The organism is Agrococcus sp. DT81.2 (genome assembly GCF_049844935.1).
Lineage (GTDB): Bacteria > Actinomycetota > Actinomycetes > Actinomycetales > Microbacteriaceae > Agrococcus.
In genome coordinates this window covers 1-54659 of sequence record NZ_JBNCLZ010000006.1, presented here as the reverse complement: position 1 = coordinate 54659, position 54659 = coordinate 1, and the positions used below count along the sequence as shown (strand labels likewise).

Sequence of the window (54659 nt, the reverse complement as noted above, 5' to 3'; positions counted from 1 at the left end):
GCTCGTCGGGCGGCGGCTGCTTGGGCGGCCACTGATCGGTGGGCGGCTCCTGCGGAGGCTCGGGCGACGGCTCCTCGGCGCTCGGCGCGGGCAGCAGCAGCGCTTCGATCAGCGCGGCCGCGCGCGCCGCTCCCCCGAGGTGCTCGAGCTCCTGCGCGATCTCGAGCGCGCGCTCCTTGTACCGGCGGTCGCTCCGCACCTTCCACACCGCCTCGCGCAGCTCCGCGGCGCTCGGCCGGCCGGTGCGCATGTCGACGCCCGCGCCACACCAGGCGACGCGAGCCGCGACCTGCGGCTTCTCGATCGTGCCGCCGGCGACCACCAGCGGAACGCCCATCCACAGCATCTCGAGCACGCCACCCCATCCGCCATTCGTGACGCCGACGACCGCGCTCGGCACGATCGCCGGGTAGGGGACGAAATCGATCAGCCGCGCATTGGGCGGTGGCGCCGTGCCGAGCTCCCGGCCCGCGGTCGTGCCGACGACTCGCACCGGCTCGTTCGCCAGCCCCGCGAGCGCGGGCACCAGCAGGTCGGTCGGGTCGGTGTCGAGCGTGCCCTGAGTGACGAACACGATGGGTCGACCTTCGTCCTCGAGCCTCGCGACCCACGCCGGCTTCGGCTCGGGCGCCTGCGGCAGCGCAAGGCGGCCCACGAAGCGGACGGATGCGGGAAGGTCGCTGCGCCGGAACTCGAGCGACGGGCAGCCGGTCGCGATCACGAGGGTGGGCGAGTACAGCGCGCTGTCGAAGCGCCTGCCGGGCTCCAGCCCGAGCGAGACCCGCAGCGCGCGGTGCGGGCGGTCGAGCGGCGCCGTGAAGAGGGGCACCGCGCGGCGCGCGAGCGCGTCGCGCGCCCGGCCGAGGCGGCCGCGCCCCGGTGTCGCGATGATGCCGCCGGGCGGGAGGTCGCGGCTCGGCATCGAGAGGGGCACGATCGAGACGGTGCCCCACGGCAGCCCGGTGAGCTCGGCGAGGAGACCCGCGCCGAGGCTCATGACGTCGCCCACGATCGCGTCGAACGGGGTCGCCGCGTGCGCGGCCAGCAGATCGTCGACCTGGCCGCGCGCGGTGCCGACGAACACGTCGCGCACGCTGGCGATCAGGCCGCGGATCCCGGGCGCACCGGTGGCGGGGAAGGTCTCGACGAGCCGGGCGTCGTCGAAGTCCTTCGCCGCGCTCCATGGGAGGGTCGCGCACCCGAGCGCGGCGAACGCGTCGGTGTGCTTGGCCCCCGTGTAGGCGGTCACGCGGTGCCCGCGCTCGAGCAGTGCGGCAGCGACCGCTGCCATCGGACGGACGTGCCCCGCGAACGGCATCGCGGTGATCAGGATGTGTGCCACGAGGTCACCGTAGGGGCGTCAGAGCCGGCCTGGGGAGAAACGCGGACAGTGTTATCGATACGCGGGCGTTATGACCTGGACTGCCTCCGGCGCCTCAGCGCGGGCCAGGCAAGCAGGAAGCCCCGGCGCATGGCCGGGGCTTCCTGGACGATCTGTGGACCCGGGGGGAATCGAACCCCCGACCTTCTCATTGCGAACGAGACGCGCTACCAACTGCGCTACGGGCCCGGACCGGAACAGCGTACCCGACGGATGCGGGAGCGACGAAATCGGGACGGGTCAGCCGACGCGGCGGAGGAACGCTTCGTGCACGTCGAGGCGCTCGAGGTCGTCGTCGACGAGTCCCATCGCCGCGAAGCGCGAGCCGGCTGCGGCAGGGCGCTCCTGCTCGCGACGTCCGGGCTGCTCGCGGCGCACGCGGTGCTCGTCCTGCTCGGTCTCGAGCGGTGCGTCGGCGCGCGGCGCGTCGGCCGACGGCACGGGGGTCGCGGCGTCGAGCTGCACCTCGCGGATGGGCACGGCAGGCTGCGTGGGCGCCAGTCGGGGGTCGCTGGTCGCCGGGGCGCTCGTCGCCGGGGCCTTGGCGGGAGCCACGGCGGTCGCGATCTCGCCGGTGACGATCTCGTCGAACCTCGCGTCGAGCGCCGCGACGCGGGCGATCGGGCCCGAGATGGCGCGGCGGTCCTCCGCGAGCTGTGCACGCGCGCGGCGCAGCAGGTCGTCGCCGGGGCGGTACTCGGGCCGCGCGCGCTGCTCGGGCACCGGCCGCGGCGACCAGGCGCGCGACTCGGGGGTCTCCTCGGCGGCCTCTGCGCTCGACGCGCGAGGCGCCTCGCCCGTGCGGCCGAGCGCGCCGGTGCGGAACACGTCGGTGCGGAAGATGTCGGTGCCGGATGCCTCGGCGCGGACCGACCGGCGGGCGACGACCTGCTCGGCCATCCGCGACTCGGCGGCGACCGCCTGCGCCGCGACCTCCCGCGCCTCGACGAGCGTGCGCACCTGCGGTGCGGACGACGCGACCTGACGCATCCGCGAGGCAGAGGCGTTCACCGCGACGAGCCCGACGACGCCGAGCACGACGACCGCGGCGCCGAGCGCGAGCAGCACCTGCAGGCCGGGCACGAGCGCGCCGACGACCATCGCGCCGATCGCGATCAGCACGAGCGCGAAGCACGCGAGCCGGGTGCGGCGCAGGCGCTGGGCGCGCGACACCGTCGACTTCACGGCCGCGCGCACCTCGCGCTCGACCGCCTTGATCTGCTCGTCGAGCTCGCGCGCGCGGGCGACGGCCTTCGCGTGCTCCATGGCCTGCTTGAGGCGGGCCTCCTTCGCGACGGCCTTCTGCTGCACGGCGATGGTGCGGGCATCCGCCTCGATGCGCACCTCCTCGGGCGACTCGGCCGACTCGGCCATGATGCGGAGCGTCTGCTGCAGCCGGATCGCGTTGCGCTCGGTGGCGAGGTACTCGCGCTTCCGGGTCCACACCGGCACGAGGTAGGCGACCCAGAGGACGACGGCGACGATGAGGACGAGGGACGTCCCGAGACCTGCGAACTCTGGCATGTCCTGCACGGTAGTGGCGGCTCACGCTCGACCTCGGGAGGTCGCGCGGCGGTTCGCGGCGACTCGCCGAGGAAGACTCGCGCGGCGCCGTTTCGGTGCCGCTCGCGTCAGCGCTGGGAGCCTGCGCGCGGGTCGCCGCCGACCTGCATCGGGTACACCGAGCGGTCGAACGGAGGCACGCGGCCGGCGAGCCAGCGGTTGAGCATCGGCTCGGCGAGCTCCTCGCGCACGATGGCGAAGCAGAGGTGGTCGCGCCAGTCGCCGTCGATGTGGATGTAGCGGCGGCGGCAGCCCTCGTAGCGGAAGCCGAGCTTCTCGGCCACGCGCAGGCTCGCGATGTTCTCGGGGCGGATGCACACCTCGACCCGGTGCAGGCCGGCCTGGCCGAGCAGGTGGTCGGTGACGAGCGCGACGGCGGTGGTGGTCGCGCCGCGGCCGGCGAAGCGCTGCGCGATCCAGTAGCCGAGCGTCGACGAGGCGAGCGCGCCGCCGGAGATGTTGGCCACGTTGAGCTGGCCGGCGAACTCGCCGTCGACCTCGATCGCGAACGCCATGCCGGTGCCGTCGCGGTCGGCGTCGAGCAGCGAGCGGATCGACGAGCGGGTGTCGAAGCGGCCGCTCGGGCGGGTGCCCGGCAGGGTCGCCTCCCAGCGCTCGAGCCACGAGCGGTTCGCGAGCAGCTCGGCCTCGAGCGCCTTCGCGTCGCGCTGGCGGATGCCGCGCACGGTGATGGCTCCGTGAGAGAGCCGCGGGGCAGAGTCGAACACGGTCTGAGCCTAGACGCGCGTGCGGCGCGTCGCTCGCGTGGAGGTCGGCAAGGAGCGCCGGCGACCCTGGCGCCGCCTTGGCTAGCTCGGTAGACTAACCCTCGTCGGGGTCAGAGAGGTGACGCGTGGCGACGGTCAACATGCACGAGGCGAAGACGCACCTCTCTGCGCTCGTGGCACGCGCCGAACGAGGCGAAGAGGTGGTCATCGCGAACGCCGGGACGCCTCGCGTGCGCCTGGTGCCCGTGCAACCGTTGCGCCGGGCATTCGGGCGAGTCGCGATGGACGTGCCCGGCGACTTCGACGACGAGCTGCCCGACGAGGAGCTCGCCGAGTGGGAGTGAGGCGCATGCTCGACACCCACGTGCTGCTGTGGTTGCTGAGCTCCCCGGATCGCGTGCCGGAGCCGTTGCGCACCGAGCTCGTCGAGCAGGCCGAGACCATCTTCGTCTCGGCAGCGAGCGCGTTCGAGATCGCCACGAAGCATCGGATCGGCAAGCTCGATGCCAGCGGGCTGCTCGATCGGTGGGACGAGGAGCTGCTCGCTGCGGGTCTGGCTCAGCTCCCGATCACCGCGCAGCACGCGCTCGCCGCCGGGCGTCTCGATTGGGACCATCGAGACCCGTTCGACCGTCTCCTGGCGGCGCAGGCACTCGCCGAGGGGCTGGAGCTCGTCACGGTCGATCCGGCGTTCGGTGCTGTGCGAGGGCTGCAGGCGCGCAGCTGGTGAGCCGGGCTTTCGCCCGGTGCGCTCCCGCTCCCCCGCTCGTCGAGTAGCAGCGCCGCAGGCGCCGCTATCGAGACGAACCACCGCCGGTAACCCGATCTCGATACGCGGCCGGCTCCGCCAGCAGCTACTCGATCAGCGGAGGGGGCGGCCGCGCTCCGTCCTTCCCCGCTCGTCGAGTAGCAGCGCCGCAGGCGCCGCGTATCGAGACGAACCACCCCTCACGCCACGACGTTGAAGTTGTCGCGGAAGAGGTTCTCCGGGTCGACCTCGGCCTTCAGCGCACGCAGCCGGGCGAGCGTCGCGGGCGGGAACGCATCCTCGAGCCTGCCGGGCCGCTGATCCGTCTCGAACGACAGGTAGAGGCCGGATGCGTGGGGCGCGACGAGCGTGTCCCATGCGGCGTCGAGTCGCGTGCGGTCCATGCCGAACGCGATGACCGAGAAGCCCGCGTCGCGGTGGGCGAACGCGGTCGCATCCGCCGGGACGTCGGCGATCGCGCCGCCCATCGCGCGGATCTGGAAGAAGAAGTGCGTGCCCGCGTCGAGGAAGCGGGCGAGCGCGGTCGCGACGTCCGGCGTGATCGAACCCAGCAGCGCGGAGCGGGTGGTCGGCTCCCCCTGCCCCTGGTGCGCGCCGCCGGGCGCGTTGTCGATGACGCCCGCGTAGCGCGTGCGCACGACCTGCTGCTGCACGAGCGGCGCGACCATCGCGAACGGCTGCAGGTGGCCGACGATCGTCTCCGGGTCGGCGGCGTCGACGGCGATCATCGCCTGCGCGATGCGGGAGCGACCCGGCTGATCGCGCCCGAGCAGCAGGAAGGGCGTCACCGCTCGGTCGCTCGCCTCGGTCGTCGCGCCCCACCGGGCGAGGAAGTCGGCGGTGTCGCTCGCGTCGAACGCGAGCTGCGCGAAGCCGATCTCCCCCACCGGCTGCGCGATCATCTCGAAGGCGACGGCCACACCGAGGTTGGCGCCGGCGCCTCGCATGCCCCAGAAGAGCTCGGGATTCTCGTCGCGGCTCGCGCGCACGAGGTCGCCGCCTGCGAGCACGACGTCGATCGACTCGATGTGGTCGATCGTCAGCCCGTGCTCGCGGCCGAGGAAGCCGACGCCGCCGGCCGTCGCGAGCCCGCCGACGCCGACGCCGCCGTAGTCGCCGGAGGTGATCGCCCAGCCGTGCTCGTCGAGGGCGGTCGCGACTTCGCCCCACGTCGCTCCCGCGCCGATGCGCACGAGGCGGCGCTGCGCATCCACCACGTCGATGCGGTTGAGCGCACCCACGTCGACCACGATGCCGCCGTGGTTGGTGGAGCGGCCCGAGATGCCGTGGCCGGCCGAGCGGATGCTGAGCGGCACGCGACCCGCGCCCGGTCCGAGCAGCGCGGCGCCCTGGCTGCGCGCGTAGCCGAGCGCGTCGGCCACCTGCGCCGCGCTGGTCGGACGCAGCACCACGCCGGGCGCGCCGCCGCGCAGGTAGGTGTGCTGCGCATCCGGGTACTGCCACGAGCCGGGCTCGACCGCGGTCGCCTTGAGGCTCGCGGGGATGGCGTCGTAGTCGAGCCCCTCCACGCGCTTCGCGAGCGCCGCGGTCGGGACGGCGGGCGACGTGTCGGTGCCGCGCTCGGCGCGCTCCGCCTCGACCTGCTCGCGCACCGCCGGCGCCACCTCGGCCATGAACCGCTGCATGAGCGTCGGCTCGTCGGCGGCGAGGATGAAGGTGCCCACGCCCTCGGTCAGCGCGAGGTCGACGAGCTCCTCCACCCACTGGTCGGGCGGACCCTGCAGCCTGCCGGTCGAGCGCTCGGCGATCGCACCGCCGATGTTGAGCAGGCGGCGGATCTCGCGCGGGTCGCGGCCGGCGCGAGCGGCGGCCTCGTCGATCGTCTGGTTGCCGCGGCCGAGGTCGCCGGGCTGCATGTAGCCGAGCGAGGGCAGCCAGCCGTCGCCGAGCCGGCCGGTGAGGCGCAGCATGCGCGGCTTGTACGCGCCGATGTGGAGCGGGATCGGATGCGTGGGGCGCGGCCCCCGCTTCGCGCCCGCGACGCGATGGTGCTCCCCGTCGACGCGCAGGCCGCCGCGCTCGCTCGTGTTCCAGATTCCGCGGATGATCGCGATCGCCTCGGCGAGCGCGTCCACGCCCTGCCCGGGCGTGAGTCGCTCGCCGCCCATCGCCGCGATCGCGTCCCAGAAGCCGCCGGAGCCGAGGCCCAGCTCGAAGCGGCCGCCCGAGAGCAGGTCGAGGCTCGCGGCGCTCCGCGCCACGACCGCGGGCTGGCGCAGCGGCACGTTGAGCACGTTCGGCGCGATGCGGATGCGCGCGGTCGAGGCCGCGATCCAGCTCATGAGCGTCCATGTGTCGTGGAATGCCGGCTGGTAGGGGTGATCCTGGAAGGTCGCGAGGTCGAAACCCTCCTGCTCGGCCAGCTGCGCGAGCCGCACGGGCTGCTCGGGCGGCCGGTTCGTCGGCGTGATGAAGACGCCGAACTCGAGCTCGTGGCCGTAATCCATCGCGATCCCGTCCTGTTCCGGGCGCACCAGCGCCCACTGGGTCCAACGGCTGCCCCGGTACGGGATTCCCGCGGTCGGGAGACCGAAAGATGTGCAGCCGCCCCGGGCGCCGGCTGGATAGTCCAGCCGATCCCGCGCGCTGCTGCACATCTTTCGGAGCGCCGAGGAGTCCGGGCCCTGATCGACACGCACTACGGTCGAAGGCGTGAGCGATGACGAGTCGGCGTTCGAAGACGCGAAGCGGGCCCTGCGCCGCCGCCTGCGCACCCAGCGCGCGGCGCGAGGGGCGGATGCGCCCGAGCGCAGCGCATCCCTCACCGCGAACCTGCAGCGGCTGACCGAGTCGCTCGGCGCCCGCACGATCTCGGCCTACCTGTCGCTGCCCGACGAGCCCGACACGAGGGCGTTCCTGCGCTGGGCCGATGGTGCGGGCATCCGCGTGCTGCTGCCGGTCATCCGCCCGGACGGCTTGCTCGACTGGGCGCAGCACGACGGCACCGAGACGGTCGAGGCGACGCTCGGCGTGCCGCAGCCGACGACCGAGGCGCTGCCGCCGACCGTGCTCGACGAGGTCGACCTCATGCTCATCCCGGCGACGGCGGCCGGCCGGGACGGCTCGCGGCTCGGCGGCGGGCGCGGATTCTTCGACAAGACCATCGCCGCAATGGCAGAATGTCCTCCGGTGTATGCCGTGGTCCATGACGACGAGCTGTTCGACAGCGTGCCGCACGCGGCGTACGACCAGCCTGTCGACGGCGTCGTGACGCCGTCCGGGATCCACACCACATCGAGGAGCTGACCATGCCCGTCTACGCCTACGCCTGCACCGCCTGCGGACACGCATTCGAGGCGAAGCAGGGCTTCGACGAGCCGTCGCTGACCGTGTGCGAGCGCTGCCAGGGCGCGCTGCGCAAGCAGTACGGCTCGATCGGCGTCACCTTCAACGGCCCGGGCTTCTACCGCACCGACTCGCGGCCCGCCGGAGCGAAGCCGGCCGAGACGTCGGCCGCCAAGCCGGCCGCCTCCAAGACCTCCGCAGCATCCAGCAGCGGAGGCGGCTCGGCCGACTGACCGGACCGCCCAGTCCCTGGGAACCAGCACACTCGAGGAGGACCCCATGGAGGGCTTCAAGAAGTTCCTGATGCAGGGCAACGTGATCGAGCTCGCGGTCGCCGTCGTCATCGGCACCGCCTTCGCAGCGATCATCGGCGCGTTCACCGAAGCGATCATCGATCCGCTCATCGCAATGGCATTCGACGCCGACGACCTCGCCGGCGCCACCGCGGGCCCGTTCAAGATCGGCCTGCTGATCGCGGCCGTGATCAACTTCATCATCGTCGCGGCGGTCGTCTACTTCGCGCTCATCTTCCCGATGGCGAAGCTGAAGGAGCGCAACGACCGTCGCAAGGGCATCCTGCCCGACGAGCCGGCGGAGACCGACGTCGACATCCTGCACGACATCCGCGACCTGCTGCGGGCGCAGGCGCCGGGTACAACTGCCTCGGGCACGAGCCCGCGGGCCTGACCCTGGCGGCCGGCGGAGGTGGCGGCTCGCCTCCTCCGCCGGCCCCGCCGCCCGTCACGAGCGGCGGCGATGCCGGCCGTCGTGCACGAGCAGAGGAGATCTGGGCCTTGCGCGGCCATTGCACCGCTCGCCGTGATGCGGGCCCTTGAGGTGGGGGATGCCTCAGCCCCAGTGGGGCGGGACGTCCTGCCGCAGCCGGTCATCGTTCTCGCTCGACTGCTGCGGCTCCTGCGGCGGCTCGCCCGTGTAGCCCGGCGCAGGCTCGGTCGAGACCCGGCGGCCGCGGCGCTTGATCACCAGCGGCGCCGGCTCTTCGGCCTCGACCGGACCGTCAGCCTCGACCGGACCCGTCTCGTCGGGCGTCACTGCGACGCATCCGCGCCGACGAGCTCGGCGATGCGGTCGGCGACGCCCTCGGGGTCGGTGAACAGCTCGAACGCGTGCACCCGCATCGTGTGCCAGCCGAAGCGCCGCAGCACCTCGGGCCGCAGGCGCAGCGCCTCGCGCAGCGTGCGGTCGCCGTCGTCGTGGTCGGCCTCGATCGCCGCGCAGATGCCGCCGTTGGCGACCACGAGCGGCAGCTGGCCGTCGTACGAGACGTCGGCGCGCAGACCGCGGCGGCGCAGCCGCGTCGCGAGGTCGATCATGAGCGGGTCGCCGCCGTAGAACGCCTTCGGCTGCTCCCCCGCGGCGATGTCGAGCAGGATCTCGCGCAGCAGCGCGGCCCCGTGCTCGAGCTTCTCGGGGTCGAGCTCGGCCGCGTCGAACGCGGTGACGATCTGCATCGCCTTCCGCGCGCGCGTCATGGCGACCGCGAGCATCCGCTCACCGCCGGGCTGGCCGAGCGTGCCGAAGTCGACGTTGCGGCCGTGCTTCGTGTGGCCGTAGCCGACCGAGAAGATGACGCGGTCGCGGCTCAGCGCGCTCGCGTGCGTGATGTCGACGATGACGAACGGCTCCTCGCGGTCCGCGACGACGAAGTCGGTGAGCGGCCCGCCCGCGCCGAGCGCCGCCATGACGGCCTGCTGCAGCCGCACCTCGTGCTTCTCGTTCGCGGTCACGACCATGAGCGACTCCTGCGGCCGCGAGCGCGCGTGCTGCGCGACGAGCTGCACGACCCGCTCGACCTCGGCGTCGGGGCTCTCGATCGTCGCGGCACCCTGCTCGGGCAGGCCGTGCGCGTCGTGCACGATCGAGGTGGTCAGCGACGCGTGGCCCAGGTAGGCGCCGGCCCACGGCAGCGCCTCGATGCGACCCTCGTAGAAGCGGTCGTTGACGGCGCTCACGAGGTCGGCACCGCCGGTGCGGTACGAGCGCGTGAGGCGGCGCGTCGGCAGCACCTGCCCGAGCCGAGAGAGCGCCGACTCGGCGTGCAGCTCGTCGGGGCTCGCCAGCTGCTCGGTGGGGCGCACGCCGAGCGTCGAGATGCCCACGTCGAACGGCGACGGCGTCTGCGTCACCGAGTCGCCGAGCGCGATCACCTGCCGGGCGCGGCTGATGGCGCCTGCGGCCTCGGCGATCGTGATGGCGCCGGCGTCGGCGATCACGACGGCGTCGAAGGGGATGCGCTTCGGCACCCGGTGCAGGTCGTACGGCGAAGCGAGCCACACGGGGGCGAGCGATCGGGTCAGGTGCGGTGCGGCGTGCTGCAGCTCACCGGCGTCGACGGGACCGGCCTTGATGAGCGCCCTCAGCGCATCCGCCTCGTTCGGGTGGTCGTCGATCGCCAGCCGCCACTGCTGCGCCAGCTGGTGCGCGAGGCGCGCGCTCGAGGCGTCGACGTGCGCCTCGTCGACGAGCGCGAAGTCCTGCTCGAGGCGGCGCAGCACGTCGGTGTTGCCGCGCAGCAGCGCCCGCTCCTTGCCGAGCATCGCCTGCAGGGCCGACTGCCACCACGCGAGGTCGAGCTCGTGCTCGATCTGGTCGTCGGCGACGTGCCGGTCGGCGAAGTCGGCGAGCAGCGCGTCGAGGCCGAGGCGCTCGATCGACGCCATGAGCTCCGCGCGCTCCTGGATGTTCTGCAGCGCGTCGCTCGGTGCGGCGAGCGCGGCGATGCGCTCCTCGAGCGCCTCGAACGACAGCTCGACGCTCGGCACCGCCGGTGCCAGGGCGGCGTCGAGCCGCCCGAGCCGCGCGAGGATGTCGCTGAGGCGCGCGTCGAGGGCCGCGAGCCCGGCAGGCACGGACGGGATCGAGCCGTCAGGCGCGAACTTCGCCCACAGGCGCCGCTGCTGCTGGGCGGCGACGAGCACGTCGTGCAGGTCGGGCACGTGCGCGCCGGGGCGCACGTACTCCTCCGCGAGCTTCTTGAGGCGGCGGCGCTGCATGCCGCCGAGCGCCTGCACGGCCTCCCGGCGCGGGCCGGTCGCGGTGATGAGCTCGCCGAGCGGGCGGTCGTAGATCGACGGCGTCATGACGTCCAGCGTCGCCATCACGTCGGAGAGCAGCGCCACCTGGATGCCGAGCTCGCCGAGCGTCGCGGCCGGGCGCAGCTTCGTGTCGCCGACGACCTTCTTCGCGTGCGCGAGCAGCTCGGCGAGGTCGCCGCCCTGCACGCCCTGGCCGGCGAGCGCCTGCGCGTCGGCGTAGGCGGCGGATGCGGCGCCGGCGTTGGCGAAGACCGCCCCGTACCAAGGGGTGTCGCTGGGCCCGTAGCGGAACTGCCCGAGATCGGCGGCCTTCCGCATCGTCGCGGCGACGCGGGGTCGGTCGGTGGCGAGCTCGCGGGTGGCGCGCTCGCTGAGCCGCGCCCGCGTCGAGGGCGGGGTCGGCAGCATCGCGAGCCGCGAGAGCTCCTTGAGCGCGTCGAGCACGGAGACCTGCAGTTGCGGGTCGACGCGCTGCAGCGCCACGCGGTAGTCGAGCAGCACCTTGCGCAGGCGCAGCATCGCCTCGTCGATCTCGGCCGTCTCGGGGCGAGGGCTCTGCTCGAAGCGGCGGATCGCGGCGATGAGGTCGCGGCGCAGCGTCGCCTCCGAGACGGCGAGCGCCTCGAGCTTGGTGGCGGCGAAGCGGTCGGCGATGTCGCGGAGCGTGGCGCGGCGCGGGCTGACGACGAGCACGCGGCGGTCGTCGCCGACGAGCGCGCCGACCAGGTTGACGATCGTCTGCGTGAGGCCCGTGCCGGGCAGCGCCTCGACGACGATCGAGTTGCCGGCGGCCGCCTCGGCGATCACCGCGTCCTGCTCGCCGTCGGCGTCGAGCACGAGCCGGTCGACCTCGGGGTCGCGCTGGTCCTGCGGCGTCTCGTCGATGCCGGCGCGCCCCTCGCGCACCCGCCACGCGGCCTGCTCGTCGCCGCGGACCGCGTCGAGCACGTCGTGGGGCTGCTGCTGGAGGTCGGCGACCATCGGCTCGCCGACGTCGGCGAAGGTCGATGCGACGAGGCGCGCCTCGACCGAGAACCCCGGCACGTGCGCGGCCGCCTGGCGCACCGCATCCAGCACCGGGTTCGGGGTGAACGTGCCCTCCCCGGAGGCGAGCTCGATGAGCTGCCGCTCGTCGAGCTGCACGCCGTGGTGGTCGCGCAGGATGCTCGCGAGGCGCGGGTTGACGAAGGGGCGGCCGAGCAGCTCGAGCTCGAAGTCGCGGCCGCGGCGGCGCACCATGAGCGGGCGCAGCAGCACCGGCCCGAAGATCTCGCGGTACTGGCCGTCGGCGGTGGTGTGCGGGAAGCGCACCATGCCGATGCCGAGGTGCACGGCGTCGATGGAGCGGGCGGCGGCGAGCTCGATGCCCTTCGACGCGATCGCGGAGGCGGCGGCGCGCGCGGCGCGCAGGGCCAGGTCGTCGCGGATGAGGCTCGACAGCGCCGTCGGGCGCCCGGTGATGAACTGGGCGAGGCCGCCGGGATGCGTCGTCGACAGCTCGATGCGCGTCGCGGTGGTGTCGATGAAGTCGGTCAGCGGGCTCCGGCCGCCGACGCGACGGAGCGCATCCGCCCACGCCTGCCACTCCCCCTCGCGCCGCGAGCGCGGGCGGTCGGGCTGGGCCTGCGGCCGCGGCTCGGTCACGGAGCGGTCGGGGCCGGCCGAAGCGGCCGCCGCAGCGGGCTCGGGGGCCGGCTCCGCCTGCTCGAACACCGGCTCGCCGGCGAAGTCGTCGTCGTGCTGGGCAGCGCTCGGGGTCGACGGCTCGACGAGCTCGACCCCCTCGTGCGCCGCTGCGTCGACGGGTCCGGCACCCTGGTTCTCGATCTCGTCTTCACGCACACCGTCACGATAGCCACGCACGGGCGGAGCGCCGGGGTGCCGCCCCGCAGTCGCGGGAAATCCAGCGCATCCGGGGGCTCGACTCCAAAACGTGTGCGCCGGACCGGGGACCCGACCGGACTATCCAGTCGGGTGAGCGCTCAGCCGCACATGTTTCAGCGAGCGCGGCTCAGAACCAGGCGTCGCCGGTGCGGCGGGTGTAGATGGCGCGCAGCCAGCGGCCCGCCTTCTGCCAGAGCGCGTAGCGGCCGCTCAGGGGCAGCTCGAACGTCGGCATGTACTTGACCGGCTCGGGCGCCCACGCCGTCTTGAAGGTGTAGAGGCCGCGGATGTCGCTCGTCTCCCACTCCGCCGGGTCGGGGATGTTCGCGAGCTCGTAGAGGGTGACGCCCTCGGCGTGCAGGTCCTGCATGATCTTCCACTGCATCAGGTAGGGCGCGAAGATCTTCGCGTTCTCGCGGATGCTGCCGGCGTCCTTGTACCAGGCGGTGTCGCCGAAGCGGATGACGAAGGCCATCGACTGCACCTCGCCCTCGTAGTGCGCGACGTAGAACTGGCCCTGGCCGACCGTCTTGTAGACGTCCCAGATGCGCTGGAAGTACTCGGGGTGCCGGAAGTAGCCGCCCGAGCGCTCCTTCGTCTCGCCGATGAGGCGGTGCATCTCGGCCTCGTTCTCGGGCGTCATCGGCACCTTGCTGACCGTGACGCCGAACTTGTTCTCGGCGGCGCGGTAGGAGTTGCGGGCCCGCTTCTTGAAGCGGGCGGCGACCTCGTCGAGCGTGCCGGAGAGGTCGACGGCGACGGCGTGCTGGTACTGGCTCGACGCGGCCGGCACCCAGCCGTTGCACTCGAAGGCGGCGATGAGCGCCGGGTCCTCGGTCTCGAACGTCTCCATCTTCAGCCCGAACCAGCGCTTCGGGTAGGCCTTCGCGCGCGCGGTGATCGCGTCGACCGCTTCGGGCGTGATGCCGCTCACGCGCGGCAGGAAGAGGATGCGTCCGGCGAGCGGCGCTGTGCGCTCGAACAGCTGGATCGGCAGCTGCCGCTCCCCGCCGCCCTCGACCGGCACGGTCACCACGTCGCGGAGCGCGCGCCACGGGCTGTCCTCACGGGTGCGGGCCCACGCATCCGACTGCATGTAGTGCGCTCGCGACTGGCCCTCGAGCACCTGCGCGTCCCACGCCGTTCCGTCGGTGGCCTTCGCGGGCCTCGGTCCGGCCGCAGCGGTGATGCTCATGCGCTCGCTCTCTGGTGGGGGTTGCGGTGCGACTGCACCGCCTCCGATGGTACCGGGGCGGTGTGTCGCGGCCTTGCGGCGGGGGACCCGCGCCGAAGGAGGCGCCGCGCTGTTCGGGACCCCTTCCACCGTTCGGGACCTGGTGCACCGGGTCCCGAACGGTGGAAGGGGTCCCGGAACACGAGGGGTGGCGGGCAGCGGGGCGGATGCGGGCGGATGCGGCGGATGCGGCGCGGCAACGGAGCGGATGCGGCAGATGCGGTGGGCACGTCAGCGGGCGGCCGTACCGTCGCCAGCATGACCCTCCGCCCGGCCGAGTGGGACGTGCTCCACCCACTCGACGGGCACCCCATCGCGATCGTGCGGCTCGTGCAGCTCGGGCCGCGCCGCGAGCCGTACTACCGCGCCGTCACTCCTGAGCGCGACCGTGCGCTGCGGCGGCTCATCGGCTACTGGGGCAACGTGGACGAGGCGCACGAGGGCGTGCTCGCGCTCTACGAGCGAGCCTCCGGGCGCTCGCTCGCGGGCGGCGACCGCGCGCCGTCGCGGCCCCTCGTGCCGCAGAAGCCGCCACCGGGCGACGCGCAGCGCCCGGGCACGCCGGCGAGGCCGCGCCTCCACTCGGCTCGCGCGTAGCGCGGCGCCGGCTCACGCCGGTCGGCTGGCCTTGCCGTCGAGCCAGAGCGTGTCGGACTCGTCGCGGTGGGCGCCCGTCGAGTCGACGTGCTTCGCGCTGATCTGCGGACCCTTCTGGATGACGTGCACGAGCGCCATCCCGTGCCCGCGGCCGAGACCGTAATCGGTCTTCAACCACTCGAGGATGACGCCGGCCTTCACGCCGGGCTCATCGAGGCCGCGCGCCTTCGCGAGCTCGACGAGCTGCCGAGGGGTGAGACCGGTCTTCTCCTCGATCGCGTCGAGGTACGCCTGGAACGACATGCGGTCACTGTGGCACGCAGGCCGCGCGACGACAACGGTGCCCGTGAGGGGATCTCGCCTCGGGAGAGCTGCAGCGTGGGCGCCCGACGGTCGACAGCAGCGCGCGGGCCGTGCCGAGGACTGCGGCCGGTGCGCTCGTCAAGCCAACCGAGCCCGGAGCCAAGCCGCAGCTCGATCCCCCGCGGGCCTGGCGCGCAAGCGCTCCTCGAGCGCAGCTCGATGCACGGCGGCGTGCCCATCCGAGAGGGAAACGTCGTCGACAGGACGATCGACGATCAGCGCCCGGACGCCGGCGGCGATCTCGATCGGCGCCCATTCGAGGGAATCGGCGTCAGCGATGCAGAGCAGGTCGAAGTGATGCGCAGGGCTCAGGAGATCGGCGCCGTCGAGCTGCGCCAAGCCGTAGCGCCACATCGCAAGCGACTCGAACGCAGGCGAGCGCATCGGCTCGCCATACGGCATCCAGAACTCGCGGTCATCCCCGATCCGCGCGAGCGCAACGCCTTGACTCCAGTCTTCAACGCGATCGCTCCAGGATGGGGGCGGCAGGGCGAGCCTGGCTCGCTCCCGGGCCTGCCGCACGCGGCGAACGAGTGCGCGGAGGAGGTCGGCCATGCGGTCACCTTCTCGCAACGATGAGTGCCCCTGGAGGGATTCGAACCCCCAACCAGCTCCTTAGGACGGAGATGCTCTTCCATTGAGCTACAGAGGCCAGGCCCGACGAGTCTACCGTCGCGATGATCAGGCGGTGTCGATGACCGCCGGGGATCACGTGACGTCGATGAAGACCGGGGCCGAGGCGCCGATGTTCACGCCGGCCACGACGGTGTTGAAGCCCGACCAGCCGCCGAGACCCGAAGCGGGAGCCAGCAGTCGCTCGACCGGTGGATCCGACGCCGATAGGTTGGTCTGAGGGCCCCCTCGCAGCCATGTACGCGACCATGTCCCTACGTCCTGGCCTCCTCCGCCAAGGGCGGAAGCACTCGATCTCGGGCGAGCGATGCGCACCCGACAGCAGCACCGGAGCAATGTCAATGGAAGTCCAGGTCCTCCACATCGAAGAGTGCCCCAGCTGGCAAGAGACCGGCCGCCGACTTCGCGCAGCGTTGGACGTCGCCGGACGCCACGACGTGCCGATCGCGTTCAGGCTCCTGACGTCTGCCGCCGAGGCAAGCCAGGTGCACTTCGCGGGCTCCCCGACCATCCTCGTGGACGGCCGCGACCTGTTCCCGTCCGACGGACGCACGACCAGTCTCGCGTGCCGCATCTACCTGACTCCCACCGGGTTCGCAGGTGGCCCTACTCAAGCGCAGATCGTGGAGTCCCTTGCCTCGCTCGACTGAGCCGGAGCAGATGCCGTGCTCCTGCTGCGGACGCATCCTGCCTCGGCGACGCCTCCACGCCTTGGGCTCCACTCGTGCGCACATCTGTCGGCGTTGCGCCCTCTGGGTAGCCCTCCGGATGACGCACGAGCGAGGGCGCTGAGGCTGCAGGCTGCCGCGCGTGCGGCTGCGAGCGATGCATTCCATGCGCTGTCGGCTTGCGCGCTGCATCGAGAGACGTCAACAAGACATCGCGCAGCGCGTCGATCGTCTCGTCGCCGGGCCCCTCTCCGCCGACGACCCCCCGCGCCACGGACGCTCCGTGGCACGAACTGCCTAACCCCGACGGGTGCATCGATGCCGACCGGAGGTCGGCGACCGACCGAGAGAGAGTTATCATGACAGAGAACCCCACCGTCCTGTTCGTCTGCGTGCACAACGCGGGCCGGTCCCAGATGGCCGCCGGCTTCATGTCGGCGCTCTCGAACGGCGCCGTCGAGGTGCTTTCCGCCGGCAGCGCGCCGAAGGACCAGATCAACCCCGTCGCCATCGAGGCGATGGCAGAGGTCGGCATCGACATCGCCGGCAACATGCCCAAGGTGCTCACGGTCGATGCCGTCCGCGAATCCGACGCAGTCATCACCATGGGCTGCGGCGACGCCTGCCCCATCTTCCCGGGCAAGCGCTACGAGGACTGGGAGCTCGAGGACCCGGCGGGGAAGGACATCGAGACGGTCCGCCGTGTGCGCGACGACATCCGCGCGCGCGTCGAGCGCCTGCTCGCCGACCTCGTCCCGCGCACGAACTGAGGAGGCACTGCGCCAGCCCCAGGATCAAGGGCGGGCAGATCCGGGTCAAGGCGCCGCAACGCCATGGGCGGGGCTATGCGGATCCGGGAGGGTCGCCTCGAGGAGGAATCCGCCCTCGTCGGTGGGGCCGGCCTCGACACCACCGCCCAACAGCTCAGCACGTTCGCGCAGGCCGGCCAGGCCGTGGCCGCCTGTGGGCAGATCACTCGTGGGCGGCGTCGCGGGCGAACCATTGCGCACTGAGACGTGCAGGCCGGTGCCGCGAGGTCTGATCCTGATGTTGACGGCCGCCCCGGGGGCGTGCTTGCGGATGTTGGTGAGCCCCTCCTGCACCGTGCGGTAGGCAGCGCGCTCCGTGGGTTCGGACCATTCGCGTCCGTTCACGGCATGAAGGTCGACGGTGGCGTTGCTGCCACTGTCTTCCACCAGCCGGGCGATGTCCGCGAGCCGTGGCTGCGGAGCGACGTCGATGGGAGACGTGTCGCTTCGCCGGAGCACTCCGATCATGTGGCGCAGCTCGTCGAGCGTGCGCACGCTGAGCTGTCGGATCGTCTGCGCGCTGGCGCGGACCTCCTCGTTCGGCGCCGTGACGCGGAGGGCACCTGCCTGGACCGCGATCAGGCTGACCTGGTGGGAGACGGCGTCATGCATCTCCCGTGCGAGCCGGGCCCGCTCCTGCGCCAGCACGCGTTCGGCGATCAGCCGTTGCTCCCGATCCTGGCTCGCGCGGATCTCCGCCAGGCTGCTGGAGAGATCTCGCTTGGTCTGGGCGAGCACGCCCAGCGCCACGGGTGCGCCGACGTACACAGCGGTGTAGATGAGACCGAGCAGGTCGACCGTTCCGTGCTCGTGGTCGTACCAGGAGAACTCTGTCAGCGGCCACGGCAGGTAGTACCCGGCCGCTGTGACCAGGGCGGAGACGACGACATGCCACCGGTTCCGGGCCGTCGCCGCGATGGTGTAGAGCGCCGCCAGGGGCGCGATCAAGACGTACGCGACGAAGAGAGCGGGCAGGCTCAGCCCGAACGAGAGGTACGGCCAGCGGCGGCGTACCGCCAGACCGAGCGCGGCGACGACGGAGAGCGCCATCGGCGCGCCACCCTCGCGAGCCGAGCTGAAGGTGGCGTCGAGCAGCGCTAGGACGACGAGGGCGACGTCGATGGCGGCTGGCGGCACCCTCACGGCGCTCGCCTCCGTTCCGATCGGGGCCGGCCGGCCAGACCGGCATCACGCGCGATGATCGCCGCTTGGACACGGTTGGTGACGGCCAGCTTCGTCAGCACCGCGCTGACGTGGTCTTTCACGGTGGACGGGCTCAGGTGCAGACGCCGGGCGATCTCCGCGTTCCCCAGCCCTTGCCCGACGAGCGCGAGTACGTCGCGCTCCCGCGGGGTCATCGTGTCGATGCCCGCTGGCACCGGCGCGTCGCTGCTCCTGGTCAGGTAGCCGGTGATCACCGTGTCGGTGACCTTCGGCGACAGCACCTTGCCGCCAGCGGCCATCACCCGGACCGCCTGGACGAGGTGGTCCGGTTCAGTGTCCTTCAGCAGGAACCCCGCTGCGCCGAGACTCAGCGCCTGCGAGATGTGCTCACCGGTGTCGAAGGTCGTCAGCATGGCCACAGCCGGAGCATGCGCCCATCCGGAGAGCTCTCGTAAGATGGTCAGCCCGTCGACCTGCGGCATCCGCAGGTCGAGCAGGACCACATCAGGGCGATAGCGCTGGATCTGCTCGATCCCGCGCACGCCGTCGCAGGTCGAGACCACTTCGATGTCGGCAGCCGCGGCCAGGATCAGCTGGAAGCCGGATCGGACGAGGGCCTCATCGTCGATCACCATCACGCGGATCGCGTCACGGAATCGCCCAGCCATCCCCTCATCATGGTCGGTCGAAGCCGATGACGGAGTTGCCGCACCCCCGCCGATCGGCGGGGGTGCACCAGCCGAAGCGGGGATGCGCAGCGGGCCGATAGCGGTCCAGTGTTCATGCATGGCCACCCCCGAAACTCTTCCGAACACTACCTCCGCAGCGGTGAAGCAGCGACTGGTGGGCGTCGACGCCACCCGCGGCATCGCCCTGCTCGGGATGATGGCAGTGCACGCGCTTTGGTCCTCCGACGCGGAGGGGCACGTGACATGGACCTACGACCTCGCAGCCGGGCGATCGGCCGCGACATTCGCCGTCCTGGCCGGTGTCGGCATCGCCTTCATGACCGGCCGTCGCAAGGTAGTGGGACCCGACCGCAAGGGCGTGGCCGTATCGCTGGCGACGCGGGCTGCGCTCATCGGGCTCATCGGTCTCGCGCTCGGCTACGCCGATTCCGACGTCATGTCGGTGATCCTGGTGTACTACGCGGTGCTGTTCGTCCTCGCTATCCCGCTGACGTTCCTGCCCAGCTGGGCGCTGGCGGTCACCGGGACTGCCATCGCACTCGGGATGCCCGTCGCCAGCCACCTCCTGCGCCCCGGTCTGCCCGAGTCGTCCGGGGTCAACCCGTCGTTCGATTATCTGCTCTCCCATCCGGTCGACCTGCTCACAGAACTGACACTGACCGGGGTCTACCCCGCGCTGCCCTGGATGGCCTACATCTGCGCAGGCCTGCTGGTCGGACGTCTGCGCCTATCCTCGCCGCGGGTCGCGCTCAAGCTCCTGGTCTTCGGCGCCGCCGCGGCGGCGGCTGCGGCCGCCGGGTCCTGGTGGGCGTTGCGTTCGCTGGGCGGACGGGATCAGCTGTACGCGACAGCAGGGGAGGCCGGCATCACGGCCGACGAGGTCACCGAGATGCTGATCTGGGGGACGGGCGGCACCACGCCTACAACCACGTGGTGGTGGCTCGCCACCGACGCCCCCCACACCACCACCCCTCTGGACCTGCTGCACACCACCGGCGTCGCGGTGGCCCTTCTCGGCGCCCTGCTCCTCCTCGCAGCCTTCGGGGCCCGCCATAGCCCTGCCCTCGTGACCGGACTACAGACGCTGGGCGCGGCGGGCGGGATGACGCTGACGCTCTACAGCGCGCACATCGTATTCATGAACTCCCCGCTCGACGTCTTCGACGCCACCACCGGCTACCTGGTCCAGGTTCTGGCAGCGCTGCTCTTCGCGCACGTCTGGCACCGGAAAGTGGGGCGCGGCCCCCTCGAGACGGTCGTCACCGAAGCCGCCCAGGGGGCCCGCCGAGCAGTGATGCCGCGGGAGCACTCCCAGCCTCGCGAGCAGCCGGAGCCGCGCAAGCGTCGCGAGCGATAACGCACCGCACAGCGTCATCGATCTCAAGAGATCCGCCTCTCGATGCCCCGACGGTGGGCTGGTCGAACGAGACCGCGCCCTTTCCATGCGCGTGCTGAAAGGCGTCGATGACTGCCCTGTCTCCCGGGCGCGTAGACCGTAAGACCGGACGCCTCGGCGGACCGGGGCGCAGGAGATGGCTGACGGCGGGCATCCCGATCACGCTGGCCGTCCCGGTGACCGCCAGAGCCCAATAGGGCAGGAACGTCAGCGGGATGGCCAGCACGAACACACGGCGTAGTAGATCCTGAACCGATATCCGGCGGCGGCACATCCCCGATTCGGGTCGTCCACCCCCGCCGTTCGGCGGGAGCCGATCCGCCCTGGGACGCTCGAATCTGGGCGGGCGGCCGGGCGCTCCGGGTGGCCGCCGCGGGACGCGGTGGCCCGGGTCGTTTGGCAAGCTGCCGATAGCGCACCGGGCATGACCCACGGCCGTCTTCCATGGAGCGGCCCTGGATGGTTGATCCCTGGTTCAGTGCGCAGTCATCACCGATACTCACGAGCGTCTTCTCGGGCATGGTGCATCCTGCGTCGTACAGACGCTTGCCGACCTTGACCCCCAACATTCTCCAGATCATGGGCTTCAACGGAGTCCCATTGAAGGGTGGTACGACGAGTAGCTTCCATAGCCGTTCGTGCCGCCAGAAGTACCGGTCGTAGATGGAGCAGTATTGCGGCCTGAGGTGCCGGAAGCCCATGACCGAACGCTCGACCAGCACGGTGAAAAGTACGCGGAACACGAGGAAGGCGACCGCGAAGGCGCCTGCGAGCAGACCGAGGACGCTGTGCGTCGACACGGCAACGGCGGCGGTGAGGGTGCCCGCGAACAGCAGGACCCAACGCACGGCCAGGAACAGCGCCATGCTCAGGATGTTGTGCCTGTTCTTGGCCCGAAGAAAGCGGTGCCGATCGACGGCCCGATCACGCGCGCAATGCTGGAGGCGTGCCGGGCGGCGTGCCGAGCGTGCGCAGAGGAGTGCGAGCGCCACGCGGACATGCACGAGCACTGCCGGATCTGCGCCGACGCATGTCGACGCTGTGAAACGGCGTCTGCCGACCTGCTGGCCACGCTGACCTGAACGGACCGGGCGTCGGGCGGCGACGTGCAGCCCGACGCCCCGCCGCCTGCTCGACCGAGGGTTAGCATGGACTGACGGCAGCAGGAGGTGATGACATGCACGCGTTGCGACGCATGACCCGCCCCGTCGCCGTCAGCACTCGCACGATGCTTGCTCTGATCCTCGGGGTGACCGCCGTCATCGTGGGGATGCTCGCCATGCACATCCTCGCCGGCGAGCCAGCGGGGGCGCACCAGGGCGGCGCTCCCCACAGCGACGTGCAAGCCGTCGCCGTGGAAGCCGCCCATCCCCCCGGTGCGGTCGACTGCGCCGCCGCCGGGTGCGAAGGCGTGGGAGCGATGGCAGCGAGCTGCATGCTGGCCCTGATCGCGCTGACGCTGGTCATCCGCATCGCGCCGGTGCGCTTGACGCTGTCGTCGACCGCTCCCCCGTCGGCGCCCAGCAGCCACCCGGATCGGCCGCAGCCCCGGCCATCGCTCGTCGAACTCTCGATCAGCCGGACTTGATCGCCCGCCTCGACCGCACCAGTTGCGGTCGACCTCCGGCGACCCAATGCCACTTCGATCGAGAGAGACCACATTGAACACGACGACCCGCGCGCTCGCTGCGAGCGTGTTCGCGACCGCGCTGCTGCTCACCGGCTGCGCCACCGCGACCGAGCCCCAGCAGGCCGAGGTGCAGCCCAGCGCATCGACATCCTCGCCCTCGCCCTCGCCCTCTCCCTCTCCCTCGCACTCGAGGAGTGCGACGGACTTCAACCAGGACGACGTCATGTTCGCCATGAACATGGTCGCGCATCATCAGCAGGCGATCGAGATGTCGGACATGCTGCTCGCCAAGTCCGACGTCGATGAGCGCGTCGCGGCGCTCGCGGAGCGGATTCGGACGGCACAGCAGCCGGAGATCGAGGAGATGACCGCGATGCTCGAGGGATGGGGCATCGAGCTCTCCGACGATGCTTCCGGCTCGCACCATGACGTGGGTGGCGGCGACGGGGGCATGATGTCGGAAGACGACATGGCTGCGCTCGAGGCCGAGTCCGGCCCCGAGGCGTCGAGCCTGTTCCTCGAGCAGATGATCGTGCACCACGAGGGCGCCGTCGAGATGGCGGAGGCCGAGATCGACAGCGGGATCGATTCGGATGCGCTTGCCCTCGCAGAGCGCATCACGAGCGATCAGGCATCTGAGATCGCCGAGATGCAGGCGCTGCTCGACGAGCTGTGACCGGTGGGGCTAGGGCGACGGTGCACGCGTCGCCCCAGCCCGCTCACGACCAATTCAGCACTCGAGCAACCGAAACGGATCATGCACTCCTCCTACTCACACCGCCGCCGCCGCGCGATTGCGGCGGCCGCCACCTGCACCGCCGTCGCCGCGCTCACGGCGGCGTGCGCTTCCCCTGCGGCAACCGCCGACGCACTCACCGACGACAATCACATCCACGAGCTGCTCCCCAGCGCCGATGGCGGGTCGCTGCTCGTCGCCTCGCACAACGGACTCTTCACCGTGGACCTCTCGAGCGAGGAGGTGGAAGGCCCCATCGGTGAGCACAGCATCGATCTGATGGGCCTGACCGTCGCCGGCGAGTCGCTCTTGGCTTCCGGCCATCCCGGCACGACTGGGCCGCAGCACCTCGAGGGGCCGAACGTCGGACTCATCCGCAGCGACGACCTGGGCGAGAACTGGGAAGCCGTCTCGCTTGGCGGCATCGCTGACTTCCATGCGCTGACCTTCGACCAGGCCACCGGATCGGTCATCGGCTCCCACGCCGGGCAGCTCCTCATCAGCGAGGACATGGGTTCGACGTGGCGCCAGGGCGCCGCGGCCGACGCGTACGACCTGCTCGCGACCGACCACGGGCTGCTCATGACGACCTTCACCGGTCTGCAGCGGAGCCAAGACGACGGAGGAACGTTCCGACCGGTCGAAGACGCGCCAGCCGTTGTGCTGATCGCCTCCGCGGGCGACACCGTCGTCGGCGTCGATGTCGACGGCACGCTGTGGCAGACCGACTCGAGCGACCAGTGGAGCGCAGTCGGCACCGCCCCCGAGCAGGTGTTCGCGCTGACATCGTTGGACAGCGGCGATCTGGTCGTCGCCACGAGGTCGGGGCTGCAGCGCACCAGCGATCTGGGCCAGACCTGGCACCCCCTGCCCGCTTGACCGGGTGGCGCGGAGGCCGAGGCGCCCTTGCCCACGGCCGCCGCTTACCCTAGTGTGTCTATACCCCCGGGGGGTATCTTCGCGGGGCCGCAGGCCGAGACATGAGGCCATTGTCCGAGAGGGAGCAGACCATGTGCGATGCGAGCACCATTCACCACCACCATGACGCCGACGACCACCGGGCCGACCACGCTCATGGTCACGGTCACCACGATCACGGTGTGCACCACGACCACGGCACCGGTGGGGAGGCCGCTAACCCGACCGCCGTAGCCGACGACCAGGTCGCCGAGTGCCCAGTCATGGCCGGCAGTAGCGTCGTCAAGGCCGAGGCCGAGGCCGCAGGCCTCGTCCGCGAGTTCGACGGCAACCGCTATTACCTCTGCTGCGCGGCCTGCGGCCCGCTGTTCGACGCAGACCCGCGCAAGTACGCCGCCTGACGCTGGCGCTTCAGCACCGTTCCAAGCAAGATCCGCATCGCTCGACCCGAAATGAGCAGGCCATGAACCACTCGCACGACCGCGCCACCAACCCGCCAAGCCACGAGCAGCACGGGCACCGCCCGCATGGATCGGTCGGGGCGCAGCCCGACAGTGAAGGGTCAGACCACGCCGTCCACTCGGGTGACGCCATGCATCAGCAGCGCGAGCAGACGACGGTGCGCGGAACTGCGGTCGCCGATGCTCAGGCGAACGGCCATGGACACGCGAGCATGGAGCACGGCGCGCCGGGCGGGCACGGTCACGACACGGCGGGCGGTCACGTCGGTCATGGCGACCATGTCGGGCAGTTCCGGCGCCTGTTCTGGATCATGCTGGCGCTCGCGATCCCGACCGTTGCGCTGTCCGGCATGTTCGGGATGATCGTCGGGTACGAAGTGCCCGACGTCGCTGGCTTGGCATGGGTCTCCCCGGTGCTCGGCACGGTGATGTACGTGTGGGGAGGCAAGCCGTTCCTCGTCGGCGCAGTCAGCGAGATCCGGGACCGTCGGCCCGGCATGATGCTCCTCATCGGGCTCGCGATCACCGTCGCGTTCATCTCCTCCTGGGGTGCCACACTGGGCCTCCTGCACCACGAGCTCGACTTCTGGTGGGAGCTTGCGCTCCTGATCGTCATCATGCTCCTGGGCCACTGGATGGAGATGCGCTCCCTCGCGCAGACGTCCTCTGCCCTCGACTCGCTGGCAGCGCTGCTGCCGGACGAGGCGGAGCGCATCGAGGAGGGCGAGATCGTGAGAGTCTCGCCCTCCGACCTCGTCGTCGGCGACATCGCCGTGGTCCGGCCCGGCGGAAGCGTGCCGGCTGACGGCAGGATCGTGGACGGGCGTGCGGCGATGGACGAGTCCATGGTCACCGGCGAGTCCCAGACGGTCTCTCGAACGGTGGGTGACCACGTCACCGCCGGCACCGTCGCCACCGATTCGGGCCTCCGCATCGAAGTGACCGCAACCGGCGACGACACCGCGCTCGCCGGTATCCAGCGCCTGGTCGCCGACGCGCAGAGCTCCTCGTCGCGAGCGCAGCGCCTCGCTGACCGAGCGGCGGGGTGGCTCTTCTGGTTCGCTCTCGGCGCAGCCGCGTTGACAGCCCTCGTCTGGACGGTCGTCGGGTTCCCCGACGCAGCCGTGATCCGGACCATCACCGTGCTCGTCATCGCCTGCCCGCACGCGCTCGGCCTGGCCATCCCGCTCGTCGTCTCCATCGCGACCGAGCGTGCCGCTCGAGGCGGCGTGCTCGTGAAGGACCGCCTGGCACTGGAGAGCATGCGCACCGTGGACACGGTGCTGTTCGACAAGACGGGCACGCTGACCAAGGGTGAGCCGACGGTGACCGACATCGCCGTCGTGGATGGCCACGATGCGGAACTCGTGCTCGGGCTGGCAGCCGCTGCGGAGTCCGACAGCGAGCACCCGCTCGCCAAGGCGATCGTGCACGCCGCTGCCGCCAAGGATCTCGTCGTCCCGCGCAGCAGCGACTTCGCGTCGTCCCCTGCCGTCGGGGTCACCGCGACCGTCAATGGGACGACCGTCCGCGTCGGCGGGCCACACCTGCTCACCGAAGAACGAGCGGATGAGCTCGACATCGCCAACCGGTGGCGGGCTGACGGCGCGATCATCCTCCACGTCATCCAGGACGGCGCCGTCATCGGCGCGCTCAAGCTCGCCGACGAGATCCGCTCGGAGTCCCGTGACGCGATCGATGCACTGCACGCCCTCGGCGTGCAGGTCGTGATGATCACGGGTGACGCCGAAGCCGTGGCTCGCTCAGTCTCCGAGGAGCTGGGCATCGATCGGTTCTTCGCGGGCGTCCGTCCGGAGGACAAGGCCGCGAAGGTGCAGTCGCTGCAGCGGGAGGGTCGGAAGGTCGCGATGGTCGGGGACGGCGTCAACGACGCTCCCGCGCTTGCTCAAGCGGATGTCGGGCTGGCGATCGGCGCGGGCACCGATGTCGCCATCGCATCCGCCGGCGTGGTCCTCGCGAGCGACGACCCGCGGTCGGTGCTGTCGGTCATGGAGCTGTCCCGCGCCGCCTACCGGAAGATGAAGCAGAACCTCTGGTGGGCGGCCGGCTACAACCTGATGTCGGTCCCTCTCGCCGCCGGCGTTCTTGCACCCATCGGGTTCGTGCTGCCGATGTCCGTCGGCGCCATCCTGATGTCGCTGTCCACGATCGTGGTCGCGCTGAACGCGCAGCTCCTGCGTCGGCTCGACCTGCGCCCGGCATCGAGCACGCAGTCCATCCTGCGCCGATGAGCGCAGCCTGACCAGGCCCGGTAGGCTGGTATCGGTGCCCGCCGGACGCTCGGCTAAGGCAAAGCAGGTGGCGCACCCCGCAGGTCTCGACGTCGGACCGAATCCCGCCCCCGGGATCCGCCAGCGCGTCTGCGGTCGCCACCCAACGGATCCTACGGCGCAGGTCAGCGTGTCGAGTACAGATCCTTGGAGGGCGAGATGAGTGGCACGGTCCGACTGAACGCGACGGTTCGTTCCGGGTTGGCGGCAGCGGTCGCGGCGGGCGCGCTGGTGCTCGCCGGGTGCGTCAGCGCGGACGGCGTGGCCGGTCGGGTCGGCGATGCCGGCTACATCGCCGGCGACGGCATCGTCACGGAGATCGCGCTCGAGGACCGCATCACTCCCGGGGACTTCAGCGGACCGCTCGTCATGGGCGGGCAGTTCGACTCGGCCGACCTCGACGGCGTGACGCTGGTCAACTTCTGGTACGCCGCCTGCCCGCCCTGTCGGGTCGAGGCGCCGGTGCTCGCGGAGCTGTACGCCGAGTATGGCGATCGGGTGGACTTCATCGGCGTCAACGTGCGCGACGGGGCCGCGCAGGCCGCGTCGTTCGAGCAGGAGTTCGACATCGAGTACCCCTCGATCCTCGACGACCAGACCTCCGAAGGCCAGCTGGCGTTCGCGGGCCTCATCGCTCCCAACGCTGTTCCGTCCACGATCATCCTGGACACCGAGGGCCGCGTGGCGGCCCGCGTCTCGGGCGCGGTGAGCGATGCGAGCATCCTCTCGACCCTCTTGCGAGAGGAGCTCGAGCGGTGAGCGTCGAGCTCGTCCAGGCCCTCGGCTTCGACCCCGGCGCTGCGGTGCTGAGCGGCCAGCTGCTCGTCTCGGTGCCGATCGCGCTGCTCGCGGGGCTCGTCTCGTTCGCCAGCCCCTGCATCCTGCCACTCATCCCCGGCTATCTCGGGCTGATGGGATCGCTGATCGGAGAGCAGGGCGGACGCGCTCGGCTCGTCACCGGAGTCGCGCTGTTCGTCGCCGGCTTCACGGCGGTCTTCGTCCTCGGTACCGCGCTCGTGGGAGTCGTCAGCTCGTTCCTGCTCGCCTGGTCCTCGCTGCTCGTGCGGATCCTGGGCGTGCTGATGATCCTGCTCGGGCTGGTGTTCGTCGGGCAGTTCGGGATGCTGCAGCGCGTCTGGAAGCCGCAGCAGCTGCGGTCGGGCGGCATGTGGACCGCACCGCTGGTCGGGGTGATCTTCGCTCTCGGCTGGACCCCGTGCTCGGGCCCGACGCTCGCGGCCATCAGCGCCCTCACGGTGACGACCGGCAGCGCCGGGCAGGGGGCGATCCTCGGGTTCGCCTACGCCCTGGGGCTGGGGATCCCGTTCCTGCTCCTCGCGGCGGGGCTCGGCTGGATGGGGTCCGCGATGGCGTGGATGCGTCGTCACGTGCGTGCGATCAACATCGGCGGCGGGGTCACGATGATGGCCATCGGCGTGCTGATGGTGTCCGGCGTCTGGGACGCCATCATGAACGAGATGCAGGGGTGGATCGCCTCGTATGTCACGATTCTCTGAATCAGACCCGCTGCGCCCGCGCGACCACGTCGACGGGCACGAGCCGGCCGAGCGCACGCCCGGCGGCCCGACGCTCGGCGTCCGCGGCTGGGCGCGCTTCATGTGGCGCCAGCTCACCTCGATGCGCACCGCCATCGTGCTGCTGCTGCTGCTCGCCGTCGCCGCGATCCCCGGCAGCCTCGTGCCGCAGCGCTCGTCAGACCCGAACGGCGTCATCCAGGTCCGGGAGAACCGCCCCGACCTGGTCTGGCTCTACGACGCGCTCTCGCTCCATGACGTCTACTCGAGCCCGTGGTTCTCGGCCATCTACCTCCTGCTGTTCACGTCGCTCGTGGGATGCGTCATCCCGCGGCTCGCGCATCACTGGAAGGCGATGCGGGCGCTGCCGCCGCGCACCCCCGCGCGACTCTCGCGGCTGGTCGGTTTCCAGACCATCGCGGGCGACGCATCCGACCTCGACCGCGCCGACCGCGTGCTGCGCCGGCTCGGCTATCGCACCACGCGCTACGGCGAGTCCGTGTCAGCCGAGCGCGGGTACCTGCGCGAGACGGGCAACCTGCTCTTCCACATCTCGATGCTGGCGATGATCCTGATCGTGGGGATCGGATCAGGCTTCGGCTACTCGGGGCAGCGGCTGCTCGTCGAGGGTCGCAGCTTCGCCAACACGCTCTCGAGCTACGACACGTTCACTCCCGGCCAATGGTCGGACGATGGCGCGCTCGAGCCGTTCTCCGTACGCCTCGACGAGCTGGACGTGGTGTACGAGACCGAGAATCGCAACGCGATGGGCGCCCCGCTGGACTTCACCGCGCATGTCACCGTCGACGAGCCGACCGGGGAGCGGGCAGCGCAGATCAAGGTCAACGAGCCCCTCGACGTCACGGGAGCTGACCTCTACCTCATCTCCAACGGGTACGCCCCGCGCATCTCGGTGCGCGACCCCGACGGCACCGTCGTCTACGACGAGTACACGCCGTTCCTCGCGCAGGACGACATGATGACGAGCCTCGGCGTGATGAAGCTGCCCGACGGGCTCGATGAGCAGCTGGGGCTGCGCGGCTTCTTCTATCCCACTGCCGTGCAGCTCGAGACCGGGGCACTCGCATCCGGCTACACCGACCTGGTCAATCCCGTGCTCTCACTGCAGGCGTTCACAGGCGACCTCGGACTCGACGCAGGGATCCCGCGCTCGGTCTATGCGCTCGACACCGACGGCCTGACGCAGGTCGCCGGCGGCGACGCAGCGACGGACGCGCTCACCCTCGCGCTCGGCGAGTCGGTCGAGCTCCCCGGCGGGCTGGGCACCCTCAGCTTCGACGACGTCGTGCGCTACGGCGTCATCGAGGTGCACGTGGACTACACGCAGACGGCGGTCTTCTGGACCACGCTCGTGCTGGTCGCATCGCTGCTCGCGTCCCTCCTCATCCCGCGCCGGCGCCTCTGGGTCAAGGCGACCGCAGAGGGGCTCGAGCTCGCCGGTCTCGCCCGCGGAGAGGACCCGACGCTCGAGCGCGCGGTCGACGACCTCGCGAAGCGCCTTGACGCGCAGGGGGCGCCCACGCGCCGCCCGCCCCGAGAAAGGACTCCACGATGACCACGGATCAATGGGATGCGGCTGCTCTGCTCGCCGTGTATTCAGCCATGGCGGTCTACACGCTCGCCTTCATCGCCTTCGCGATCGATATCGCGAAGCGCTCGACGGTCAAGACCGCACCTGCGAGAGAGCTCGTCAGCGTCGGCGCGGGCGCCCCGACGGGCGCGAGCGAGGCGGCACCGAGCGGCGCGGCCGGAGCCGGTCGCGGCGCTCGGATCGGTTTCGTGCTCACCGTCCTCGGCTGGGCGGTCCAGCTGCTGGGGACGGTGCTCCGTGGCGTCGCCGCGGGCCGGGTGCCCTGGGCGAACATGTACGAGTTCGCGCTCACCGGCGTCGCCGTCATCGTCGGCGTCTTCGTGCTCTCGCGGCTGTGGAGGGACCTCACGTTCCTCGGGGTGTTCATCACGGGCCTCGCGGTCCTCTTCCTCGGCACCGCCACGGTGAACTTCTACATCCCACCCACGCCCCTGCCGCCGGCGCTCCAGACCTACTGGCTCGTCATCCATGTCTTCGTCGCCACGCTCGCCACCGGCTTCTTCGCGCTCGGGTCGAGCCTCAGCATCCTGCAACTGGTCAAGGAACGGCGCACGAACGGCTTCCTGCGGTCGCTGCCGAGCACGGAGCAGCTCGAGGACCTCGCCTACCGCGTCGGCGTGATCGGCTTCATCTTCTGGACCTTCACCCTCATCGCCGGCGCCATCTGGGCCGAGCACGCGTGGGGCCGATACTGGGGCTGGGACACGAAGGAGGTCTGGACCTTCATCATCTGGGTGATCTACGCCGGCTACATCCACGCCCGCGCGACGCGCGGCTGGCGCGGCTCCCGCTCCGCGTGGCTGCAGCTCGTCGGCTTCGCCGCGGTCATCTTCAACTTCACCGTCGTCAACCTCTTCTTCAAGGGTCTTCACGCATACTCCGGTCTGGTCAACAACTCGCCCAGCGCCGATGACGCTCCGATACAGCTGGTGATGGCGTGGGGCACGGCCGCGGCGAGGTACGCGATGCCGACCCTGTCGTAGCGGCCGCGGAGGCCGCGCCGGCGCGCGAGGTGGCCCGATGGGCGCGACGGCGTAGCGGGTGGCCGGTTTCCGGCTCCACGCCGGCGGTCTGCAGCGGCACGAACCCCTCGCGGGCGCTTCGCATGAGCCGCGTCGCGGCCTTGCCAGACCGTTACGGATTCGTTACCATGGAAAGTCGAACCGCGCGATGGGTGCGCCCTGCTCCGATCTCCGCTCGGAGTGCTCCTCCGTCCGGCGTCCCCGCCGTTCGCTGGACAGGTGCCGTTCGCTCGACGACCTAGATTCAGAGGATGGCATCCAGCGTGACCCAGCACCCGGCGCGAGCGCTCGACTCGACGGACGAGGGCGCTTCCCGCCCCTCAAGGGAACAGCTCGCCTCTCGCCGGATCGCACGTGAGCACGAGCGCCTGGAAGCCGCCATCGCTCGTACGGCTGCGGAAGGCCGAAGCGGCCATGCGAAGGTCGTCGAAGGGTCGCCGCCGATCTACCTCACGCGCCGAGCGATGCGCGACGCCGCCAGCCGCACAGCGGAGAGCCTCGAGGTCAATGTCGCCGAGGACACGTTCGTCGCACCTCGCATCGAGGTCGACGCACCGGCGCTCGGCAACGGAGGTCAGCACGTGCCGGCGCCGCGTCCCGCAATCCGCCGCATCCAGCCTGCGGCGATGCGCGCGCCGGTCGCGTCGTCGCCAGCGAGGGCTCCGCGCGGGGCGCGTCGTCTCGCCCGCAAGATCACCGCGGGCGCGTCGCTGCTGTTCATCGGCTCCCTCGTCGTCGTGACGTCGCTGCCCGCTCAGGCCGTGCCGGTGCGCGACGACCTCGACCCGGTCATAGCTCAGCTGGACCCCGAGACGCAGTCCCTCGCCCCTGTCTCCGCGGAGCCCACGGCTCTGCTCGCCCGCGACGACATCGTGGTGCGCGACCCCGTCGAGGTTGCGCGCGCCGCGCCCGACGAGCTCGCCGCGCTGCAGTCCGTGGCCGACTCGGAGCCCGCCGGCTCCTCCTACGGCGGCGAGCCCGCGTTCCCGCGCGTGTGGAGCATGCTCGAGACCGACTACGTCCAGACGCCCTTCCCGAGTCTCGCGCAGCTGCCGATCTCGAGCCCCTTCGGGTACCGGTCCGGCGGCTTCCACGGTGGCACCGACATCCCGCTCCCTGCCGGACAGGAGATCCGCCCGATCGCCAATGGCGTCGTCTCAGAGGTGTGGCAGGGGAACAACCCCGGAGGCGGGGGGTACGCGGTGTTCATCGACCACAACATCAACGGGCAGTTCGTCCAGTCCTGGTACGCCCACATGGTCCCCGGCTCGATCCGCGTGGAGGTCGGCCAGGTGGTCGACATCACGACCGTGATCGGCGAAGTGGGCAGTTCAGGCCGATCGACCGGTCCTCACCTGCACCTCGAGATGAAGAACAGCGACTACGTGTCGTTCGACCCGGTGCTATGGCTGCAGACCCGCGAGACGAATCTGGAGAGCGGGTACTAGACCTTCCGCAACGGCCAGAGTTGGTCGAGCTCGTCGACCATCGGCAGCCCTCGCATCCACGAGTGACTCGCTGCGATGCGGACTGGCTTTCCTCGTCGTCCACCCCGGCACGGAGCCTCGGCGCCCCGACCCTCGCCAGCAGCGGGTGGATGCGTTTCGCGTCGCCGCGAGCTCGGCCGCATGCCCCGCGTCGGCATTGACGACCAGCACGCCCACCCGCCCATGCTGATCCTCGCCGACGACCACACCGACACCGTCACGAACCAGCAGACCGGGAAGCCCTCCCCGACCTCGTTGTCGGAGCAGTTGCCCGTGCGGGACATGGACTGGACCGCCCTGCCCTTGAGGATCTGCCGCCACGAGGCGTCCTGGTACTGGAAGCTCTGATCCGAGTGCACGAGCGGCCGCTGTCCGGGCTCCAGCGTCGCGATCGCTGCCTCGAGGGCGGTTCGTCAGCTCCAGCGTCGGCGCGACGCCGCGCGAGTAGGCGACGATCTTCCGCTCGTGCAGGTTCGCCACGGGCGAGAGGAACGCCTCCGTCTCGCCGACGCGGAACTCCGTGACATCCGTGACCCACTTCTGACTCGGCTGCTCCGCATCGAATTGGGGCGACCTTGCCGACCTCGCCCTTGAACGAGACGAGGCGGCGCGCGCGCACCTTGCTCTTGAGGCCCAGCCGCTGCATCAGCTTCAGCACCGTATTCTTCGCCACCGCCTAGCCATCGCGGCGCAGCACCGCGTGGACGCGCCGATGCCCGTAGCGGCCCTTCGCCGCCTCGAAGGCGGCACGAATCGCGGCTTCCAGGCCCGCCTGCAGATCGGGTTGAGCGACCCTGCTCTGGTGGTAGAAGAACGTCGACCGGGCCAGGCCGGCGACCTGCAGCACCTCGAGTCGATGCTCGGCCTTGCGGGAGATGACGGCCGCAGCACTCACTCCGGCGCTTGCTCCCTCAAGCCCTTCAGGTCCCCCAGGTAGGCGACCCTCGCCCGCAGCAACTCGTTCTCCTGCCGCAGTCGCTCCAGCTCGCTCTCACCGCCCTCGTCGGGCTCCGAGGGCCGCTGCGTCAGCCGACCGGCTTGGGGCGAAGTCCGTCCGATCCGTCGCGGCGGAAGTCGCTCACCCTGCGCTGCAGCAGCTTCACGAACGAATACGCTCGCGGAGCGGTCCTGCCATCCATGAGCGCGCCCTGCCCCTGATAGGCCAGCGTCGATACAGGGCGCTTCACCGGATCTCGAGCGACGCCAAGCCTCGTGGCGGTCGACCAAGACCCATGGCCCTGCTCGAACCACGTCATCGCCGCCTCACGCTGCTGTTCAGACAGCGAACTCCGTCGGTCCATACGACAACTCCCCGGAAGTCGGAACTGAGATTCTCAGTCCAGCTACCGGGGAGCAGTTCAATGCCGAGGCTTCTGACGACGCGGAACATCGATGGACGATGTCCCGGCTCATCATGGAGTGCCCCTGGAGGTGTCAGGATCCGCGCAATAGGTCTCACTTGATAGGCCTCTGCTCAGTCTCGTCATCGGTCACGGCCGCTAGCATGTCCCGTGCTCGCGTCGCCGTCCTGATGATGGTCTCGAACCGGCTGACGGTGACCGCCGCGGTGGCCGGGTACGGCATCTCTGGTCGTCACCCGCACCGGCTGTTGATCCGCTACCGGGACGGCGAGATCGACGCCGTCGAGCTCCGCGCGCGCCCTGCAGCAGACCGCAGCGACATCCCGGAGGTCCGTGACCGGATCGTCGCGCTCCGCCGGGCGCTCAGCGGCCAGGGCGGCGATGCTGGCCGACTTCGATCGACCGGCACCTGGAGCGCGAAGGCATGGCGGCGCCATCGACCTCCACGATCCGCCGGAGCCTGCACGAGGCTGGCTGGTCACGCCCGAGCCGCGCAAGCGGCCACGGTCGTCGAGGATCCGGTTCGAGGCGGCGCAGCCCAACGAGACCTGGCAGTCGGACTTCACCCATTGGGATCTCGCCGACGGCAGCGACGTCGAGATCCTCAGCATGCTCGACGACCACTCCCCTCTTCAGGGACGGCCACGGCACAGTGCTGCTTCAGGGAACGCTGCAGCGGTCGCAGTGACCGCCGTCGCGTTCCGATACAGATGGGACGAATCCGCGCACTGCTTCCGTCGGCCCTCCCTCGCAGGCGGGCGCGGATCAGCCGGGAAATGCTGCGTCGTAGACCGCGCGGAGCTCGGCATCGTCGACCCCCGTGACGCCGCAGCCGGTGATCGTGCCATCGACTGCGCCGACGAGGTAGCGCTGGCCGACCGCGAAGGGCACGCCCGAGAAATCGGAGGTCACCGCGTCGACCTGCGTCACCTCCACACGGTCGGCGACGTCGCCGACGAAGCGCTCCGTGACCTCCAGCAAGACGGTGTCGGCCTGGATCTGCACCACCGTCGCGGCGAAGGCCTGCTCCTGCGCCGCGACGGTCGCCGGCTCGAGCACGAGGCAGCTGCCGCTCGCGAGGCCTCCGCCCATGGGAGGCTGCAATGTCTCGACGGCGGGTTCTGGGCCGCCGAGGACGAGGGGCGCGACGACTGCGGCGGCGATGGCGAGGCCGGCGGCGACGCCGACCGTCGGCATCCACCGCTGGAATGCGCCTCGCGGCGCCTCGGGGATGGCGGTCGTGACGGCGGTCGGCGACTGGTCGGTCATGATCTGCTCCAATCTGTGGTCGAGCCACATCGGCGAGACAGGGGGCAGCGCGCGGGCGGGATCTGCGGCGCGCAACTGATCGCGCAGCGCACGGTCAGCGTCGTGCATCTTCGCTCCCTTCGTCATGACGTACATGTCCGGCCGGGTTGCCGGATCTCAATAGCTCCTGCTTGAGGCGTGCCTTCGCACGATGCAGGCGGATCGCCGCTGCGTTCGCGCTGATGCCCAGAACGACGGCGATCTGCGGGCTCTTCATCTCGTCCCAAGCCCACAGCCGCAGGATCTCAGCGTCGTCTCGACGCAGGCCGGCGAGAGCGGTGGTCACACGGGCCGCCTCGGCGGTGCCGTCGACGGTGGATGCTCCGGGGTTCTCGTCCGTAGCGGCCGGCGGCGGGTCGATGGCGATGATGCGGCCGATGAGACGGGTGCGGCGACGCTCGGCGCGTTGGGCGTTGCTGAGGCACTGTCGAGCGACGACGATTGCCCAGGGGAGTGCGTCGTCGGGCACGTCGTCGAGCCGGCGCCAGCACACCAGCAGGGTGGCTCCGAACACGTCGTCGGCCGTCGCGGCGTCGGTGCGGCGGCGTAGGTAGCGACGCAGCGGGTCGGCTACGAGCACGACGAGGTCGCGCATCCGCTTCTCGCGCTCGGCGTCGGTCACGACTCCCATACTCAGGCATGTCCGGCAGGAGCATGGGGATTTCATGCGAGGCGCTCGCGCACGGTTCACCCGTGTCAGCTTCCCGCCCAGGGCCGCGTCAATGCCCCGCTGCGTGGCCTCGCGGCCAGAGTGACCTGAATGCTCTGGGGGTAGTCCTTCCCTCTCGCACCGTTGATCCCAGCTGCACCTACTGGCGCAACCCAGTGAGAAGCGCCGGCCGATGGACGGGGATTGAAGAAGAGCAACGATGTCCCGCCTCATCACACGGTGACCCTGGAAGGACTCGAGCCCCAAGCAGCTCCTCAGGACGGAGATGCTCTTCCATTGAGCTGCAGAGGCCAGGCCGGTGGCATGCTCGGCGGGCGCGTGATCCTGCACAGCGTCCGCTGACGCGCGCCTTGCGGAGCAGGTCCTGGACCTCATGAAGCACCCGCCCAGCGACCCCGACAGTGACCCGCCCTCTGCCGAGGTCAGGGCGTCGGACGTGTCGTTCGGCCGCGCCGCCAGCCGTAGCGCGTCAGACCTCGCGGCTTCACCACTGAGAGCACCAAGACCACTGTCAGCACCACCAAGCCGCCGATGGAATGGGGCAGCGTGCCGGTCAGATCGCGCGGATCGGCAGCCGAGCCGGCGGCGACAGCGAGCGCCCGGACGCTCGACGCCTCGATGACCAGGACCGTCGCCGCGAGCACAGTCAGCAGGAGCTTGATCAGCACCCAGTAGTGCTGCAGCAGGCCCCATCGCGAGCCGAGGGCCAGCAGCGTGCCGACGAGGACGGAAGCCGCAGCCGCAGGGAGGATGACGGTGTCCGTCAGCAACGCCATCGCGACGTATGCGGCCTTCACGGTCTCGACGTCACTGCCGGCAGTGGCCACGACATCCAGAGCGAGGTAGGCGATGAGGGCGCCGAACCAGCCCATCGACGTCGCGATGTGCGCGATGAGTACAGCCTTCCGCACTCGTGACGAAAGGATCACATCCACGCGGCCCCGGCTGCGACGACGGTTCCAGGCGCACTCTCGCCCAGGTGACGACCCGGACCGTGGTCGCCACCACTGAGGAGCGCTACCGCGAGCGCAACCAGCAGCACCACACCGACGACCACCGCGCCGGCCTTCACCCACATCGGCGCACCCGGCGGCCGGTCATCGAAGGATCGGCGCGGTCGCTCTTCGGCAGCAGACTGCGACGGCTTCTTCACCGGGCGTCCGCATCCGAACCGCGCGCGCCGTGTTCACCCATCTCTCCATCCTGCCACGGCACGCGGCCTACCGGGAGGCGGACGGCTGCCCCCGGCCCGCGAGTCGACCCGTTCTGGTCAGAGGCGGGCAGGTGAGGCGGGCCGACGGCGCAGGCTCAACGACGAAGCGCCCGTCCCCCTCGAGGGACGGGCGCTTCAGTGAGATCAGGCGGAGCCGATCAGCCTGTGACGTCGTAGAAGACCGGGGCCGAGCCGCCGATGTTCACGCCAGCGACCACCGTGTTGTAGCCGGACCAGCCGCCGTGCACCGCACGGTCGCCGCCGATGTAGATTCCGATGTGCGCCCTGCCGGTGCCGCCGTCGGCGTAGTAGATGATGTCGCCGGGAGAGGCCTGCGCCTGCGAGATGCGCGGACCCAGGTTCCCCAGGTTGCCCATACCGGAGTAGGGCAGGCCCGCGGCCGCGATGGCGCGCCGGACGAGCTGGACGCAGTCCTGCGAGACGCCCACCTGCGCGAGCGCCGCGTTGGCGATGACGCTGCCGGACGCGCCGGCCGAAGGCGCTGCGGGAGCGGGGGCTGCAGCAGCGGAGGGGGACGACGAGGAGGTTCCGGCGTTCGAGCGCGCGGCCGGGGCGGCGGGCTGGGCGGCTGCTGCACGCTGGGCGGCGGCGGCCTGCTCGGCCGCCGCTGCGTCGCGCTGACGCTGCTGCTCGGCGGCGGCTGCGGCCTCGAGCTCGGCACGGATGGCGGCGAGCTCCTCGGCGGTCGTCGCCTGGACCTCGTAGCGGGCGCTGTCGAGCCCGCTCCCACCGGCGGTCACCACGCCGGCGACCGACTGGGCGTCCTGGGCGACCAGCGCGGAGAGCGACTCCTGCGAGCCTGCTTCCGATCCGGTGGCGAAGGCGGGAAGGGCGAGGGGGGTCGCGAGCGCCGCGGCAACGGCGATCACGCCGACTCGACGGGCGCCGCGCACGACGGTAGCGCGGGTGAGGCGCTTCCGACCGGTCGGCTCGATGGGCGTCATCTCGGTAGAGGTCGTCACAGGCTGATACTCCAAAGCGTTCGTTGTAGCGATGCACCACCGAGGCGGCACGTCATCCTACGTTACCAAATCGTTATCTGTTTGTCGACCAGCCCTCAGCTTCAGCCGAAGCGGCGAACCTGAGGGGTGCCGAAGGCGGCCACCATGGCCGCGTAGTTCGAGTACTTGACAGGCTTGCCGCTCGTCGCGGCGTGGATGATCTGGCCGTTGCCGGCGTGGATCGCGACGTGGCCGCTCCACACGAGCAGATCGCCGGGAGCGACGGCGGATGCCGGCACCGGCGTGCCGTAGCCGGCCTGCGCGTTCGACGAGTGCGGCAGGTAGTGGCCCAGCTGGCCATAGACCCACACCGTGAAGCCGGAGCAGTCGAAGCCGGTCGATGGGCTCGTGCCGCCCCAGACGTAGGGCACGCCGAGCTGCGCCTGCGCCAGCCCGACGATCGAGCCGTTGGAGGGCACGTTGACGGCCGCGGGAGCCGCGGCGCTGGCGGTCGCGCCGGCGGCGGGAGCCGCGGCGCTCGGGGTGGTGGCGGCTGCCGCCACCACTGCTGCCGCGGCCTCGCGGGCGGCGGCGAGCTCGGCCTGGCGGGCCTCCTCGGCGGCGCGGGCCGCGGCACGGATCTGCTCGAGCTCAGCGGCGGTCGTGCCGGCGAGCCCGTCGCGAGCGACCGACTCGACGCGGGCGTCGGACGCGACCGCGATCGTCTGCGAGTTCTCGGCGACGACGCTCGCGAGCTGCTCCTGCGTGAACTGCTCGGTCTGCGGGCCGAACGCGGCGGCGGGCAGTGACAGGGCGCCGACCAGGGCGGCTGCGATGCAGACCACGCCGACGCTCTTCGCACCCCGGCGCAGCGAGCCGCCAGCGGGTCGCTCGGCCATCGGTGAGACGGCGATGGCCGTCGAGTGCTGCAACTTCATGTGTCGGTGTTCCCCCAAGAACCTCCCGCGCTCCGCAGTGGGGCGAAGCGGGGTAATCCTCGGGAAGACTAGCCGACCGTTACCAATTCGTCACAATCTCCTCACCTATACGGCGAGCCTCGGTGAACGCTGGAAGGACCCTGGACGTCAGGCGGTCAGGTAGACGTGCTGCGCGAGCTCCAGCGGGAGGTCGATGGCGGCGCCGCCCGTGACGGCGAGGCGGATGCGCTGGCCCATGTCGGTCACGTGCACGCGCGCCCCCGGCACCACGCCGACGGCCTGCAGCTCGGCGAGCCCGTCGACGTCGTCCTGGATCGGCTCGCCGAGCCGGCGGACGACGTGCTCGCCGCGCGCGGTCGTGGCCGGAACGACGCCCGCGAGGAAGGGCTCGGCCGCCGGCAGCCCGAGCTCGGCGAGCCCCGGGATGGGGGTGCCGTAGGGCGACTCGGTCGGGTTGCCGAGCAGCGCGAGCAGCCGCCGCTCCACCTGCTCGCTCATCACGTGCTCCCACCGGCAGGCCTCGTCGTGCACGAGGCTCCAGTCGAGCCCGATGACGTCGGCGAGCAGCCGCTCGGCGAGGCGGTGCTTGCGCAGCACCTGCGTCGCCAGCACGCGGCCCTCCTCGGTGAGGTCGAGGTGGCGGTCGGCCCCGACGATCACGAGGCCGTCGCGCTGCATGCGGTTGATCGTCTGCGAGACCGTGGGGCCGGAGTGGTTGAGGCGCTCGGAGATGCGAGCGCGCAAGGGCGTGATGCCCTCCTCCTCGAGATCGAGGATGGTGCGGAGGTACATCTCTGTCGTATCGACGAGATCTGTCACCCGCAGCTCCTGCTCTCTGTGCTCGCCCGACCCGGCCGTCCGACCTGGCCTCCACCCTATTGTTCCCGCGCTCGTAGGATCGTCTGCGTGAGCGACATCGTCATCCCCCGCGACCTCCTGCCCGCCGACGGCCGTTTCGGCTGCGGACCCTCCAAGGTGCGACCGGAGCAGGTGGCGCGCCTGCAGGCCAGCCTCGACCTGCTCGGCACCAGCCACCGGCAGGCGCCGGTGAAGTCGCTCGTGCGCTCGGTGCGCGAGGGGCTCGGGCAGCTCTTCGCGCTGCCGGAGGGCTACGAGGTGCTGCTCGGCAACGGCGGTTCGACGGCGTTCTGGGACGCCGCCGCCTTCGGCCTCATCGAGCGCCGCTCGCACCACCTCACGTTCGGCGAGTTCGGCGCCAAGTTCGGCAAGGCCGCGGCCGCGCCCTGGCTCGAGGCGCCGAGCATCGCCTCGGCCGAGCCCGGCTCCCGCCCCGAGCTCGAGCCGGTCGAGGGCGTCGACGTCGTCGCCTACCCGCACAACGAGACGTCGACCGGCGTCTTCCACCCCGTCGTGCGCGGACAGGCGGATGCGCTGACGGTCGTCGACGCAACGAGTGCGGCGGGCGGTCTGGCCGTCGACGTCGCCGAGACCGACGTCTACTACTTCGCCCCGCAGAAGAACTTCGCCGCCGACGGCGGCCTGTGGCTTGCGGTCGTCTCCCCCGCCGCGATCGCGCGCATCGAGCGCATCGCCGCATCCGACCGGTACATCCCCGACTTCCTGTCGCTGCAGCAGGCGGTGACGAACTCGCGCCTCGACCAGACGCTCAACACGCCCGCGCTCGCCACGCTGCTGCTGCTCGACGAGCAGGTGCAGTGGATGCTCGGCCAGGGTGGCCTCGACGCGATGGCCGCGCGCACGGCCGAGTCGGCGGCGACGCTCTACGCGTGGGCCGAGGGCCGCGCCGAGGCGACGCCGTTCGTCGCCGACCCCTCCCACCGCTCGAACGTCGTCGTGACGATCGACTTCGACGAGTCGGTCGACGCGGCCGGGCTCGCGAAGTCACTGCGGGCCAACGGCGTCGTCGACACGGAGCCGTACCGCAAGCTCGGCCGCAACCAGCTGCGGGTCGCGACCTTCGCGGCGATCGACCCGAGCGACGTGGTGCAGCTCACGCGCAGTCTCGACTTCCTGCTCGACGGCTGACGACGCCCTCCGATATCCTGTGATATCGGAGGTGGCACGTGCACGGCAGCGCGATCAGAGAGCTGCGGTTGCGCGCTGGGCTGACGCAGCGCGAGCTCGCTGAGCTCTCCGGGATCGCCCAGCCGAACATCGCTGCGTACGAGAACGGCACGCGTCGACCATCCGATCGGATGCTCGCCCGCCTGGAGGCAGCGGCGAAGCCGCGCCCGTCGACCGCGCTCGCTGCACACCGTTCGGAGGTGGAGGGCCTCCTCCGACAGCACAAGGCGTTCAGCGCGAGGATCTTCGGCTCCGTCGCCCGCGACGAGGATCGCCCGGGCAGCGACCTCGATCTGCTCGTCAGGTTCGCGCCCGGCGCTTCCCTCTTCGACCAGGTCGGTCTGGCGCAGGATCTCGAGGACCTGCTCGGCATCGATGTAGACGTGGTCAGCGAAGGCGGGCTCACCGATCGCCATGCCGAGATCCGTGCGCAGGCCCGCCGCTCTGAAGATGCGTCACCAGCCCGACGAGCGCACCCAGCGGACGCTGCGTGACTTCCTGGCGTTCGCCGACCTCGGAGCACGGCTCATAGCCCGTGGTCGAGGAGCTTTCGACGCGGACGAGATGCTCCGGCTCGCCGCCGAGGCGATCCTCCGTCGCATCGGCGAAGCCGTCTCGCGTCTCGACTCGAGCTTCACCGAAGCGCATCCCGAGGTCGCGTGGCGCCGGATGAAGGGCATGCGCAATGTGATCGCGCACGACCATGACCTCGTCGACCACAGCATCCTCTGGAACGCACTGGAGTCGGACCTGCCGCGAGAGGCCGCCGCGATCGCTCGGATCGTCAGCTCGGGGCGCTAGACGCGCGCGTCGTCGGGCTCGGCGTCGCTCTCGGCGACCTCGGCCCAGCCGTCCACCGGCTCGTCCTCGTCCTCGTCCTCGTCGACGAAGTCGTCGTCGAAGTCATCCTCGAGATCCGACTCGAGGTCGGACTCCAGCTCAGCCTCGAGCTCGTCGTCGTCCTCGCCCGCGGCCTCCTTGGCAGCGAGGTAGTCGGCGAGCCGCTCGGACCAGGGCACCCACGCGGGTGCGAGGAGCGAGCCGTCGCCGGGCAGCAGCGCGACCTCGAGCACGGTCGGGCCGCCCTCGACGCCGCGCGAGAGCAGCACGGTCCAGGTCCAGTCGGGGTAGCCGGGCAGCGTCGACGCGTGGCGGATGGCCAGCACCTGCGCCTGGTCGCCGTGGCCGCCCTCGAGCAGCGCGTCGAGCACGTGGCCGACCGAGCCTCGAGGCGTCACCTCGTGGAGCGCGGTGGCGGCGAGCTCGAGCTCCTCGACCGTGGGCGTCGCCGGCACGGGTTCCGGCGCGGGCGCGGGCGCCTCAGCCGGCTCATCCGCGGAGGGCTCGCTCTGCAGATGCAGGGCTTCCGGCTGTTCTGCGGCGTCCGAAGGCGCCACTGCCCCTATATCTGTCTCGGCACCGGTCGCGGATGCGTCGGCGTGTGCGGTCGCGGATGCGTCCACCGGCTCGGGCGCCGATGCGTCGGCCTGCGCGGTCGCGGATGCGTCCACGGGCTCGGGCACCGAAGCGTCGGCGCGCTCGTCGGTCGCCGACTCGCGCTCCGCGGGCTCAGGCGTCGAGGTCATCGGCGACCTTCCGCAGCATCTGCGCGACCGTCGAGCCGTGGGCGGCGCTCGGGTAGCGGCCGCGACGCAGGTCATTGCCGATGGTGTCGAGCAGGCGCACGAGGTCCTCGACGATGATCGCCATGTCCTCGGTGTCGCGGCGCTGCGCGCGCACGGCGGTCGGTCCCCCGACCATCCGCAGCGAGAGCGCCTGCGGGCCGCGGCGACCCTCGGCGATGCCGTACTCGACCTTCGCGCCAGGCTTGATCTGCACGTCGTCGGGCACTGCCGAGGCGTGCAGGAACACTTCCACGCCGTCGTCGCCGGCGATGAAGCCGAAGCCCTTGGCGTCGTCGAAGAACTTCACCCTGCCGGTCGGCATGGCACCCTCCTGCGCTATGCGTGGCGCGGCGCTCTGCCGCACGCCCCCAGCGTAGTGCGCGGCGTGCTGAGCCCCGACCGGGGATATCCTGGTCGGATGCCGAAGGCCAGCAGGAACCCGACGCAGCGGCCCAGGTCGCGCGAGCGCTCGGAGGCGCAGCGCTCGATCGAGCCGCGGACCGGCAGGGACGTGGCCGAGCGCATCCTCTCGATCGGCGTCGTCGCCTTCGTCGCGATCGCCGTGCTCGGCTTCGCCGCGACCATGCTGCACATCGGCCTGCGCGACACCGTGCCGCTGTTCGCCTCGGTCGCGTGGCAGTACGCCTACTGGCTGCCGCTGCTGGCGCTGCCTGCCGCCATCGTCTGCCTCGTCGCGCTCGTGCTCGTCAGCGCGGCCGGCAAGGCGCGCAGGCGCCGATGAACGTCGTCGAGCTCGCCGCACGCATCCAGGCGATGTCGGACGACGCGCTCGACCGGCTCGTCGTCGAGCGGCAGGTGCCCGCGCAGCTCGGCTCGACGTTCGACCTCGCCGAGCATCTGCTGACGGATGCGTCGATCGCGCAGGCGCTCCGGTGGCGGTCGGCGACAGAGCTCGCCACGCTCGCCGCCGGCACGTCGACGCCGCGGCTCGACGCACTGCTGCTCGGTGCCGACGGCGTCGCGGTGCCGCAGGTGCGGGTGCTCGCCGCCGAGGCCGAGGCCGAGGCGCCGGATGCGCTGCCCGCGCCGGTGGAGAGCCCGATCGCCCCGCAGATGGCCATCGACGAGGCCATCAAGGTGTCGGAGCTCGTGCACCGCATCGCCGACGCTCCCATCACGCTCCGCAGCCGATCGCAGCTGCCGGCCGCGACCGCCCGCGCCCTCGCCGCCGCGATCGATGCGGAGCCGGGCCAGCTCGAGGAGCGGCTGGAGCCCGCCATGCTCGCCGGTGTCATCGACCGCCACGACGGCCGGCTGCGCGCGACGGTCGACGCCGACGCCTGGCTCGCCTCCCCCGTGCCCGACCGATGGTTCGCACTCGCGAGCGCCTGGCTCGCGGCGACGCCCGACCTCGAAGCGGTCGCGGGCTTCTCTCGCGCGCAGTTCCCGCTCGCCGACGCCGCGGTGCTCGCCGAGCGCGAGCGCCAGCACCGGCAGGCGGAGCGCCTCGGGCTCGCGCACCGCGGCACGCTCACGACGCTCGCCGCCGACCTGCGCGACGACCTCGAGGCCGCCGGTGGCGACGGCTCCGGTGCGGACGGCGGGAGCGGCTTGGACGGCGTGACCGGCGCGGGCGGCGTGGACGGCGGCACCGCCCGCGCGGCGCTCGCCGAGCACGTGCCGCCCGCCACCGCATCCGTCTACCTGCAGCCCGACCTCTCGGCCGTCGCCCCGGGCCCGCTCGAGGCGACCGTCGAGACGCGGCTGCGCCGCATCGCCTCGCTCGAGCGCGCGGGCATCGCCTCGCAGTGGCGCGTGACCGCGCAGAGCGTCGCGACCGGCCTCGCCGCGGGCGAGACGGCCGAGGACCTGCTCGCGTTCCTCGGCGACATCTCGCTCACCGGGCTGCCGCAGCCGGTCGCCTACCTCGTGCGCGACACCGCCGCCCGCTTCGGGGCGCTGCGCGTGCGCGCCGTCGACCCGGTCGCCGAGGGCGGCGCCCGCTCGCAGGCGCGCAGCGCCGACGAGCAGATGATCCGCACGATCGCCGTCGACCGCGCGCTCGCGAACGCCGGCCCGCTGCAGACGGGGCCGCACCGCATCACCTTCCGCACGAGTGCCGAGGAGGCGCTCGAGGCGCTGCTCGAGGAGCGCTACCCCGCGGTGCTCGAGGACGACGCCGGTGAGCTGGTCGTGCGCGTGCCCGACCGCGCGCCGCGCCGCGAGCGCGAGCGGCACCGGCTCGTGGCGCGACTGCGCGACGCGGGCTTCGAAGTGGGTGAGCAGGAGCGCGCCTGGCTCGAGCGGCAGCTGCTCACCGCCGTGCGCGAGCGCGTGCCCGTGCGCCTCACGGTCACGACGAGCGGCGAGCCCGTCGACATCGAGCTCATCCCGCTCGCGGTCGCGAACGGCCGGCTGCGCGCCCGCGACGCGAACCGCGATGTCGAGCGCACGCTGCCGCTCAGCGCGATCACGAAGGTCGCAGGGCTCGGCGTCTCGACCGGCTGAGCTCCCCCGGCCCGGCCGCCGCCCCGGGAGAACGGCAGCTCGGCCCCATAGTGCGGCTGCGCAGGCGCTCCAGCGGGGCGACGGCAGAGAGTGCAGCGCCGCGCACCCCGGCCCGGCCGCCGCCCCGGGAGCGCGGCACCGCACCCGCACAGTGCGGCCCGTCGCCCGCTACTGCGGGATGCCGGCACGCGGACGGCTCCCGCACCGTCGCCCGCGAGAGTAGGCTTGCAGGCTATGTCGCTCCCAGGTCCCCTGATCGTGCAGTCCGATCGCACCGTGCTGCTCGAGGTGGCTCACCCCGATGCGATGGCGGCCCGGCAGGCGCTGCAGGTCTTCGCCGAGCTCGAGCGCGCGCCCGAGCACATCCACACCTACCGCGTCACGCGGCTGGGGCTGTGGAACGCGCGCGCCGCGGGCCACACCGCCGACGAGATCATCGGCACGCTCGACCTGCACGCGAAGTTCCCCGTCCCCGCGGGCGTGGCCCAGGACATCCGCGAGACGATCGGCCGGTACGGCCGCCTCGTGATCGAGCGGGACGACGAGGGCCTCGTGCTGCGCAGCCAGGACCGCCCGGTGCTCGAGGAGGTGCGGCGCTCGCGCAAGATCGCGCCGCTGCTCGGGGGCCCGACGGCCGACGGCATCCGCGTCGTCGACTGGGCGCGCGGCGAGCTGAAGCAGGAGCTCGTGAAGCTCGGCTGGCCCGCCGAGGACCTCGCGGGTTACACGCCCGGCACCCCGCTCGAGATCGACCTCGTCGAGGACGGCTGGAGCATGCGGCCGTACCAGCAGGATGCGGTGACGCACTTCGCCGACGCCGGCTCGGGTGTCGTCGTGCTCCCGTGCGGCGCGGGCAAGACGATCGTCGGCGCCGCGGCCATGGCCGCGACCGACACCACCACGCTCATCCTCGTCACCAACACCGTGTCGGCGCGCCAGTGGCGCAGCGAGCTGCTCGCCCGCACGAGCCTCACGCCCGACGACATCGGCGAGTACTCCGGGCACAGCAAGGAGATCAAGCCGGTCACGATCGCGACCTACCAGATCCTCACCGTCAAGCGCGGCGGCGAGTACGCGCACCTGGGCGTTCTCGACGCGCTCGACTGGGGCCTCATCGTCTACGACGAGGTGCACCTGCTGCCCGCGCCCGTGTTCAAGCTCACCGCCGACCTGCAGGCACGCCGCCGCCTCGGCCTCACCGCGACGCTCGTGCGCGAGGACGGCCGCGAGTCCGACGTCTTCAGCCTCATCGGCCCCAAGCGCTTCGACGCGCCCTGGAAGGAGATCGAGGCGCAGGGCTTCATCGCTCCCGCCGAGTGCTTCGAGGTGCGCATCACGCTCGAGGAGGACGAGCGGCTCGAGTACGCCGCCTCCGGCGATCGCGACCGCTACCGGATCGCCGCGTCGAGCCCGCGGAAGATCCCGACCGTCCGCCGCATCCTCGAGGAGCACCCCGACGAGCCGACGCTCGTGATCGGGCAGTACCTCGACCAGCTCGACGAGCTCTCCGCGGCCCTCGACGCGCCCCTCATCACCGGCGAGACGCCCGTGTCGGAGCGCGAGGAGCTGTTCCAGGCCTTCCGGGACGGCGTCGAGCGCGTGCTCGTGGTGTCGAAGGTGGCGAACTTCTCGGTCGACCTGCCCGACGCATCCCTCGCCGTGCAGGTGTCGGGCTCGTTCGGGTCGCGCCAGGAGGAGGCGCAGCGGCTCGGCCGGCTGCTGCGCCCGAAGGGCGGGCGCACGGCGAGCTTCTACACGATCGTCGCGCGCGACACCGTCGACCAGGAGTTCGCGCTCGGCCGGCAGCGCTTCCTCGCCGAGCAGGGCTACGCGTACACGATCCTGGACGAGCACGAGCTCGGCATCGCCGACCACGCCGCCGCCAGTTGATCCGCTGGCGGCTGATACTCAGGGACCGTACAGGCAACGGTCAGAGACTGAGCGCATGACTGAGCCCAACGCCAAGATCCTTGTCGTCGACGACGAGCCGCACATCCGCGACCTCCTCTCCACCAGCCTCCGCTTCGCCGGCTTCGACGTGCGCGCCGTCGGCGCGGGCGCGGCGGCGATCTCCGCGGTGCTCGAGGACGAGCCCGACCTCATCCTGCTCGACGTGATGCTCCCCGACATCAACGGCTTCGGCGTGACCAAGCGGCTTCGCGCATCCGGCTTCACGTCGCCCATCCTCTTCCTCACCGCCAAGGACGACACCGACGACAAGATCACCGGGCTCACGGTCGGCGGCGACGACTACGTCACCAAGCCGTTCTCGCTCGACGAGATCATCGCCCGCATCAAGGCGATCCTGCGACGCACGATGGCCGAGACGGACGACGCGACGATCCACGTCGGCGAGCTCGCGATGAACCAGGACACGCACGAGGTGACCGTCGGCGGCGAGGAGATCGAGCTCTCCCCCACCGAGTTCAAGCTGCTGCGCTACCTCATGCTCAACGCCAACCGCGTGCTGTCGAAGGCGCAGATCCTCGACCACGTGTGGGAGTACGACTTCAACGGCGACGTCGGCATCGTCGAGTCGTACATCTCGTACCTGCGGCGCAAGATCGACGACGGCGCGGCCGAGCCGATGATCGTCACGAAGCGCGGCTTCGGCTACATGCTGAAGTCGCCGAAGGCGTAGGTGGCGGGCCCGCTCGCACGCCTGCTCGGCCGCACCACGCTGGCCGGGCGCATCAGCGCACTCATCGTCGTCGTCATGACGCTCGGGCTGGCGCTCGCGGGCATCGGCACACTCAGCATCATCCGCGATGCGCAGGTCGCCGACGCCGACGTCGAGCTCGAGCAGGCGATGCGCGCGTTCACGAGCGAGCCCATCACGCGCACGGACGCACCCGAGCAGTGCGACCTCGCGCAGCGCATGCCCAACACCTACTACCTCGGCGTCGCGGATGCGGCCGGCACGGTGCTGTGCGACAACAAGCTGCCCGGGCCGGCCAACCCCGACCTCTCGGGTCTGTCGCTCGGCACCGTTGCGCAGGAGGACTCGGCGTTCACGCTCTCGTCGATCGACGGGCAGACGCGCTGGCGCACGCTCGTCGCCCCGTCGACGGTGGAGGACACCGGCGAGCTGCTCCTCTCGGTCGTGGCGGTCAACATGTCGTCGCTCGAGGCGACGACGACGACGTTCACGCTCGTGTTCACCGGCTTCTCGATGCTCGCGATCGTGCTCGGCGCTGCGCTGACGCGCATCCTCGCCGTCTCGACGCTGCGCGGGCTGCGCAAGGTCGCGGCGCAGGCGCAGCGCTTCGCCGACGGCGACTACGACACCCGCCTGACCACCGAGCACCCGCACACCGAGGTGGGCTCGCTGCAGCGGTCGCTCAACACGATGCTCGACCGGATCGAGGCGGCGATCGAGCAGCGCGACGCCTCGGTCGCGCAGATGCGGCAGTTCGTCGGCGACGCGAGCCACGAGCTGCGCACCCCGCTCGTGTCGGTGCGCGGTTACGCCGAGCTCTACCGGATGGGCGCGATCTCGCGGCCGGAGGACGTCGCGAACGCGATGGAGCGCATCGAGGGCGAGGCCAAGCGCATGGCGCGGCTCGTCGAGGACCTGCTGCAGCTCGCGCGGCTGGACGAGCGCCGGCCGCTCGACCTGCAGCCGCTCGACCTCGTGCCGCTCGTCAACGACGCCGCGAGCGACACCCGGGTGGGCGCGACCGACCGGCAGGTCGCGGTGCTGCCGGTGGCGGCGGATGCGATCGGCCCGGTCGCGGGCGCCGCCGACGACGCGCCCTCGAGCGGCGTCTTCACGCCGCCCCCGCTCACGCCGCCCGCGATCGTGCTCGGCGACGAGCACGCGCTGCGCCAGGTCATCTCGAACCTCATCGGCAACGCGCTGCGCTACACGCCCGAGGGCACGCCGATCGAGCTCGGTGTCGGCGTCTCCACTCGCCGTCGCGAGGCGGTCGTGCTCGTCATCGACCACGGCGACGGCGTGCCCGAGGAGCTGCGCGAGCGCGTCTTCCAGCGCTTCTTCCGGGCGGAGGGCTCGCGCGCGCGAGAGCTCGGCGGTTCCGGGCTGGGGCTCGCGATCGTCGCGGGCATCGTGCGCGCCCACAGCGGGCGCGTCGACGTCGTCGAGACGCCCGGCGGCGGCGCGACGTTCCGCATCGCCATCCCGCTCGCCGACGACGCAGCCGTGATGACGCTCTCGCAGCGGCTGCGGCCCGACGCGACGGCGTCCGGCGATTCGCAGGCCGTCGTCCGCGGCCTCGCCTGAGCGGCGCATCCCCCTCCGCCGGTTGAGCCGCTCCGCGCCGAAGGCGCAGAGCGAGTCGAAACCACCCCAGCCGCGGCTCGGCCTCGACACGCTCAGCGCGCTGCGCGCGCGGAGCGGCTCGACCAGCGGGAAGAGCGGCTCGGCCTCGACGCGCTCCGCGCGCGGAGCGGCTCGACCAACGGAAAGCGCGGCACGACCGCGTCCGATCCACAGGCCGGCGTCGGCGGCCTCGCCGGAGCCGCGCATCCGCCTACCTTCTCCCCGTGCGCGGATGCGCCGCGCGGGAGAGAGGGGATCATGAGCAGGTACGTCGTCGACGCGGACGCCATCCACGGCGCTCACATCGGGGTGCGCGGCACCGCCTCGCGCGTGCAGTCGGAGGTGGCCTCGATGCACGCCCAGCTGCAGGCGCTGCAGGACTCCTGGAGCGGGCAGGCGTCCGTCGCGTTCCAGGGGCTCGTGCAGGACTGGCGCGCCACGCAGCTGCGGGTCGAGGAGTCGCTCGCGAGCATCAACGAGGCGCTCGCCGCCGCGGGCCGCCAGTACGACGAGGTGGAGCAGGGGAACACGAGGCTGTTCGCGGCGTAGCGCCCCTCCCCACCCGCTGGTCGAGTAGCACGCGGCGGAGCCGCGCGCGTATCGAGACCAAGGACCGCAGCAGCCGGAGGGACGGCAAAGGGCCCCAGCATTACTGCTGGGGCCCTCCGCTGTGTAGGACTGCTTAGAAGTCCATGCCACCCGTGGGGTCAGCCGGCATGGCCGGCGACTTCTCGGGCTTGTCGGCGACGACGGCCTCGGTCGTGAGGAAGAGGCCGGCGATCGACGCGGCGTTGGCCAGCGCAGAGCGCGTGACCTTCACCGGGTCGGCGATGCCCGCAGCGAGCATGTCGACGTACTCGCCCGTCGCTGCGTTGAGGCCCCAGCCCACCTCGAGGCCGCGGACCTTCTCGGCCACGACGCCCGGCTCGAGACCGGCGTTGAGCGCGATCTGCTTGAGCGGCGCGTCGACGGCCACGCGCACGATGTTCGCGCCCGTCGCCTCGTCACCCGTGAGCTCGAGGCCCTCGAACGCGGTCTTCGCGGCCTGGATGAGCGCGACGCCACCACCGGCGACGATGCCCTCCTCGACGGCAGCCTTCGCGTTGCGGACGGCGTCCTCGATGCGGTGCTTGCGCTCCTTGAGCTCAACCTCGGTCGCCGCACCCGCCTTGATGACGGCCACGCCGCCGGCGAGCTTCGCGAGGCGCTCCTGGAGCTTCTCGCGGTCGTAGTCGCTGTCGGTGTTCTCGATCTCCTGGCGGATCTGGCGCACGCGGCCGGCGATGGCCTCGGCCTCACCCGCACCCTCGACGATGGTCGTCTCGTCCTTCGTGATGACGACCTTGCGTGCACGACCCAGCAGGTCGAGCGTCGCGTTCTCGAGCTTGAGGCCGACCTCCTCGGAGATGACCTGGCCGCCCGTGAGGATCGCCATGTCGGCGAGCATCGCCTTGCGGCGGTCGCCGAAGCCGGGAGCCTTGACGGCGACCGACTTGAAGATGCCGCGGATCTTGTTGACGACGAGCGTCGCAAGCGCCTCGCCCTCGACGTCCTCGGCGATGATGACGAGCTGCTTGCCCGACTGGATCACCTTGTCGACGACCGGGAGGAGGTCCTTGATGTTCGAGATCTTCGAGTTGACGATCAGGATGTACGGGTCCTCGAAGACCGTCTCCTGGCGCTCGGGGTCCGTCACGAAGTACTGCGACAGGAAGCCCTTGTCGAAGCGCATGCCCTCGGTCAGCTCGAGCTCGGTGCCGAAGGTGTTCGACTCCTCGACGGTGACGACGCCCTCCTTGCCGACCTTGTCGATGGCCTCGGCGATGAGCGCGCCGATCTCCTCGTCCGCGGCCGAGATCGAGGCGGTGGCAGCGATCTCCTCCTTGGTCTCGACCTCCTTCGCGTTCGCGAGCAGCTGCTGGCTCACCGCGGCGGTGGCCTTCTCGATGCCGCGCTTGAGGCTGATGGGGTCGGCGCCAGCGGCGACGTTGCGGAGGCCCTCGCGGACCAGCGCCTGAGCGAGGACGGTGGCCGTCGTCGTGCCGTCACCGGCGACGTCGTCGGTCTTCTTCGCGACCTCCTTGACGAGCTCGGCGCCGATCTTCTCGAAGGGCTCCTCGAGCTCGATCTCCTTGGCGATCGAGACGCCGTCGTTCGTGATGGTGGGGGCGCCCCACTTCTTCTCGAGCACGACGTTGCGGCCGCGCGGGCCGAGGGTCACCTTCACCGCGTCGGCGAGCGTGTTGAGTCCACGCTCCAGCCCGCGGCGGGCCTCCTCGTTGAATGCGATCATCTTTGCCATTGCAGTCTTCGTCCCTCCTGGACGCTGTGGACGTTCAATTGGCACTCCAGCAGAGGGAGTGCCAGGCCCAAGTCTGGCACTCGGCACCCACGAGTGCAAGCCGCAGCGGGACGGCGGCGCGGTGGATGCGCGTCAGGGCGCGGAGGGCGTCGGCGCGTGCTCGATGTCGCCGTCGTCGTTCGGCTCTGCGCTCGGCACCGCGCCCGGCGCATCCGTGCCGAGCACGATGGTGATCGGCGAGCCCGAGACGCGGCCGTCGGACTGCCGAGCCTCGCCGACGCCGAGCTGCTGCGCGAGCCCGCGGGCGACCGGCGCGAGCGCTGGCTCGTCGAACCAGACGACGGTGCGCTCGCCCACCTCGGTGGCGGATGCGGTGGCGACGACGTCCCAGCCCGCGTCCGACAGCGCCTGGCCGACGCCCGCCGCGACGGAGAGCTCGCCCGTGCCGTCCAGCACGGTGATGCTCGCGTCGAGGGAAGGGTCGATCTGCGCGGGATCGGTGACGACGGGCGGCTGCTCCGTCGCCGAGGGCTCGGGCAGGGGCTCGACCCGCAGGCGGTCGAGCAGGAAGAGCCCGACGGCCGTCAGCACGATCGCCGCGGCGAGCGCACCCAGCAGGATCGCCCAGCGGGGCCAGCGCGTGACGGAGCCGGATCGGTGCGCGCCGACGCGGTTGGTGACGGAGCGCTGCGTGCCGGAGCGTCGCGTGCCGGAGGGCTGGTCGCGGCTCATGCGCCGTCGCGCAGTCGCAGCAGCCGGCGCACGAGCATGGGGTCGTGGTGCAGCGCCTCGGGCGTCTCGAGCGCGGCGTCGAGCACCTGGTAGTAGCGGGTCGTCGACCAGCCGAACTCGGCGCGGATGGCGCGCGCCTTCGCCCCGCCGTGGCTCGTCCAGCCCGCCTCGAACTCGAGCACGGTGCGGATGCGCTCAGCTCGGGCCCGTGCGAGGTCGTCGCGACCCGCGCGGTCGGCGCCGGCCGACGCATCCGTCGTGTCGGTGGCCGCGGGCACGATGTCGAGCGCATCGCCTGCCGCCTCCGCCGCCGCGAATGCGAGGGCGGCGGCCTCGTCGGCGGTGCCCTGCCTGCGGATGCGCGGCTCGGTCGGCATGGCTCCGATCCTAGGCGGCGGCCCATGTTCTGCCCGCCGCGAAACGCGAGCGAGCGCGGCGTAGCATCGTGGCATGACCGATCGAATCGAACGCTCCGACTCAGAGTGGCGCGAGGCCCTCGCCCCCGACGCCTACAGGGTGCTGCGCGAGGCGGGCACGGAGCGCCCGTGGACCGGCGCGCTGCTCGATGAGCAGCGCCAAGGCGTCTACGCGTGCGGCGCGTGCGGCAACGAGCTGTTCCGCGACGAGACGAAGTTCGACGCCGGCTGCGGCTGGCCGAGCTTCTACGAGACCGTCCGCGAGGACGCCGTCGAGCTCATCGAGGACCGCTCGCTCGGGATGGTGCGCACCGAGGTGCGCTGCGCGAAGTGCGGCAGCCACCTGGGCCACCTCTTCGACGACGCCCCGCAGACGCCGACGGGCGACCGCTTCTGCATGAACTCCGTCGCGCTGAGCTTCACGCCCGAGTCCTGACGCGCGGCGGCGCATCCGCCTGCGAGCGCTCGGCGACTCGCCCTCTCCGAAGGGGACCTCATCCACCGTTCGGGACCCGGTGCACCGGGTCCCCTTCGGTGGATGAGGTCCCCTTCGGCGGTCAGCCGCGGCCGGCCGACGCGCTGCGGGCCGCCGCACGCCGGGGGCGGCGGATCGCCGAGACGGCCACCGCCACGATCGTCAGCGCCGCGCCCAGCAGCGACCAGATCGTCACGGCGTGGCCCGCCGGGAACGCGATGTCGAGCAGCACCGAGGCGATGACCTGCCCGCAGATCACGCCGAGCCCCATGGTGAGCACGCCCAGGTGGTGCACGGCGACCGACATGAGCGCGACGAACAGGATGCCGAGCACACCGCCCACGTAGAGCCATGGCTCACCGGGCAGCGGCTGCGAGCGCACGCCCGCCACGGTCAGCACCAGCACCATCAGGCCGAGCGCGGCCGTGCCCACCAGGAAGTTCGACACCGCCTGCGCGATCGCCGACCCCGAGTGCCGCTGCACGAGGCCGCCCATCGCCTGCTGCAGCGACTGCAGCAGGCCGGCGACGAAGGGCAGCACGATGAGCCAGGCGCCGTCGAGCTCACCCGTGCCGACGAGCGCCAGGCCGACGGCGGTCAACCCGAGCAGGGCGCCGATGACCCGTGGCGGCGTGATGGGCTTCTTCGCCAGGCCGCCGAGGCCCATGCGATCGACGGCCAGCCCGCTCGTCGTCTGCCCGGCGACCACGCCGACGGTGAAGACCGCGACGCCCAGGGTGCCGACGACGAGGCCCTGCGTGGCGACGAGGAACGCGCCCAGCAGACCGGTGGTGGCGTACCACCACGGCATGGAGCCATCGCGGATGACGCCGACCAGGCGTCCCACGCCGGCGCGGGAGCCGGGCGAGACCGCGAGGAGCCCCGCGAGCACGACGGAGCCGACGGCGAACGAGACGAAGGCGGCGAGCATGCCGTGATCGAGGCGCGCACCGAGCTCGCCGTTGATGCGGCCCTGCAGCGCGAGGGCGCTTCCGGCGGCGATCGACGTGAGCAGCCAGAGGAACGCCCTCATGAGATCTCCAAGGGCGCCAAGTCGGGCGCCGGGTCGGTAGCGAGGCGGGCAAGCCGGACGACGTCGAAGCGCTCTTCGCGGCCTCGGTCGTCGAGGTAGCGGAGGCGCTGCCGCTCGATGCCCTCGCGCAGGTAGCCGGCGCGCTCGGCGACGGCGATGGATGCGGGATTGTTCGCCCTCGCGCCAAGCTCGAGCCGGTGCAGGCCGTCGTCGAACAGCGCCCGCGACAGCGAGTCGAGCGCACGGGCGGCGAGGCCCCGGCCGCGCGCTCCGGGCGCCAGCCAGTACGACAGCCAGGCCGTGCCGTGCCGTGGATCGCGCGAGGCGGCCATGACGCATCCGACCGCCGTGCCGTCGACGTCGATCGCGAGCGCCTCGTCGGCGATGGTGGCCAGGTGCTCGCGCGCCTCGTCGAGCGTGCGGATGGGCGGCGCCTGCCGGTGCAGGTCTGCGGATGCCTCGAAGGCCGCGAGCACGGCGGCCGCGTCGCGCTCGGGACTCCAGGGACGCAGTCGGGGCACTGAGCAAGCCTAGAATGGCTTGGCGCCTCGGCCGAACCGAGGTCTCGCCTCCTTAGCTCAGTGGTAGAGCAACGCTCTTGTAAAGCGTAGGTCGTCAGTTCAATCCTGACAGGGGGCTCTTGACCGGGCTGCGCGCAGGGCGAGGCCGGTTTCGACACGGTCAGGGCGCTGCGCGCCCGGACCGGCTCAACCAGCGGAAAAGGGAACCGCCCGGGCCGACTCAAACAGCGGGAGCGGGTCGCTGCGCCTCTTCCTCCGTGGGTTGAGCCGCTCGGCTTCCTCCGTGGGTTGAGCCGCTCCGCGCGCGCAGCGCGGCGGTTTCCAGGGTCTAGTGCAACGCGGTGTCTTCTGTCGGGGTTGAGAGTAGCCGGGCG

At 71.5% G+C, this 54659-nt stretch carries 58 protein-coding genes and 3 tRNA genes (1 of these 61 running past the window's edge); 33 read left to right on the top strand and 28 right to left on the bottom strand.

What is annotated here, in order from left to right:
• From ACLQ21_RS12135 to ACLQ21_RS12120, 4 genes are all read right to left on the bottom strand, one after another.
• On the bottom strand, positions 1-1342 hold the 5' portion of the coding sequence (locus ACLQ21_RS12135) for a glycosyltransferase (protein WP_425664012.1). Its footprint begins 122 nt before the window's first position; only the first 1342 of its 1464 coding nucleotides appear in the window; the start codon lies at positions 1340-1342; its stop codon lies beyond the left edge, outside the window.
• Between the two features lie 155 nt (positions 1343-1497).
• Positions 1498-1570 (bottom strand) — tRNA-Ala (locus ACLQ21_RS12130).
• Positions 1571-1621: 51 nt separating this feature from the next.
• Positions 1622-2905 (bottom strand): hypothetical protein, encoded by a 1284-nt coding sequence (locus tag ACLQ21_RS12125; protein ID WP_425664010.1) that lies wholly within the window; start codon positions 2903-2905, stop codon positions 1622-1624.
• Between the two features lie 107 nt (positions 2906-3012).
• Positions 3013-3672: a GNAT family N-acetyltransferase gene (locus ACLQ21_RS12120; RefSeq protein WP_425664008.1), complete on the bottom strand. Its 660-nt coding sequence runs from the start codon at positions 3670-3672 to the stop codon at positions 3013-3015.
• Positions 3673-3797: 125 nt separating this feature from the next.
• On the opposite strand from ACLQ21_RS12120, the gene ACLQ21_RS12115 reads away from it, so the two are divergent.
• Both ACLQ21_RS12115 and ACLQ21_RS12110 read left to right on the top strand, forming a co-directional pair.
• Positions 3798-4016 carry a type II toxin-antitoxin system Phd/YefM family antitoxin gene (locus ACLQ21_RS12115; protein ID WP_425664007.1) on the top strand — a complete coding sequence of 73 codons (219 nt, stop codon included), beginning with the start codon at positions 3798-3800 and terminating at the stop codon, positions 4014-4016.
• Positions 4017-4021: 5 nt separating this feature from the next.
• Positions 4022-4402, top strand: coding sequence for a type II toxin-antitoxin system VapC family toxin (locus ACLQ21_RS12110; RefSeq protein WP_425664005.1), 381 nt, complete (start codon positions 4022-4024; stop codon positions 4400-4402).
• A 218-nt stretch (positions 4403-4620) separates the two neighbouring features.
• On the opposite strand, the gene ACLQ21_RS12105 is transcribed toward ACLQ21_RS12110, so the two are convergent.
• The gene (locus ACLQ21_RS12105; protein ID WP_425664003.1) at positions 4621-6909 is read right to left on the bottom strand and encodes an LLM class flavin-dependent oxidoreductase; all 2289 of its coding nucleotides are present in this window, start codon (positions 6907-6909) and stop codon (positions 4621-4623) included.
• Positions 6910-7114: 205 nt separating this feature from the next.
• On the opposite strand from ACLQ21_RS12105, the gene ACLQ21_RS12100 reads away from it, so the two are divergent.
• The 3 genes from ACLQ21_RS12100 to mscL are packed head-to-tail and all read left to right on the top strand — an operon-like array spanning position 7115 to position 8434.
• Positions 7115-7708 carry a 5-formyltetrahydrofolate cyclo-ligase gene (locus ACLQ21_RS12100; RefSeq protein ID WP_425664002.1) on the top strand — a complete coding sequence of 198 codons (594 nt, stop codon included), beginning with the start codon at positions 7115-7117 and terminating at the stop codon, positions 7706-7708.
• A 2-nt stretch (positions 7709-7710) separates the two neighbouring features.
• Positions 7711-7980, top strand: coding sequence for an FmdB family zinc ribbon protein (locus ACLQ21_RS12095; RefSeq protein WP_425664001.1), 270 nt, complete (start codon positions 7711-7713; stop codon positions 7978-7980).
• A gap of 46 nt (positions 7981-8026) precedes the next feature.
• Positions 8027-8434, top strand: coding sequence for a large conductance mechanosensitive channel protein MscL (mscL, locus tag ACLQ21_RS12090; RefSeq protein WP_425663999.1), 408 nt, complete (start codon positions 8027-8029; stop codon positions 8432-8434).
• 162 nt (positions 8435-8596) lie between these two features.
• Here mscL and ACLQ21_RS12085 read toward each other — a convergent pair whose 3' ends face one another.
• The 3 genes from ACLQ21_RS12085 to ACLQ21_RS12075 all read right to left on the bottom strand — a co-directional run bounded on the left by ACLQ21_RS12085 (position 8597) and on the right by ACLQ21_RS12075 (position 13882).
• A complete protein-coding gene (locus tag ACLQ21_RS12085; protein WP_425663997.1) occupies positions 8597-8800 on the bottom strand; it encodes a hypothetical protein in 204 nt (67 codons plus the stop codon).
• Entirely contained in the window at positions 8797-12645 is a 3849-nt protein-coding gene (locus tag ACLQ21_RS12080) for an AAA family ATPase (protein ID WP_425663995.1), read from the bottom strand. Before ACLQ21_RS12080 ends, ACLQ21_RS12085 begins: the two co-directional genes overlap by 4 nt.
• Before the next feature lie 169 nt (positions 12646-12814).
• The gene (locus ACLQ21_RS12075; protein ID WP_425663993.1) at positions 12815-13882 is read right to left on the bottom strand and encodes a lipid II:glycine glycyltransferase FemX; all 1068 of its coding nucleotides are present in this window, start codon (positions 13880-13882) and stop codon (positions 12815-12817) included.
• A 297-nt stretch (positions 13883-14179) separates the two neighbouring features.
• Between ACLQ21_RS12075 and ACLQ21_RS12070 the strand changes: the two genes are divergently transcribed.
• Entirely contained in the window at positions 14180-14518 is a 339-nt protein-coding gene (locus ACLQ21_RS12070) for a hypothetical protein (RefSeq protein WP_425663992.1), read from the top strand.
• Between the two features lie 12 nt (positions 14519-14530).
• Here ACLQ21_RS12070 and ACLQ21_RS12065 read toward each other — a convergent pair whose 3' ends face one another.
• From ACLQ21_RS12065 to ACLQ21_RS12055, 3 genes are all read right to left on the bottom strand, one after another.
• Entirely contained in the window at positions 14531-14821 is a 291-nt protein-coding gene (locus ACLQ21_RS12065) for a DUF4287 domain-containing protein (protein ID WP_425663990.1), read from the bottom strand.
• 138 nt (positions 14822-14959) lie between these two features.
• Positions 14960-15436, bottom strand: coding sequence for a hypothetical protein (locus ACLQ21_RS12060; RefSeq protein ID WP_425663988.1), 477 nt, complete (start codon positions 15434-15436; stop codon positions 14960-14962).
• 25 nt (positions 15437-15461) lie between these two features.
• Positions 15462-15533 (bottom strand) — tRNA-Arg (locus tag ACLQ21_RS12055).
• Between the two features lie 36 nt (positions 15534-15569).
• Between ACLQ21_RS12055 and ACLQ21_RS12050 the strand changes: the two genes are divergently transcribed.
• The 3 genes from ACLQ21_RS12050 (at position 15570) to ACLQ21_RS12040 (ending at position 16952) form a co-directional block, all read left to right on the top strand.
• Positions 15570-15734, top strand: coding sequence for a hypothetical protein (locus ACLQ21_RS12050; protein ID WP_425663987.1), 165 nt, complete (start codon positions 15570-15572; stop codon positions 15732-15734).
• A gap of 121 nt (positions 15735-15855) precedes the next feature.
• Complete coding sequence (locus ACLQ21_RS12045) at positions 15856-16164, top strand: hypothetical protein (RefSeq protein ID WP_425663986.1); 309 nt, start codon at positions 15856-15858, stop codon at positions 16162-16164.
• Between the two features lie 377 nt (positions 16165-16541).
• A complete protein-coding gene (locus ACLQ21_RS12040; protein ID WP_425663984.1) occupies positions 16542-16952 on the top strand; it encodes an arsenate reductase ArsC in 411 nt (136 codons plus the stop codon).
• A gap of 45 nt (positions 16953-16997) precedes the next feature.
• On the opposite strand, the gene ACLQ21_RS12035 is transcribed toward ACLQ21_RS12040, so the two are convergent.
• Positions 16998-18134: a sensor histidine kinase gene (locus tag ACLQ21_RS12035; RefSeq protein WP_425663982.1), complete on the bottom strand. Its 1137-nt coding sequence runs from the start codon at positions 18132-18134 to the stop codon at positions 16998-17000.
• Entirely contained in the window at positions 18131-18823 is a 693-nt protein-coding gene (locus tag ACLQ21_RS12030) for a response regulator (RefSeq protein ID WP_425663980.1), read from the bottom strand. The genes ACLQ21_RS12035 and ACLQ21_RS12030 overlap by 4 nt, the downstream gene beginning before the upstream one ends.
• Before the next feature lie 118 nt (positions 18824-18941).
• Between ACLQ21_RS12030 and ACLQ21_RS12025 the strand changes: the two genes are divergently transcribed.
• From ACLQ21_RS12025 to ACLQ21_RS11965, 13 genes are all read left to right on the top strand, one after another.
• Positions 18942-20201: a heparan-alpha-glucosaminide N-acetyltransferase domain-containing protein gene (locus ACLQ21_RS12025; RefSeq protein ID WP_425663978.1), complete on the top strand. Its 1260-nt coding sequence runs from the start codon at positions 18942-18944 to the stop codon at positions 20199-20201.
• Positions 20202-20926: 725 nt separating this feature from the next.
• Positions 20927-21322: a hypothetical protein gene (locus ACLQ21_RS12020; RefSeq protein ID WP_425663976.1), complete on the top strand. Its 396-nt coding sequence runs from the start codon at positions 20927-20929 to the stop codon at positions 21320-21322.
• Between the two features lie 167 nt (positions 21323-21489).
• A complete protein-coding gene (locus ACLQ21_RS12015) occupies positions 21490-21828 on the top strand; it encodes a DUF6153 family protein (RefSeq protein WP_425663975.1) in 339 nt (112 codons plus the stop codon).
• A gap of 73 nt (positions 21829-21901) precedes the next feature.
• Complete coding sequence (locus ACLQ21_RS12010; RefSeq protein WP_425663973.1) at positions 21902-22546, top strand: DUF305 domain-containing protein; 645 nt, start codon at positions 21902-21904, stop codon at positions 22544-22546.
• Positions 22547-22627: 81 nt separating this feature from the next.
• Positions 22628-23485 (top strand): WD40/YVTN/BNR-like repeat-containing protein, encoded by an 858-nt coding sequence (locus tag ACLQ21_RS12005; protein WP_425663971.1) that lies wholly within the window; start codon positions 22628-22630, stop codon positions 23483-23485.
• 131 nt (positions 23486-23616) lie between these two features.
• Entirely contained in the window at positions 23617-23925 is a 309-nt protein-coding gene (locus ACLQ21_RS12000; RefSeq protein ID WP_425663970.1) for a hypothetical protein, read from the top strand.
• A gap of 62 nt (positions 23926-23987) precedes the next feature.
• Complete coding sequence (locus ACLQ21_RS11995; RefSeq protein ID WP_425663968.1) at positions 23988-26237, top strand: heavy metal translocating P-type ATPase; 2250 nt, start codon at positions 23988-23990, stop codon at positions 26235-26237.
• Between the two features lie 198 nt (positions 26238-26435).
• Positions 26436-27035 (top strand): TlpA family protein disulfide reductase, encoded by a 600-nt coding sequence (locus tag ACLQ21_RS11990; RefSeq protein ID WP_425663966.1) that lies wholly within the window; start codon positions 26436-26438, stop codon positions 27033-27035.
• Positions 27032-27793, top strand: a complete 762-nt coding sequence (locus ACLQ21_RS11985; RefSeq protein WP_425663965.1) for a cytochrome c biogenesis CcdA family protein — start codon at positions 27032-27034, stop codon at positions 27791-27793. Before ACLQ21_RS11990 ends, ACLQ21_RS11985 begins: the two co-directional genes overlap by 4 nt.
• Complete coding sequence (gene resB, locus ACLQ21_RS11980; RefSeq protein ID WP_425663964.1) at positions 27777-29387, top strand: cytochrome c biogenesis protein ResB; 1611 nt, start codon at positions 27777-27779, stop codon at positions 29385-29387. The genes ACLQ21_RS11985 and resB overlap by 17 nt, the downstream gene beginning before the upstream one ends.
• Positions 29384-30406, top strand: coding sequence for a c-type cytochrome biogenesis protein CcsB (ccsB, locus tag ACLQ21_RS11975; RefSeq protein ID WP_425663963.1), 1023 nt, complete (start codon positions 29384-29386; stop codon positions 30404-30406). Before resB ends, ccsB begins: the two co-directional genes overlap by 4 nt.
• Positions 30407-30909: 503 nt before the next feature.
• A complete protein-coding gene (locus ACLQ21_RS11970; protein ID WP_425663962.1) occupies positions 30910-31893 on the top strand; it encodes a peptidoglycan DD-metalloendopeptidase family protein in 984 nt (327 codons plus the stop codon).
• A gap of 180 nt (positions 31894-32073) precedes the next feature.
• Positions 32074-32280: a hypothetical protein gene (locus ACLQ21_RS11965; RefSeq protein ID WP_425663961.1), complete on the top strand. Its 207-nt coding sequence runs from the start codon at positions 32074-32076 to the stop codon at positions 32278-32280.
• A gap of 328 nt (positions 32281-32608) precedes the next feature.
• On the opposite strand, the gene ACLQ21_RS11960 is transcribed toward ACLQ21_RS11965, so the two are convergent.
• The 8 genes from ACLQ21_RS11960 to ACLQ21_RS11925 form a co-directional block, all read right to left on the bottom strand.
• The gene (locus tag ACLQ21_RS11960; protein WP_425663960.1) at positions 32609-32827 is read right to left on the bottom strand and encodes an IS3 family transposase; all 219 of its coding nucleotides are present in this window, start codon (positions 32825-32827) and stop codon (positions 32609-32611) included.
• Between the two features lie 1231 nt (positions 32828-34058).
• On the bottom strand, positions 34059-34562 hold the full coding sequence (locus tag ACLQ21_RS11955) for a hypothetical protein (protein WP_425663959.1): 504 nt from the start codon (positions 34560-34562) through the stop codon (positions 34059-34061).
• A gap of 94 nt (positions 34563-34656) precedes the next feature.
• Positions 34657-35223: an RNA polymerase sigma factor gene (locus ACLQ21_RS11950; RefSeq protein ID WP_425663958.1), complete on the bottom strand. Its 567-nt coding sequence runs from the start codon at positions 35221-35223 to the stop codon at positions 34657-34659.
• A gap of 470 nt (positions 35224-35693) precedes the next feature.
• Positions 35694-36143: a hypothetical protein gene (locus tag ACLQ21_RS11945; RefSeq protein WP_425663956.1), complete on the bottom strand. Its 450-nt coding sequence runs from the start codon at positions 36141-36143 to the stop codon at positions 35694-35696.
• A 53-nt stretch (positions 36144-36196) separates the two neighbouring features.
• Positions 36197-36424 carry a hypothetical protein gene (locus ACLQ21_RS11940; protein ID WP_425663955.1) on the bottom strand — a complete coding sequence of 76 codons (228 nt, stop codon included), beginning with the start codon at positions 36422-36424 and terminating at the stop codon, positions 36197-36199.
• A 218-nt stretch (positions 36425-36642) separates the two neighbouring features.
• The gene (locus ACLQ21_RS11935) at positions 36643-37467 is read right to left on the bottom strand and encodes an NlpC/P60 family protein (protein ID WP_425663954.1); all 825 of its coding nucleotides are present in this window, start codon (positions 37465-37467) and stop codon (positions 36643-36645) included.
• Positions 37468-37568: 101 nt separating this feature from the next.
• Positions 37569-38384, bottom strand: coding sequence for a C40 family peptidase (locus tag ACLQ21_RS11930; protein WP_425663953.1), 816 nt, complete (start codon positions 38382-38384; stop codon positions 37569-37571).
• Between the two features lie 147 nt (positions 38385-38531).
• Positions 38532-39203, bottom strand: a complete 672-nt coding sequence (locus ACLQ21_RS11925) for a metal-dependent transcriptional regulator (RefSeq protein WP_425663951.1) — start codon at positions 39201-39203, stop codon at positions 38532-38534.
• 87 nt (positions 39204-39290) lie between these two features.
• On the opposite strand from ACLQ21_RS11925, the gene serC reads away from it, so the two are divergent.
• From serC to ACLQ21_RS11910, 3 genes are read left to right on the top strand one after another with little or no spacing between them, the layout of a single operon-like run.
• Positions 39291-40391, top strand: coding sequence for a phosphoserine transaminase (gene serC, locus ACLQ21_RS11920; RefSeq protein WP_425663950.1), 1101 nt, complete (start codon positions 39291-39293; stop codon positions 40389-40391).
• 38 nt (positions 40392-40429) lie between these two features.
• Positions 40430-40924, top strand: coding sequence for a helix-turn-helix domain-containing protein (locus ACLQ21_RS11915; protein ID WP_425663948.1), 495 nt, complete (start codon positions 40430-40432; stop codon positions 40922-40924).
• Complete coding sequence (locus ACLQ21_RS11910) at positions 40845-41231, top strand: DUF86 domain-containing protein (protein WP_425663947.1); 387 nt, start codon at positions 40845-40847, stop codon at positions 41229-41231. Before ACLQ21_RS11915 ends, ACLQ21_RS11910 begins: the two co-directional genes overlap by 80 nt.
• Here the strand turns inward: ACLQ21_RS11910 and ACLQ21_RS11905 are convergent.
• Positions 41228-42016, bottom strand: coding sequence for a DUF3027 domain-containing protein (locus ACLQ21_RS11905; protein ID WP_425663945.1), 789 nt, complete (start codon positions 42014-42016; stop codon positions 41228-41230). The two genes, ACLQ21_RS11910 and ACLQ21_RS11905, sit on opposite strands and share 4 nt — an antisense overlap.
• Positions 42000-42377 carry a cold-shock protein gene (locus ACLQ21_RS11900; protein WP_425663943.1) on the bottom strand — a complete coding sequence of 126 codons (378 nt, stop codon included), beginning with the start codon at positions 42375-42377 and terminating at the stop codon, positions 42000-42002. Before ACLQ21_RS11900 ends, ACLQ21_RS11905 begins: the two co-directional genes overlap by 17 nt.
• A 96-nt stretch (positions 42378-42473) precedes the next feature.
• On the opposite strand from ACLQ21_RS11900, the gene ACLQ21_RS11895 reads away from it, so the two are divergent.
• The 6 genes from ACLQ21_RS11895 (at position 42474) to ACLQ21_RS11870 (ending at position 49355) form a co-directional block, all read left to right on the top strand.
• Positions 42474-42797 carry a hypothetical protein gene (locus ACLQ21_RS11895; protein ID WP_425663942.1) on the top strand — a complete coding sequence of 108 codons (324 nt, stop codon included), beginning with the start codon at positions 42474-42476 and terminating at the stop codon, positions 42795-42797.
• The gene (locus tag ACLQ21_RS11890) at positions 42794-44524 is read left to right on the top strand and encodes a helicase-associated domain-containing protein (RefSeq protein ID WP_425663940.1); all 1731 of its coding nucleotides are present in this window, start codon (positions 42794-42796) and stop codon (positions 44522-44524) included. The genes ACLQ21_RS11895 and ACLQ21_RS11890 overlap by 4 nt, the downstream gene beginning before the upstream one ends.
• Positions 44525-44758: 234 nt before the next feature.
• Positions 44759-46414, top strand: coding sequence for a DNA repair helicase XPB (locus ACLQ21_RS11885; protein ID WP_425663938.1), 1656 nt, complete (start codon positions 44759-44761; stop codon positions 46412-46414).
• A 55-nt stretch (positions 46415-46469) separates the two neighbouring features.
• A complete protein-coding gene (locus ACLQ21_RS11880) occupies positions 46470-47165 on the top strand; it encodes a response regulator transcription factor (RefSeq protein WP_343918388.1) in 696 nt (231 codons plus the stop codon).
• Complete coding sequence (locus ACLQ21_RS11875; RefSeq protein ID WP_425663936.1) at positions 47166-48767, top strand: sensor histidine kinase; 1602 nt, start codon at positions 47166-47168, stop codon at positions 48765-48767. It begins immediately after the preceding gene.
• Between the two features lie 297 nt (positions 48768-49064).
• Positions 49065-49355, top strand: a complete 291-nt coding sequence (locus tag ACLQ21_RS11870) for a WXG100 family type VII secretion target (RefSeq protein ID WP_425663934.1) — start codon at positions 49065-49067, stop codon at positions 49353-49355.
• A gap of 133 nt (positions 49356-49488) precedes the next feature.
• Here ACLQ21_RS11870 and groL read toward each other — a convergent pair whose 3' ends face one another.
• From groL to ACLQ21_RS11855, 3 genes are all read right to left on the bottom strand, one after another.
• A complete protein-coding gene (gene groL, locus ACLQ21_RS11865; RefSeq protein ID WP_425663933.1) occupies positions 49489-51108 on the bottom strand; it encodes a chaperonin GroEL in 1620 nt (539 codons plus the stop codon).
• 132 nt (positions 51109-51240) lie between these two features.
• Positions 51241-51840 (bottom strand): LytR C-terminal domain-containing protein, encoded by a 600-nt coding sequence (locus tag ACLQ21_RS11860; protein WP_425663931.1) that lies wholly within the window; start codon positions 51838-51840, stop codon positions 51241-51243.
• Positions 51837-52217, bottom strand: coding sequence for a DUF3263 domain-containing protein (locus tag ACLQ21_RS11855; protein WP_425663929.1), 381 nt, complete (start codon positions 52215-52217; stop codon positions 51837-51839). The genes ACLQ21_RS11860 and ACLQ21_RS11855 overlap by 4 nt, the downstream gene beginning before the upstream one ends.
• Before the next feature lie 73 nt (positions 52218-52290).
• On the opposite strand from ACLQ21_RS11855, the gene msrB reads away from it, so the two are divergent.
• Positions 52291-52692 carry a peptide-methionine (R)-S-oxide reductase MsrB gene (msrB, locus tag ACLQ21_RS11850; RefSeq protein WP_425663927.1) on the top strand — a complete coding sequence of 134 codons (402 nt, stop codon included), beginning with the start codon at positions 52291-52293 and terminating at the stop codon, positions 52690-52692.
• A gap of 121 nt (positions 52693-52813) precedes the next feature.
• Here the strand turns inward: msrB and ACLQ21_RS11845 are convergent, their stop codons facing one another.
• Positions 52814-53764, bottom strand: coding sequence for a DMT family transporter (locus ACLQ21_RS11845; RefSeq protein WP_425663925.1), 951 nt, complete (start codon positions 53762-53764; stop codon positions 52814-52816).
• Complete coding sequence (locus ACLQ21_RS11840) at positions 53761-54285, bottom strand: GNAT family N-acetyltransferase (protein ID WP_425663923.1); 525 nt, start codon at positions 54283-54285, stop codon at positions 53761-53763. The genes ACLQ21_RS11845 and ACLQ21_RS11840 overlap by 4 nt, the downstream gene beginning before the upstream one ends.
• A 46-nt stretch (positions 54286-54331) precedes the next feature.
• Here ACLQ21_RS11840 and ACLQ21_RS11835 point away from each other — a divergent pair.
• Positions 54332-54403 (top strand) — tRNA-Thr (locus ACLQ21_RS11835).
• The last annotated feature ends 256 nt before the right edge of the window (positions 54404-54659 follow it).

Coding starts and splice junctions, on each gene's coding strand:
- ACLQ21_RS12125 (WP_425664010.1), bottom strand. CDS start 2,905: ATGCCAGAGTTCGCAGGTCTCGGGACGTCCCTCGTCCTCATCGTCGCC.
- ACLQ21_RS12110 (WP_425664005.1), top strand. CDS start 4,022: ATGCTCGACACCCACGTGCTGCTGTGGTTGCTGAGCTCCCCGGATCGC.
- ACLQ21_RS12105 (WP_425664003.1), bottom strand. CDS start 6,909: ATGGATTACGGCCACGAGCTCGAGTTCGGCGTCTTCATCACGCCGACG.
- ACLQ21_RS12095 (WP_425664001.1), top strand. CDS start 7,711: ATGCCCGTCTACGCCTACGCCTGCACCGCCTGCGGACACGCATTCGAG.
- mscL (WP_425663999.1), top strand. CDS start 8,027: ATGGAGGGCTTCAAGAAGTTCCTGATGCAGGGCAACGTGATCGAGCTC.
- ACLQ21_RS12075 (WP_425663993.1), bottom strand. CDS start 13,882: ATGAGCATCACCGCTGCGGCCGGACCGAGGCCCGCGAAGGCCACCGAC.
- ACLQ21_RS12070 (WP_425663992.1), top strand. CDS start 14,180: ATGACCCTCCGCCCGGCCGAGTGGGACGTGCTCCACCCACTCGACGGG.
- ACLQ21_RS12065 (WP_425663990.1), bottom strand. CDS start 14,821: ATGTCGTTCCAGGCGTACCTCGACGCGATCGAGGAGAAGACCGGTCTC.
- ACLQ21_RS12060 (WP_425663988.1), bottom strand. CDS start 15,436: ATGGCCGACCTCCTCCGCGCACTCGTTCGCCGCGTGCGGCAGGCCCGG.
- ACLQ21_RS12045 (WP_425663986.1), top strand. CDS start 15,856: ATGGAAGTCCAGGTCCTCCACATCGAAGAGTGCCCCAGCTGGCAAGAG.
- ACLQ21_RS12040 (WP_425663984.1), top strand. CDS start 16,542: ATGACAGAGAACCCCACCGTCCTGTTCGTCTGCGTGCACAACGCGGGC.
- ACLQ21_RS12030 (WP_425663980.1), bottom strand. CDS start 18,823: ATGGCTGGGCGATTCCGTGACGCGATCCGCGTGATGGTGATCGACGAT.
- ACLQ21_RS12025 (WP_425663978.1), top strand. CDS start 18,942: ATGGCCACCCCCGAAACTCTTCCGAACACTACCTCCGCAGCGGTGAAG.
- ACLQ21_RS12005 (WP_425663971.1), top strand. CDS start 22,628: ATGCACTCCTCCTACTCACACCGCCGCCGCCGCGCGATTGCGGCGGCC.
- ACLQ21_RS12000 (WP_425663970.1), top strand. CDS start 23,617: ATGTGCGATGCGAGCACCATTCACCACCACCATGACGCCGACGACCAC.
- ACLQ21_RS11995 (WP_425663968.1), top strand. CDS start 23,988: ATGAACCACTCGCACGACCGCGCCACCAACCCGCCAAGCCACGAGCAG.
- ACLQ21_RS11990 (WP_425663966.1), top strand. CDS start 26,436: ATGAGTGGCACGGTCCGACTGAACGCGACGGTTCGTTCCGGGTTGGCG.
- resB (WP_425663964.1), top strand. CDS start 27,777: ATGTCACGATTCTCTGAATCAGACCCGCTGCGCCCGCGCGACCACGTC.
- ccsB (WP_425663963.1), top strand. CDS start 29,384: ATGACCACGGATCAATGGGATGCGGCTGCTCTGCTCGCCGTGTATTCA.
- ACLQ21_RS11970 (WP_425663962.1), top strand. CDS start 30,910: ATGCGCGACGCCGCCAGCCGCACAGCGGAGAGCCTCGAGGTCAATGTC.
- ACLQ21_RS11965 (WP_425663961.1), top strand. CDS start 32,074: ATGCCCCGCGTCGGCATTGACGACCAGCACGCCCACCCGCCCATGCTG.
- ACLQ21_RS11955 (WP_425663959.1), bottom strand. CDS start 34,562: ATGACCGACCAGTCGCCGACCGCCGTCACGACCGCCATCCCCGAGGCG.
- ACLQ21_RS11945 (WP_425663956.1), bottom strand. CDS start 36,143: ATGGGCTGGTTCGGCGCCCTCATCGCCTACCTCGCTCTGGATGTCGTG.
- ACLQ21_RS11930 (WP_425663953.1), bottom strand. CDS start 38,384: ATGAAGTTGCAGCACTCGACGGCCATCGCCGTCTCACCGATGGCCGAG.
- ACLQ21_RS11910 (WP_425663947.1), top strand. CDS start 40,845: ATGCCGAGATCCGTGCGCAGGCCCGCCGCTCTGAAGATGCGTCACCAG.
- ACLQ21_RS11905 (WP_425663945.1), bottom strand. CDS start 42,016: ATGACCTCGACGCCTGAGCCCGCGGAGCGCGAGTCGGCGACCGACGAG.
- ACLQ21_RS11900 (WP_425663943.1), bottom strand. CDS start 42,377: ATGCCGACCGGCAGGGTGAAGTTCTTCGACGACGCCAAGGGCTTCGGC.
- ACLQ21_RS11895 (WP_425663942.1), top strand. CDS start 42,474: ATGCCGAAGGCCAGCAGGAACCCGACGCAGCGGCCCAGGTCGCGCGAG.
- ACLQ21_RS11890 (WP_425663940.1), top strand. CDS start 42,794: ATGAACGTCGTCGAGCTCGCCGCACGCATCCAGGCGATGTCGGACGAC.
- ACLQ21_RS11885 (WP_425663938.1), top strand. CDS start 44,759: ATGTCGCTCCCAGGTCCCCTGATCGTGCAGTCCGATCGCACCGTGCTG.
- ACLQ21_RS11880 (WP_343918388.1), top strand. CDS start 46,470: ATGACTGAGCCCAACGCCAAGATCCTTGTCGTCGACGACGAGCCGCAC.
- ACLQ21_RS11870 (WP_425663934.1), top strand. CDS start 49,065: ATGAGCAGGTACGTCGTCGACGCGGACGCCATCCACGGCGCTCACATC.
- groL (WP_425663933.1), bottom strand. CDS start 51,108: ATGGCAAAGATGATCGCATTCAACGAGGAGGCCCGCCGCGGGCTGGAG.
- ACLQ21_RS11860 (WP_425663931.1), bottom strand. CDS start 51,840: ATGAGCCGCGACCAGCCCTCCGGCACGCGACGCTCCGGCACGCAGCGC.
- ACLQ21_RS11855 (WP_425663929.1), bottom strand. CDS start 52,217: ATGCCGACCGAGCCGCGCATCCGCAGGCAGGGCACCGCCGACGAGGCC.
- msrB (WP_425663927.1), top strand. CDS start 52,291: ATGACCGATCGAATCGAACGCTCCGACTCAGAGTGGCGCGAGGCCCTC.
- ACLQ21_RS11845 (WP_425663925.1), bottom strand. CDS start 53,764: ATGAGGGCGTTCCTCTGGCTGCTCACGTCGATCGCCGCCGGAAGCGCC.